At 61.1% G+C, this 57,277-nt stretch carries 54 protein-coding genes and 1 other RNA gene (1 of these 55 cut by a window edge); 20 read left to right on the top strand and 35 right to left on the bottom strand.

The window, feature by feature from the left end:
* Positions 1-1,222, top strand: partial view of a CYTH domain-containing protein gene (locus G7009_RS07235; RefSeq protein ID WP_181129231.1) — the 3' portion only. 158 nt of this gene lie to the left of the window's left edge; 1,222 of the gene's 1,380 nt are visible here — the last part of the coding sequence; its start codon lies off the left edge, out of view; its stop codon occupies positions 1,220-1,222.
* Here the strand turns inward: G7009_RS07235 and G7009_RS07230 are convergent.
* The gene (locus G7009_RS07230; protein ID WP_181129230.1) at positions 1,211-1,681 is read right to left on the bottom strand and encodes an Lrp/AsnC family transcriptional regulator; all 471 of its coding nucleotides are present in this window, start codon (positions 1,679-1,681) and stop codon (positions 1,211-1,213) included. The genes G7009_RS07235 and G7009_RS07230 overlap by 12 nt on opposite strands.
* Before the next feature lie 125 nt (positions 1,682-1,806).
* Between G7009_RS07230 and G7009_RS07225 the strand changes: the two genes are divergently transcribed.
* The 3 genes from G7009_RS07225 to G7009_RS07215 all read left to right on the top strand — a co-directional run bounded on the left by G7009_RS07225 (position 1,807) and on the right by G7009_RS07215 (position 4,321).
* The gene (locus G7009_RS07225) at positions 1,807-2,154 is read left to right on the top strand and encodes a hypothetical protein (protein ID WP_181129229.1); all 348 of its coding nucleotides are present in this window, start codon (positions 1,807-1,809) and stop codon (positions 2,152-2,154) included.
* A gap of 91 nt (positions 2,155-2,245) precedes the next feature.
* Positions 2,246-3,913 (top strand): GspE/PulE family protein, encoded by a 1,668-nt coding sequence (locus tag G7009_RS07220; RefSeq protein WP_181129228.1) that lies wholly within the window; start codon positions 2,246-2,248, stop codon positions 3,911-3,913.
* 93 nt (positions 3,914-4,006) lie between these two features.
* Complete coding sequence (locus G7009_RS07215; protein ID WP_181129227.1) at positions 4,007-4,321, top strand: DUF2388 domain-containing protein; 315 nt, start codon at positions 4,007-4,009, stop codon at positions 4,319-4,321.
* Positions 4,322-4,751: 430 nt separating this feature from the next.
* On the opposite strand, the gene gcvH is transcribed toward G7009_RS07215, so the two are convergent.
* The 9 genes from gcvH to G7009_RS07170 form a co-directional block, all read right to left on the bottom strand.
* Complete coding sequence (gcvH, locus tag G7009_RS07210) at positions 4,752-5,135, bottom strand: glycine cleavage system protein GcvH (protein ID WP_181129226.1); 384 nt, start codon at positions 5,133-5,135, stop codon at positions 4,752-4,754.
* A gap of 48 nt (positions 5,136-5,183) precedes the next feature.
* Positions 5,184-6,266 (bottom strand): glycine cleavage system aminomethyltransferase GcvT, encoded by a 1,083-nt coding sequence (gene gcvT / locus G7009_RS07205; RefSeq protein WP_181129225.1) that lies wholly within the window; start codon positions 6,264-6,266, stop codon positions 5,184-5,186.
* A 123-nt stretch (positions 6,267-6,389) separates the two neighbouring features.
* Positions 6,390-8,003 (bottom strand): ABC transporter permease, encoded by a 1,614-nt coding sequence (locus tag G7009_RS07200; protein WP_181129224.1) that lies wholly within the window; start codon positions 8,001-8,003, stop codon positions 6,390-6,392.
* Between the two features lie 364 nt (positions 8,004-8,367).
* On the bottom strand, positions 8,368-9,369 hold the full coding sequence (locus G7009_RS07195) for an extracellular solute-binding protein (RefSeq protein ID WP_181129223.1): 1,002 nt from the start codon (positions 9,367-9,369) through the stop codon (positions 8,368-8,370).
* 102 nt (positions 9,370-9,471) lie between these two features.
* Complete coding sequence (locus tag G7009_RS07190; RefSeq protein WP_181129498.1) at positions 9,472-10,689, bottom strand: 2-octaprenyl-3-methyl-6-methoxy-1,4-benzoquinol hydroxylase; 1,218 nt, start codon at positions 10,687-10,689, stop codon at positions 9,472-9,474.
* A 9-nt stretch (positions 10,690-10,698) separates the two neighbouring features.
* Positions 10,699-11,175: a DUF4442 domain-containing protein gene (locus G7009_RS07185; protein WP_181129222.1), complete on the bottom strand. Its 477-nt coding sequence runs from the start codon at positions 11,173-11,175 to the stop codon at positions 10,699-10,701.
* On the bottom strand, positions 11,172-12,371 hold the full coding sequence (gene ubiH, locus G7009_RS07180) for a 2-octaprenyl-6-methoxyphenyl hydroxylase (protein WP_181129221.1): 1,200 nt from the start codon (positions 12,369-12,371) through the stop codon (positions 11,172-11,174). The genes G7009_RS07185 and ubiH overlap by 4 nt, the downstream gene beginning before the upstream one ends.
* Positions 12,368-13,702, bottom strand: a complete 1,335-nt coding sequence (gene pepP, locus G7009_RS07175) for a Xaa-Pro aminopeptidase (RefSeq protein ID WP_181129220.1) — start codon at positions 13,700-13,702, stop codon at positions 12,368-12,370. Before pepP ends, ubiH begins: the two co-directional genes overlap by 4 nt.
* A 20-nt stretch (positions 13,703-13,722) precedes the next feature.
* Positions 13,723-14,280 (bottom strand): YecA/YgfB family protein, encoded by a 558-nt coding sequence (locus G7009_RS07170; protein WP_181129219.1) that lies wholly within the window; start codon positions 14,278-14,280, stop codon positions 13,723-13,725.
* Between the two features lie 154 nt (positions 14,281-14,434).
* Between G7009_RS07170 and G7009_RS07165 the strand changes: the two genes are divergently transcribed.
* From G7009_RS07165 to G7009_RS07150, 4 genes are all read left to right on the top strand, one after another.
* Positions 14,435-14,644, top strand: a complete 210-nt coding sequence (locus tag G7009_RS07165; protein WP_181129218.1) for a TIGR02449 family protein — start codon at positions 14,435-14,437, stop codon at positions 14,642-14,644.
* Positions 14,641-14,958 (top strand): cell division protein ZapA, encoded by a 318-nt coding sequence (locus G7009_RS07160; protein WP_181129217.1) that lies wholly within the window; start codon positions 14,641-14,643, stop codon positions 14,956-14,958. The genes G7009_RS07165 and G7009_RS07160 overlap by 4 nt, the downstream gene beginning before the upstream one ends.
* An 18-nt stretch (positions 14,959-14,976) precedes the next feature.
* Positions 14,977-15,155, top strand: a non-coding RNA gene (gene ssrS, locus G7009_RS07155) — 6S RNA.
* Between the two features lie 82 nt (positions 15,156-15,237).
* A complete protein-coding gene (locus G7009_RS07150) occupies positions 15,238-15,846 on the top strand; it encodes a 5-formyltetrahydrofolate cyclo-ligase (protein WP_181129216.1) in 609 nt (202 codons plus the stop codon).
* Positions 15,847-15,863: 17 nt separating this feature from the next.
* Here G7009_RS07150 and G7009_RS07145 read toward each other — a convergent pair whose 3' ends face one another.
* Positions 15,864-16,010, bottom strand: a complete 147-nt coding sequence (locus G7009_RS07145) for a hypothetical protein (RefSeq protein ID WP_181129215.1) — start codon at positions 16,008-16,010, stop codon at positions 15,864-15,866.
* Between the two features lie 181 nt (positions 16,011-16,191).
* Here G7009_RS07145 and G7009_RS07140 point away from each other — a divergent pair, with 181 nt between their 5' ends.
* Complete coding sequence (locus G7009_RS07140) at positions 16,192-16,644, top strand: EVE domain-containing protein (RefSeq protein WP_181129214.1); 453 nt, start codon at positions 16,192-16,194, stop codon at positions 16,642-16,644.
* 21 nt (positions 16,645-16,665) lie between these two features.
* Here G7009_RS07140 and G7009_RS07135 read toward each other — a convergent pair whose 3' ends face one another.
* The gene (locus G7009_RS07135) at positions 16,666-17,082 is read right to left on the bottom strand and encodes a flagellar basal body-associated protein FliL (protein ID WP_181129213.1); all 417 of its coding nucleotides are present in this window, start codon (positions 17,080-17,082) and stop codon (positions 16,666-16,668) included.
* Positions 17,083-17,236: 154 nt separating this feature from the next.
* Between G7009_RS07135 and G7009_RS07130 the strand changes: the two genes are divergently transcribed.
* Positions 17,237-18,214, top strand: coding sequence for an NADPH:quinone oxidoreductase family protein (locus G7009_RS07130; RefSeq protein WP_181129212.1), 978 nt, complete (start codon positions 17,237-17,239; stop codon positions 18,212-18,214).
* Between the two features lie 78 nt (positions 18,215-18,292).
* Here the strand turns inward: G7009_RS07130 and G7009_RS07125 are convergent, their stop codons facing one another.
* The 4 genes from G7009_RS07125 to trxA form a co-directional block, all read right to left on the bottom strand.
* Entirely contained in the window at positions 18,293-19,261 is a 969-nt protein-coding gene (locus G7009_RS07125) for a CDP-6-deoxy-delta-3,4-glucoseen reductase (RefSeq protein ID WP_181129211.1), read from the bottom strand.
* On the bottom strand, positions 19,262-20,728 hold the full coding sequence (gene ubiD / locus G7009_RS07120; RefSeq protein ID WP_181129210.1) for a 4-hydroxy-3-polyprenylbenzoate decarboxylase: 1,467 nt from the start codon (positions 20,726-20,728) through the stop codon (positions 19,262-19,264).
* 122 nt (positions 20,729-20,850) lie between these two features.
* Positions 20,851-22,110 (bottom strand): transcription termination factor Rho, encoded by a 1,260-nt coding sequence (gene rho, locus G7009_RS07115; protein WP_181129209.1) that lies wholly within the window; start codon positions 22,108-22,110, stop codon positions 20,851-20,853.
* Between the two features lie 230 nt (positions 22,111-22,340).
* A complete protein-coding gene (gene trxA / locus G7009_RS07110; RefSeq protein ID WP_181129208.1) occupies positions 22,341-22,670 on the bottom strand; it encodes a thioredoxin TrxA in 330 nt (109 codons plus the stop codon).
* 242 nt (positions 22,671-22,912) lie between these two features.
* Here trxA and ppx point away from each other — a divergent pair, with 242 nt between their 5' ends.
* Positions 22,913-24,415: an exopolyphosphatase gene (gene ppx / locus G7009_RS07105; RefSeq protein ID WP_181129497.1), complete on the top strand. Its 1,503-nt coding sequence runs from the start codon at positions 22,913-22,915 to the stop codon at positions 24,413-24,415.
* Here ppx and ppk1 read toward each other — a convergent pair.
* Positions 24,402-26,639 (bottom strand): polyphosphate kinase 1, encoded by a 2,238-nt coding sequence (gene ppk1 / locus G7009_RS07100; RefSeq protein WP_181129207.1) that lies wholly within the window; start codon positions 26,637-26,639, stop codon positions 24,402-24,404. The two genes, ppx and ppk1, sit on opposite strands and share 14 nt — an antisense overlap.
* A gap of 19 nt (positions 26,640-26,658) precedes the next feature.
* Positions 26,659-27,669, bottom strand: a complete 1,011-nt coding sequence (gene hemB, locus G7009_RS07095; RefSeq protein ID WP_181129206.1) for a porphobilinogen synthase — start codon at positions 27,667-27,669, stop codon at positions 26,659-26,661.
* Between the two features lie 203 nt (positions 27,670-27,872).
* Here hemB and G7009_RS07090 point away from each other — a divergent pair, with 203 nt between their 5' ends.
* On the top strand, positions 27,873-28,496 hold the full coding sequence (locus G7009_RS07090) for a DedA family protein (protein WP_308813318.1): 624 nt from the start codon (positions 27,873-27,875) through the stop codon (positions 28,494-28,496).
* Between the two features lie 256 nt (positions 28,497-28,752).
* A complete protein-coding gene (gene elbB, locus G7009_RS07085) occupies positions 28,753-29,421 on the top strand; it encodes an isoprenoid biosynthesis glyoxalase ElbB (RefSeq protein WP_181129204.1) in 669 nt (222 codons plus the stop codon).
* A gap of 55 nt (positions 29,422-29,476) precedes the next feature.
* On the opposite strand, the gene G7009_RS07080 is transcribed toward elbB, so the two are convergent.
* Positions 29,477-29,926, bottom strand: a complete 450-nt coding sequence (locus tag G7009_RS07080; protein WP_181129203.1) for a YaiI/YqxD family protein — start codon at positions 29,924-29,926, stop codon at positions 29,477-29,479.
* A gap of 451 nt (positions 29,927-30,377) precedes the next feature.
* Between G7009_RS07080 and G7009_RS07075 the strand changes: the two genes are divergently transcribed.
* From G7009_RS07075 to G7009_RS07060, 4 genes are read left to right on the top strand one after another with little or no spacing between them, the layout of a single operon-like run.
* Positions 30,378-31,769 carry a COG3014 family protein gene (locus tag G7009_RS07075; protein ID WP_181129202.1) on the top strand — a complete coding sequence of 464 codons (1,392 nt, stop codon included), beginning with the start codon at positions 30,378-30,380 and terminating at the stop codon, positions 31,767-31,769.
* Between the two features lie 15 nt (positions 31,770-31,784).
* Positions 31,785-32,156 (top strand): YcfL family protein, encoded by a 372-nt coding sequence (locus G7009_RS07070; protein WP_181129201.1) that lies wholly within the window; start codon positions 31,785-31,787, stop codon positions 32,154-32,156.
* Positions 32,157-32,177: 21 nt separating this feature from the next.
* On the top strand, positions 32,178-32,765 hold the full coding sequence (gene lpoB, locus G7009_RS07065) for a penicillin-binding protein activator LpoB (protein WP_181129200.1): 588 nt from the start codon (positions 32,178-32,180) through the stop codon (positions 32,763-32,765).
* 3 nt (positions 32,766-32,768) lie between these two features.
* A complete protein-coding gene (locus tag G7009_RS07060) occupies positions 32,769-33,509 on the top strand; it encodes a penicillin-binding protein activator LpoB (RefSeq protein ID WP_181129199.1) in 741 nt (246 codons plus the stop codon).
* 116 nt (positions 33,510-33,625) lie between these two features.
* Here G7009_RS07060 and G7009_RS07055 read toward each other — a convergent pair whose 3' ends face one another.
* From G7009_RS07055 to G7009_RS07020, 8 genes are all read right to left on the bottom strand, one after another.
* The gene (locus tag G7009_RS07055; protein WP_181129198.1) at positions 33,626-34,510 is read right to left on the bottom strand and encodes an RHS repeat-associated core domain-containing protein; all 885 of its coding nucleotides are present in this window, start codon (positions 34,508-34,510) and stop codon (positions 33,626-33,628) included.
* 367 nt (positions 34,511-34,877) lie between these two features.
* Positions 34,878-35,129: a DUF3077 domain-containing protein gene (locus tag G7009_RS07050; RefSeq protein ID WP_181129197.1), complete on the bottom strand. Its 252-nt coding sequence runs from the start codon at positions 35,127-35,129 to the stop codon at positions 34,878-34,880.
* Between the two features lie 19 nt (positions 35,130-35,148).
* Positions 35,149-35,394, bottom strand: coding sequence for a hypothetical protein (locus G7009_RS07045; RefSeq protein ID WP_181129196.1), 246 nt, complete (start codon positions 35,392-35,394; stop codon positions 35,149-35,151).
* Positions 35,395-36,329: 935 nt separating this feature from the next.
* Positions 36,330-37,754: an efflux transporter outer membrane subunit gene (locus G7009_RS07040; protein WP_181129195.1), complete on the bottom strand. Its 1,425-nt coding sequence runs from the start codon at positions 37,752-37,754 to the stop codon at positions 36,330-36,332.
* Positions 37,751-38,626 (bottom strand): efflux RND transporter periplasmic adaptor subunit, encoded by an 876-nt coding sequence (locus G7009_RS07035; protein WP_181129194.1) that lies wholly within the window; start codon positions 38,624-38,626, stop codon positions 37,751-37,753. The genes G7009_RS07040 and G7009_RS07035 overlap by 4 nt, the downstream gene beginning before the upstream one ends.
* Positions 38,623-38,835 (bottom strand): DUF1656 domain-containing protein, encoded by a 213-nt coding sequence (locus tag G7009_RS07030; protein ID WP_008096887.1) that lies wholly within the window; start codon positions 38,833-38,835, stop codon positions 38,623-38,625. Before G7009_RS07030 ends, G7009_RS07035 begins: the two co-directional genes overlap by 4 nt.
* Positions 38,832-40,919, bottom strand: a complete 2,088-nt coding sequence (locus G7009_RS07025) for an FUSC family protein (protein ID WP_181129193.1) — start codon at positions 40,917-40,919, stop codon at positions 38,832-38,834. The genes G7009_RS07030 and G7009_RS07025 overlap by 4 nt, the downstream gene beginning before the upstream one ends.
* Complete coding sequence (locus G7009_RS07020) at positions 40,916-41,368, bottom strand: MarR family winged helix-turn-helix transcriptional regulator (RefSeq protein ID WP_181129192.1); 453 nt, start codon at positions 41,366-41,368, stop codon at positions 40,916-40,918. Before G7009_RS07020 ends, G7009_RS07025 begins: the two co-directional genes overlap by 4 nt.
* Before the next feature lie 1,362 nt (positions 41,369-42,730).
* On the opposite strand from G7009_RS07020, the gene G7009_RS07015 reads away from it, so the two are divergent.
* Positions 42,731-42,895, top strand: coding sequence for a rubredoxin (locus G7009_RS07015; RefSeq protein ID WP_181129191.1), 165 nt, complete (start codon positions 42,731-42,733; stop codon positions 42,893-42,895).
* Between the two features lie 414 nt (positions 42,896-43,309).
* Here the strand turns inward: G7009_RS07015 and G7009_RS07010 are convergent, their stop codons facing one another.
* On the bottom strand, positions 43,310-44,122 hold the full coding sequence (locus G7009_RS07010; RefSeq protein ID WP_181129190.1) for a tetratricopeptide repeat protein: 813 nt from the start codon (positions 44,120-44,122) through the stop codon (positions 43,310-43,312).
* 206 nt (positions 44,123-44,328) lie between these two features.
* On the opposite strand from G7009_RS07010, the gene G7009_RS07005 reads away from it, so the two are divergent.
* Positions 44,329-44,892 (top strand): WYL domain-containing protein, encoded by a 564-nt coding sequence (locus G7009_RS07005; protein WP_181129189.1) that lies wholly within the window; start codon positions 44,329-44,331, stop codon positions 44,890-44,892.
* A gap of 10 nt (positions 44,893-44,902) precedes the next feature.
* On the opposite strand, the gene G7009_RS07000 is transcribed toward G7009_RS07005, so the two are convergent.
* From G7009_RS07000 to G7009_RS06970, 7 genes are all read right to left on the bottom strand, one after another.
* Positions 44,903-45,766 carry an ABC transporter permease gene (locus tag G7009_RS07000; protein WP_181129188.1) on the bottom strand — a complete coding sequence of 288 codons (864 nt, stop codon included), beginning with the start codon at positions 45,764-45,766 and terminating at the stop codon, positions 44,903-44,905.
* Between the two features lie 15 nt (positions 45,767-45,781).
* Positions 45,782-46,645 carry an ABC transporter ATP-binding protein gene (locus tag G7009_RS06995; RefSeq protein WP_181129187.1) on the bottom strand — a complete coding sequence of 288 codons (864 nt, stop codon included), beginning with the start codon at positions 46,643-46,645 and terminating at the stop codon, positions 45,782-45,784.
* Between the two features lie 5 nt (positions 46,646-46,650).
* The gene (locus G7009_RS06990) at positions 46,651-47,670 is read right to left on the bottom strand and encodes an ABC transporter substrate-binding protein (RefSeq protein WP_181129186.1); all 1,020 of its coding nucleotides are present in this window, start codon (positions 47,668-47,670) and stop codon (positions 46,651-46,653) included.
* 16 nt (positions 47,671-47,686) lie between these two features.
* Positions 47,687-48,586, bottom strand: coding sequence for a TauD/TfdA dioxygenase family protein (locus tag G7009_RS06985; protein ID WP_181129185.1), 900 nt, complete (start codon positions 48,584-48,586; stop codon positions 47,687-47,689).
* A 252-nt stretch (positions 48,587-48,838) separates the two neighbouring features.
* Complete coding sequence (locus tag G7009_RS06980) at positions 48,839-50,197, bottom strand: HlyD family type I secretion periplasmic adaptor subunit (RefSeq protein ID WP_181129496.1); 1,359 nt, start codon at positions 50,195-50,197, stop codon at positions 48,839-48,841.
* Positions 50,198-50,204: 7 nt separating this feature from the next.
* Entirely contained in the window at positions 50,205-52,361 is a 2,157-nt protein-coding gene (locus G7009_RS06975) for a type I secretion system permease/ATPase (RefSeq protein ID WP_181129184.1), read from the bottom strand.
* A complete protein-coding gene (locus G7009_RS06970) occupies positions 52,351-52,650 on the bottom strand; it encodes a hypothetical protein (RefSeq protein ID WP_181129183.1) in 300 nt (99 codons plus the stop codon). Before G7009_RS06970 ends, G7009_RS06975 begins: the two co-directional genes overlap by 11 nt.
* A gap of 942 nt (positions 52,651-53,592) precedes the next feature.
* Between G7009_RS06970 and G7009_RS06965 the strand changes: the two genes are divergently transcribed.
* The coding region (locus G7009_RS06965) for a retention module-containing protein (protein ID WP_181129182.1) at positions 53,593-57,277 on the top strand (3,685 nt) is incomplete at its 3' end.

Below are 57,277 nucleotides of genomic sequence, written 5' to 3'. Positions count from 1 at the left end.
CAAGGTCGCGCTACGCCTGCGTCGGGACGGTGAAGTCATCATCCAGACCCTCAAGTGCCGCGGCCAAAGCGTAGCCGGGCTGTCCGAGCGCAACGAGTACGAATGGCAGCTGGAGAAGGCGAAGCTCGATCTGAAGAAGCTCGATGCCACCTGCTGGCCAGAGCAATTGGCCGAGCTCGACAAGAAGACCATCAAGCCGCTGTTCACCACCGATTTCACGCGTGAGTACGCCGAGATTTCCTGGGGCCGCGGCAAAGCCAAGGTGGTGATCGAAGCGGCGCTGGATCAAGGCACCGTGAGCGCCGGCAAGCGCAAGGAAGCGATCTGCGAGCTGGAGCTGGAGCTGCGCGAGGGCGATCCGCAAGCCTTGCTGGAGCTGGCCGCCGAACTGGCCGCGAGCCTGCCCTTGATGCCTTGTGACATCAGCAAGGCAGAGCGCGGTTATCGCCTGCTCGACGCCGACAGTTACTCATTGGGCCTGCCAAGCGTCGGCCTGGATCCGGAAATGTCGGTGGACGATGCGTTTTCGGCCCTGGCCTGGCAACTGCTGGGCAGCAGCCAGCGGCTGGCCGAACAGTACCGCTTCAATGGCCACTGGCGCCTGCTGCAGGACTGGGTCGAATGCCTTTCGGAGCTGCGCGCCCTCGCCAACAGCCTGGGCCAGGCGGGGCCTCGCGCCACCACCCGCGCCCTGCGCACCAGCCTCGACGCCTTGCTGGAAGATTGGCGTCCTCTGGTGCTGGCCGGTAACGATGACGAAGACATTCGCCGCGCGGCACCGGAGCAGTTCGCCGAAGAGCTCGAAGACGTCCGCTGGGGCCAGTTCTCCCTGGAGACTTCGCGCTGGCTGCTGGCCCGTGCCTGGACCCTCGACCGCAACAAGCGCGGCGAACGTCAGGGTCAGGCACAACTCGCCAACTGGCTTGCCCACGAACTGAGCGACGAAGCCCGCGACCTGAAGCTGCCGCTGTACCAGCAGCAACCCGAAGACCTGGCGGAGCAGCTGCCTCGCATCGAGCGCATCCAGGCATGGCTGCACCATGCGCGTCAGGTACTGGAGGTCCCGCAACTGGACCGCCTGTTCGGCGAGCTGAACAAGCTGCACCAACTGGCCAACCAGCCAATCAGTGACGAATCGCTGGAGGCGCGCGTTCAGCAGGTACTGGTCATGGCCCAGAGCCCGGCCTGGAAACAGCTGCTCAAACCCGCCTCAACGCGTTAAGGGAAGACTGGTCGTGGACTTGATCTCGGACAACGCCACGATCGAATTGACCTCCTGGATCCCCGGCACATTGGATAGCTTTTCGAAGAAGAAACGTTCGTAGGCTTCGATGTCCGGGGTGACGATCCGTAGCAGAAAGTCCACCGATCCCATCAGCACATGGCACTCCAGCACTTCCGGAAAACCGCGGATCGCTTCCGTGAACTCGGTGAAGTTGGAGCGACCGTGGGCGTTGAGTTTCACTTCGGCAAATATCTGCGTATCGAGCCCGATCTTCTTGCGGTCCAGCAACGTGACCTGGGCGCGAATTATCCCTTCATCCTTCAATCTCTGGATGCGCCGCCAGCAAGGCGACTGCGACAGGCCGACCCGCTCGGCGACCTGGGCACTGGAAAGCGAAGCGTCCTCTTGCAGCAACTCCAGGATGCGTCGGTCGTAGACGTCCAGCTCGCTTTGCATGAATGATTCTCCAAAGCCATCATTATCGAGTTGATCTATTCAGAATCTAATGAAAACAGGCAGATCATAGCGAAAAAAAACCTCGTTGGAGCTGACAGAATGCCTCCATCTTTATGGAGGTCCGCATGAACGTACTCGAACGCCCTGACACCCCGCTTCGTACCGACACCTGGGCCGCCGGCAATGCGCACAGCAATGCCCGCTACCAGCTGCGGGTCGAAGTCGAGCCCGACAGTCTGTGCCGCGTGCTCAATCTGTTCGCGTTGCAGTTCCTCACCCCGCACAGCGTGCAGGTAAGCCAGCAGGACGATTGGCTGGAAGTCCAGATCGGCGTTGCGGGCCTCAGCTGGCATCGTGCCGAAGTGATCGCCCAGAAACTGCGCAACCTGATCTGCGTGGACGAAGTCACCCTTGAAAGCCAGCCTGCGCTCAACGAAGTACGGCCGCGACTGAGCGGCATCGCGGCGCCATGAGCCCTGGCAAGATCCGGTAACCGTTGTCCGCGACGCTATCGCCCAGCCATGTCTAGCCTTGCATGTCCATCGGACTGGCAAGGATGCTGCCATGCATACTCACGACGACCGCAGGCTCGATCTCAAATCCCTGCTCGACCAGCTGCAGGCGGACCAACGCCTTTGCGCCACGGACGCCTCGCGCGTGCTGGAACATTCCGCCCGCGCAGCGGACGGCCATCCGCTGGAACTGATCGCAGGCCTGGGGCTGGCGGACCGTCAGGACCCTGGGCGACAGCTCGATCTGGACTGCTTGTGTCAATGGCTGGCGAACAAGGTAGGCCAACCCTATCTGCGCATTGATCCGATGCAAGTGGACCTTGCCGAAGTCACTGGCCTGATGTCTGCCGCCTTTGCCCAGCGCCATGGCATCCTCGCGGTGGCAGCGGATGCCACGGGCGTCACCATCGCCAGCGCCCAGCCTTACCAGCGGGACTGGGAAGCTGACCTGGCGCACAGCCTGCGCAAACCGATCCGCCGCGTCTTGGCCAGCCCATTGCGGATTCGTCAACTGGGCCAGAGCCTGTTCCGGCTGGCGCACTCGGTCCAACGCGCCAGTCACCAGCAAGGGACTCATCTGGGCGAGCTGGAACAGCTGCTGGAGCTGGGAAAGCGGCAGATGGAAACCCGCGCGGAGGATGCTCATATCGTGCATATCGTCGATTGGGTAGTGCAATACGCCATCGAACAGCGCGCCAGCGATATCCATCTCGAGCCACGGCGCGATCAGGGCCACCTGCGTTACCGCATCGATGGGCTGCTGCACGCCGTTTACGCTTTCCCAGTCAGCGTTACCCTCGCACTGGTCAGCCGTCTCAAGCATCTGGCTCGCATGAACGTGGCCGAAAAGCGCCGTCCGCAGGATGGTCGCCTGAACAGTCGACTGCCCAATGGCCGGGAGGTCGAACTGCGATTGTCGAGCCTGCCGACACCGTTCGGCGAGAAGCTGGTACTGCGCCTGTTCGACCCTAACCAGTTACACCAGGGTTTCGATCGGTTGGGACTCGACGGCCCATTGCTGGAGAGCTGGACGAGCCTGTTGAGCCAGCGCCAGGGCATCATCCTGGTCACCGGACCGACCGGTTCGGGCAAGACCAGTACCCTCTATGCCAGCCTCAAGCGACTGGCCACGCCGCAAGTGAATCTCTGTACCATCGAGGACCCCATCGAGCGACTTGATCCGTCCTTCAATCAGCTACAGGTCCAGCCCGGCATAGACCTGGACTTCGCCAGCGGCGTTCGTGCCTTGCTACGTCAGGACCCGGACATCATCATGATCGGTGAGATCCGCGATCACGAAACAGCGCAGGTAGCGGTCCAGGCCGCGCTGACCGGCCATCTGGTGCTGTCCACGCTGCACACCAACGACGCCTGCGGCGCCATTACCCGTCTGCAAGAGTTAGGTATCGCCGATTACCTGCTCAAGGCCACCCTGCTGGGCGTCATGGCTCAGCGCCTGATACGAACGCGCTGCCAGGCGTGCCTGGGCCAGGGGGCTTGCCAGGACTGTAGAAGCACTGGTTTCCATGGCCGTACAGGTCTGTTCGAACTGCTTGTGCTGAGCGACGGTCTGCGTGCCAAGATATCCTCCGGCACAGACCTGAACGTGTTGCGTCAACAGGCCATGGCCGAGGGAATGCGCGGCCTGCGCCAATATGGCGAGGACAAGGTCGCCAGTGGCCAGACCACACTCGAGGAAGTGCTGCGGGTCTGTAGCTGACACCACGAATATGCCGGGGAGACGCGGGAACTTGCTTCCCGAGCCCGGAATCAAATCGTTCACGAACAATTGTCGCCAGTCGAGGTGATCATCATGCGTCTCAAAACCGCCATCGCGGCTACCGCCTTGCTCTCCCTGCCTCTCGGCACCGCCATGGCCGATAGCTTCTGGCGCGACATCATCTCGTCCGGCGCGACCACGGCATCGACCTACCTGACGTTCAAGGATCACAAGATGATCATTGCCGCCCAGGATGACGCGGGCAGCTATGTCGCCAGTCAGGGACAGATCCGTGGGCCTTATCTGGAAGCGGCGATGCACAAGGTACGCGCTGACAACCCAGGCTTGCAGGCCAGCGATATGGATCTGGCCAATGCTATCCTGGCGAAGAATGCCGTAGCCGAGTGAGTCGGGGATTGAAGGCAATGCTGGCCACTTAAGGAAAAGCCAGCAAATTTCGTTGGCTGGAGTTCTTGTTTGGCTTCTGAGTTTTTTATTGATGCTGCTGGCCTATCGCGGGACAAGCCCGCTCGCCACCGGAAACACCGTGCACCGGTGGCGAGCGGGCTTGTCCCACGATAGGCCAGCAGCAGCACTAAAGAACTCGAAGCCGGAGGCCAAGCGTCCGCATTTGAACCGACTACTTCCCTTAACTGAATGGCATTAGAGTTAGGGGTTGATTGCGCAAGGACCGCTGAGCGAAATGCATAAGGGCAGCCGGGTGCATGACTGGAGGTAAGGTCGAGCACCGCCCATGCGGCGCTTGATCTCAAGACCGCTGGAAAAGCCACGGCAGCCGCATGGCTGCCGTTATGCAAATCAAAAACCTGACAAAATCTTATTCGCCGATGGCAGCCTTGTAGCCGGCAGCATCTTTCAAAGCCTCCAACTCCGCAGGATTGCTCGGCTTGAGCTTGAAGATCCAGGCATCGTAAGGCTGTTCATTCAGCTGTTCCGGAGCATCCCCCAGCGCCTCGTTGACGGCGATGACCTCGCCACTCACAGGCGCATAGATGTCCGAAGCGGCCTTGACCGACTCGACCACACCGGCCGCGTCGCCTGCAGCGAACACCTTGCCCACTTCCGCCAGCTCGACGAACACGACGTCACCCAGGGCTTCCTGGGCATGGTCGCTGATGCCTACGGTCACGCTGCCATCGGCTTCAAGGCGCGCCCACTCATGGCTTTCGGCGTAACGCAGTTCGGCGGGGATATTGCTCATATTGGTGTGTCCTCGATTGGGTCAGCGGTCGGTCCGCCGGAAATTGGATTAGATCAGGATTTTGCCATGGCGCACGAAAGTCGGCTTGACCACCCGCACCGGATACCACTTGCCACGGATTTCCACTTCGGCACGGTCGCCAGTAGCCATCGGTACACGCGCCAGGGCAATGGATTTGCTCAACGTAGGAGAGAAGCTACCACTGGTGATCTCACCTTCGCCAATCCCGGCGACCCGTACCACCTGGTGGGCACGCAATACACCACGTTCCTCAAGGACCAGGCCGACCAATTTGTCCTGCACGCCATGCTCGATTTCCGCCAGCAAGCCGGTGCGCCCCATGAATTCGCGCTCGACCGGCTCCCAGGCAACGCTCCAGCCAAGGTTGGAGGTCAGGGGCGTATGTCGTTCGTCAATATCCTGGCCGTAGAGGTTCATCCCGGCTTCCAGACGCAACGTGTCACGAGCGCCCAGGCCACTTGGCGCAATGCCGGCACCGACCAGATCGTTGAAGAAAGCCGGCGCCTGATGTCCTGGCAGAATGATTTCCAGGCCGTCTTCACCGGTGTAGCCGGTGCGAGCGATGAACCAGTCGCCATCGGCGAAACCTTCGAACGAGTGCAGCTCGCGGATCAATGTCGCACGGGCGGCGCTGACCAGCTCAGCCACCCGTTCGCGGGCATGAGGGCCCTGGACGGCGAGGATCGCCAACTGTGCCTGCTCTTCGATGCCGACATCGAAACCGGCACTGCGTACCTTCAACCAGGCCAGCACCCTGTCGCGGCTTGCAGCGTTGGTCACCAGCCTGTAGCCAGCGTCGGTACGATAGGCGATCAAGTCGTCCACGACCCCACCCTGCTCGTTGAGCATTGGGCTGTAAAGCGCCCTGCCCAGGCCATCCAGCCGCGCGATATTGTTGGCCAGCACGTGCTGCAGCCAGGGCATGGCGTCACGGCCACCGACATCGATCACGGTCATGTGGGATACATCGAACACGCCGCAGTCCTTGCGCACCTGATGGTGCTCTTCGACTTGCGAGCCGTAATGCAGGGGCATGTCCCAACCGCCAAAATCGACCATCTTGGCGCCGAGCGCCAGGTGCAGGTCATAAAGAGGCGTACGCTGTCCCATGGGTTTCTCCTTCCGGACGTGCGAAGCGGCGGCTTTTGGTGGCGTCCCTCTGCCACCTGCCGTATAGGACCCGCCGCAGCGATTGCCGCGCATTGTAGCCTCAAGGGGCGCGGCCTGGCATCCTTAGTGACTATGACTCGGGCGTCGCCCCGAGCGCCGTATCAACCCGATGACCGGCAGCAGGCCGACCAGGATGAGTGTGAGCGCCGGCAACGAGGCGCGAGCCCACTCGCCTTCACTGGTCATTTCGAAGACCCGCACGGCCAGGGTGTCCCAACCGAACGGGCGCATGAGCAGGGTCGCCGGCATCTCCTTGAGGACATCGACGAACACCAGCAGCGCGGCGCTCAGGGCACCCGGGACCAGCAAGGGCAGGTAGACCTTGAAGAACAATCTCGGCCCGCCGATACCCAGGCTGCGCGAGGCCTCCGGCAACGAGGGACGAATACGCTCGAGGCTGCTCTCCAACGGGCCGTAGGCCACCGCGATGAAGCGCACCAGGTAGGCCAGCATCAAGGCCGACAGGCTGCCCAGCAAGAGCGGCTTGCCTGCTGCGCCAAGCCAGGTCGATAACGGCACCACCAAATGGTTGTCGAGGTAACTGAACGCCAGCATGATCGCCACCGCCAGCACCGAGCCCGGCAGGGCGTAGCCCAGGTTGGCGATACCGACGCCGGCACGGATGGCCCGCACGGGCGCCTGGCGTCGGGCGAATGCAAGCACCAGCGCGACGCAGACCGTCACCAGTGCCGCCATGGCGCCCAGGTAGAGCGTGTGCAGGATCAACCCGGTGTAGCGTTCATCGAGATCGAAGCGTCCACGCTGCCAGAACCAGACCAGCAACTGCGTGAGTGGAATGACGAAGGCGCAGGCGAAGACCAGCAGGCACCAGCCACTGGCCGCCGCCGCCTTGATGCCACGTAGGTGATAAAGCGCAGCTCCCCGAGGGCGCTCGTTGCCACTGCGCGTTGCGCCACGGGCTCGGCGCTCGCCATATAGCACCAGCATCACCGCGAGCAGCAACAGGCTGGCCAGTTGCGTCGCGCTGGACAGGCTGAAGAAGCCGTACCAGGTCTTGTAGATCGCCGTGGTGAAGGTGTCGAAGTTGAATACCGCCACCGCGCCGAAATCGGCCAGAGTTTCCATCAGCGCCAGGGCAATGCCCGCGCCGATCGCTGGTCGCGCCATGGGCAAGGCTACCCGCCAGAAGGCCTGCAGCGGCGACAGCCCGAGCACCCGCGCTGCCTCCATCAACCCCTTGCCCTGGGCCAGGAAGGCTGTGCGCGCCAGCAGATAGACATAGGGATAGAACACCAGCACCAGGACGATGATCACTCCGCCAGTGGAGCGCACTCGCGGCAGGCGCATGGGCCCGAATACTTCACGCAGCGCACTCTGCACCGGCCCCGCGAAGTCCAGCAGCCCGACAAAGACGAATGCCAGTACGTAGGCGGGAATCGCGAACGGCAGCATCAGTGCCCAATCCAGCCAACGTCGGCCAGGAAACTCGCACAGGCTGGTCAGCCATGCCAGGCTGACCCCTAGTACCGTCACGCCGACGCCCACGCCCAGTACCAGAGTGAGGGTATTGCCCAGCAGGCGACCCATCTGCGTCTCGAGCAGGTGTGACCAGATCTGTAGATCGATGCTTTGCCAGGACAGCAACAATACGCTCAGGGGCAGGAGCACCAGGGCGGCGATGGAGAAAACCGGGAGGTACCAACGGCGTGCGTACAAGGAAGGGGTCTCTGCGTGGCGATAGACGGCATCGCGGCTTTACCATGATGTCAGTCGATTAAGAAAAGCATTTCGCTTGCAAATGCTGAGGTTTATTTTTGGCTTATAAGGTCCGCTGTGAAGCTGCTGGCCTCATCGCGGGGCAAGCCCGCTCGCCACCGGGAACAAGTCTTCATTGCACCGCTCATCGGTGGCGAGCGGGCTTGTCCCGCGATGAGGCCAGCAGCTTCACAGGAGGTCTCAGGCGCAGAAAATAAGCTGCGACATGTGGAAAATCGAATGCTTTTCCTAACTGACTCGCATGGACGTATCAGGCCACAGCAATCGTCGACCCGATGCTATCAACAAGGATGAAGCCCGAGGCTCAGTTCCACCCCGCCCGATCCATCAGGCGGATCGCCTCGGCCTGGCGTTTGCCGGCGACTTCGACCGGAATGCTGTCTGCCTTGAACGTGCCCCAGGCCGCGACTTCCGAGGAAGGCTCGACCTTGGAGTTGGCCGGGAACTCCTGGTTGATGTCGGCGAACAGCTTTTGCGCCTCCTCACCGGTCATCCATTCCACCAGCGCCCTGGCGGCTTGCGGATGCGGCGCATGCTGGGTTAGGCCGATGCCCGACAGATTGACATGCACCCCACGGTCGGCCTGGTTGGGCCAGAACAGCTTGATCGGCAGGCTCGGCTGCGCCTTGTGCAGGCGGCCGTAGTAATAGGTGTTGACGATACCGACGTCGCACTGTCCCGCCTCGATGGCCTGGAGCACCGCGGTGTCATCGGAGAACACGTCCGTGGACAGGTTGTTGACCCAGCCCTTGATGATCTCCTCGGTCTTCTGCTCGCCGTGGTTCTCGATCAGGGTAGCGGTCAGCGACTGGTTGTAGACTTTCTTGCCGGTTCGCAGGCACAGACGTCCTTCCCATTGCTTGTCGGCCAGCGCCTCGTAGGTGCTCAGGTCCTGCGGCTCGACCCGGTCGGTGGCATAGGCGATGGTCCGCGCACGCAGGCTCAGGCCGGTCCACGCATGAGACGTGGCGCGGTACTGGGGCGGGATGTTCCGGTCGATGACGTCCGACTGGATCGGCTGCAGGATACCCATCCGCTCGGCCTGCCAGAGGTTGCCAGCATCGACCGTGAGCAGCAGGTCGGCAACGCCATTCTCGCCCTCGGCCTTGATGCGCTGCATCAATGGGGCTTCCTTGTCGGTGATGAACTTGATCTTCACCCCGGTCTTGGCCGTATACGCATCGAACACCGGCTTGATCAGCTCGTCGATGCGCGAGGAATACACCACCACTTCGTCGGCGGCGCTGGCGATGCCGCTCGATAGCGTCAGGGCCAGGGCGGCCAGTAGGTGCTTGCGTGACAACATGGTGCGGTCCTCGGTGAATTGAGAGGCGCAAATGGTAGTTAATACCATTTGGCGGCTCAAACCGATTCGCTCTCTTAGCCGTTACCGGATGTTGCAGCAGCCTCAGGGGCGCGCCAGTTCCGGCAGGTCGCCACTCAAGCCCAAGGCCTGGCGCACGAACAGCGCCTTGGCTTCAGGCAACCGATCTACCCACTTCAGCCCAGTATTGCGCAACCAGCGCAGCGGCAGTGGATCGGCCTGGAACAACCGCTCGAAACCTTCCATCGCGGCCATCAGCGCCAAGTTGTGAGGCATGCGCCGGCGTTCATAGCGGCTCAGCACGCGCGCGTCGGCCAAGCGTTCGCCGCGGTCACAGGCCCGCTGCAGCTCCTCGGCCAGCACGGCGGCATCGAGGAAGCCGAGGTTGACGCCCTGCCCGGCAAGAGGATGAATGGTATGCGCGGCATCGCCAATCAACGCCAGACCCTCTTCCACATAACGCTTGGCATGCCGCTGGCGCAGCGGCACACAGACACGCGGGTCTGCCTCCAGGACCTGGCCCAGACGGCCCTCGAAGGCGCGTTCCAATGCTTCGCAGAAGCTCTGATCATCCAGCGCCATGGCTTTCTCTGCCTGTTCCGGCGTCGTCGACCAGACGATGGAACACCACTGCTGCCCACCGTCGCGCACCAACGGCAGGAAGGCCAGCGGGCCCTCGTCGGTGAAGCGCTGCCAGGCGGTCGCCCGGTGCGGCCTGGCACAACGGACACTGGTGACGATGGCGTGATGCAGGTAGTCCCATTCCCGGGTTTCAAAGCCGGTCAGACGGCGTACCGCCGACTGCGCACCATCCGCGGCAATCACCAGGGGCGCGCGTAAGCGACGGCCGTCGGCCAGCATCACCAGCCACTCGTCGCCGGAGCGGCGCATCTGTTCCAGACGGGCATTGGCCAACAGGCCGATATCGCTGTCGTGCAGTCGCTCCAGCAAACCGTCCTGGATCACGCGGTTCTCGACGATATGGCCAAGCACTTGCGCGTGCACGCTGGCCGCCGAGAAGTCGATCTGACCGGTGCCGCTGCCGTCCCACACGCACATCTCCGAATAGGGACTGGCCCGCCGCCTGGCGATGCCGTCCCAGGCGCCGAGCCGGTCGAGGATACGCTGGCTGGCTCCTGACAGGGCGCTGACCCTCGGATCGAAAGGCGCGCCGGCATCGAACGGCTTGACCGACAACGGGCCGCCGTCGAGCAACAGGACTTCCAGGCCGCTGTGGCGCAAGGCCAACGCCAGGGCGCTGCCGACCATACCGGCACCGACAATCAACAGATCTGCGCGTATTTCCATGCCTTATGCCTGCCTCGCTTGCGGCTTGAGCCGCACATATAGGGTTTTATCGACCCGCGCCACCAGTTCACCGGCGGCGTCACGGATATCGACCTGCAAACGGGGCAGGCATTTCTTGCCGCTGGCGGTCTGCCGGCGAATGTCTTCCAGCAGGTCGTCATCGATATGGAATTCGGCGAACACCGGGCCTTTGCCCGGCGCGATGAAATCGATGCTGGCTGCCTTGTCCCAGACGATGTAATCGCGTCCGAGCTGTTCCATCAGCAACAGCATGTAGAACGGGTCGACCATCGAATAGAGACTGCCGCCGAACTGGGTGCCGACATAATTGCGGTTCCACCGGGTCAGCTTCATGCGTACCTTGACATGGCGCATGTCAGGGCTGATGTGCTGCACGCGGATACCCGCCCCCAGGTAGGGCGGGTAGATGTTCAGCAGCCAGCGCAGCAAGCGGGCACGCCTGGCCAATGGGTGGCTCACAGGCGGCCTCGCGGATTGAGGCGCGTGCCCAGGCCCATGGCCTGGCGCGCGAACCAGCGCTTGGCCGTTGGCAGCAGATCAAGACCGAGCAGTCCCAGGTTGCGGCCGGTGGCAAGCAGCGGTTGACGGGTACCGAACAGCCGCGTGACCTGATCGGAAAAGCCAATGGTCAGTGCCTGGTCCAGCCGCTGGCGCTCAAGGTAGCCGCTCAGGGTCGTCAGGTCGCCAGGCTGTTGCGGGCCGGCGAGCAGTGCCTCGGCCAGTGACTGCACATCTCGCAGCGACAGATTGAAACCCTGCCCGGCGATGGGGTGCAGGCTATGGGCGGCATTGCCTAGCACTACCAGGTGTGGCCGCACCTGCTCCTGAGCCTCGACCAGCGCCAGTGGGTAGAGGTGCCTGACACCGACCTGGCGCAATGCCCCCAGTCGATAACCGAAGACTGCCTGCAGCTCGGCGAGGAAGTTGCGCTCGTCCAGGCCGACCAGGTGCTGGGCATCCGCGCCCTGCCGTGTCCAGACCAGGGCGCAGCGGTTGTCCGGCAACGGCAGCAGGGCCATCGGGCCATGCTCGGTGAAGCGCTCGAAGGCTTGCCCGCGGTGCGCTTCGCCAGGCGTGATGTTGGCGATGACCGCGCTTTGCTCGTAAGGCCGATGGCTGACATGGATACCTAACTGCTCGCGCAGGCTCGAACGACCTCCGTCGGCCAGGACCGCCAAGGAACAGTCCAGGCCAGTGTCATCGTCCAGCTGCAGGCGGTAACCACTTTCGATGGCCTGTATCGCCGTCACTTCGGCCGGACAGCGCCAGCTGACCACCTCGCGATCCAACCCTTGCCACAAGCATTGGCCCAGCCAGGCGTTCTCGACCACATAGCCGAGCGCCGGCACGCCTTCCTCGATAGCATCGAGGCGTGTCGAACCGAATCGTCCACGATCGGATACCTGGATCTGCCGAATGGGTTCGGCGCGACGCTCGACTTCCTGCCAGACTCCAAGCTGCTCGTAGATCCGCCGGGTGCCGAAAGACAGCGCGGAGGAGCGCGCGTCATAGCTTGGCTGGAAGCTGTCACCGGGCGCGAAGGGCTCGATCAGGACGATCTTCCAGCCCCGCGTCTTGGCCTGCCCTTGCAGGGCCAGGGCCAGACTCGCACCGACCAGGCCGCCACCGATGATCGCGATATCGGCCCGGTTCATGCGGCGTCACTGCGCGCGGCGGCCATCAATGCCTCGATCTCGGCGACCGTCCTGGGCAAGCCCGCGGTCAGGATTTCACAGCCTTGCCTGGTAACCACCACGTCGTCCTCGATCCTGATGCCGATGCCGCGCCATTTCTTCGCGACGCTTTGGTCGTCCGCCGCGATGTAGATTCCCGGTTCCACGGTCAATGCCATGCCGGGCTCGAGCACTCGCCATTCACCGCCCACTTTGTAGTCGCCAACATCGTGAACATCCATGCCCAGCCAGTGGCCGGCGCGGTGCATGTAGAACGCGCGATGGGCTTCATTGTCGATCAGTGTCTGCACCTCTCCCTTGAGCAGTCCCAACTCGACCAGGCCTTCGGTGATCACTCGTACCGTTGCCTCATGGGCATGATTCCAATGCTTGCCCGGCGCGATCTGCTCGAAGGCAGCCTCTTGTGCCTTGAGCACCAACTCATAGATGGCCTTCTGCTCGGGAGAGAAACGCCCGCTGACCGGGAAGGTGCGGGTGATGTCGCTGGCGTAGCAATCGATTTCGCAGCCGGCATCGATCAAGACCAGATCGCCATCCTTGAGCAAGGCATCATTTTGCTGGTAGTGCAGGATGCAGGCGTTGCGACCGGCGGCGACGATCGAGCCGTAGGCCGGCATCTTGGCTCCACCCTTGCGGAATTCGTAATCCAGTTCGGCTTCGAGGCTGTACTCGCGCAATCCTGCCCGGCTGGCCTGCATGGCTCGCACATGGGCACGGACCGAGATGGCCGCCGCTTCGCGCATCACCTTCACTTCCGCCGCCGATTTATACAGACGCATGTCGTGCAGGAGATGATCCAGCGCAACGAACTCATTCGGCGGCTGGGCACCGAGGCGCGCCTTGGAGCGGATCACGTTGATCCAGTCCATCAGCCGCCGGTCGAATTCGGGGTTGCTGCCCATGGCCGAATAAACGCGCTCGCGCCCTTCGATCAGGCCAGGCAGGATCTCGTCGATGTCGGTAATGGGGAAGGCATCATCGGCCGCGTAGTCGCGCACCGCGCCTTCCTGTCCGGCCCGCAGGCCTTCCCACTGCTCGCGTTCGGCATTGCGCTCACGGCAGAACAGCACGTATTCGCCATGCTCGCGGCCAGGAATCAGGGCGATCACCGCCTCGGGCTCGGGAAAACCGCTGATGTACTGGAAATCGCTGTCCTGGCGGTACACATGCTCGACGTCGCGATTGCGTATGGCGACAGCGGCGGCCGGCAGGATCGCGATGCTGTTGGGGACCATCTGCGCCATCAGCGCCTTGCGCCGACGGGTGTATTCCGCCTTGGGTATGTGGCTCATGGGCAAAGGGACCCCGAAGATCAGTGCAGCGATGGCTTGGGTGCGGGTTCGGCGGCCGGCTTGGCCAGCTCGGTGAACAGCAGCAAGGGCGCCACGCGCAGGTATTCCATGACCTCCATGTAGTCGCCTTCACCATCTTCGGACTCTTCGAGCGCGTCCTGCACCTGGGAGATCGCGACCAGGTCCTGCAGGACTTCCTTGGCTTCGGTACTCAGCTCGAGGCCACCGGCGTTTTGCCCGAAACCGGCGATGAAGCCTTGGCACCATTGACCCAGCGCGGCGGCACGTTCGGCCAGGGGCGTCTCGTCACCGGGTAGCAGCAGGACGATGGCGATATCTTCGCCGGTCAGCTCGCCCTTGACCATTTCTTGCAGGCCGATCAAGGCATTGCGGACGCTGTCGACAGGTTCGACCTCGAGCACCTGGGCCGCGTCGGCCAGCCAGGCGTCGGCATCGAACGCCGCACCGGCGCAGCAACGGCCAAGCAGCAGGCCGTGCAGCTCGGCCGGGGAGACAGGATGGCCGTTGCCGGAGAGCAAGGCGGTGAAGGCGGTATAGGGCGAATTGGTATTAGGCATGGGCAACTAGGCGCCAGACGGCGCAATGACTAGAATGAAGGCCTTGTATCCTAGCACCGGCAGGCGCGCCAAGACCATCTGCACTGGCCGTCCGGGCTCGAGCCCAGGCATGATCACCTGGTAGTCACCGATGGACCGATGCGAGTGCACCCCCATGCAAGAGAACGACCTGCAAGCGCTGATGAGCCGATTCGAGCAACTGCTGGAGCGAGTCGAGCAACTAAAACGGCAAAATGCACTCCTACATGCGCAGGAAAGAACCTGGCGCGAGGAGCGCGCCCACCTCATCGAAAAGAACGAGATTGCCCGGCGCAAGGTCGAATCGATGATTTTGCGCCTCAAGGCCCTGGAGCAAGACTCATGAGTTCAAGCAATAACGTCACCGTCCAGATCCTCGACAAGGAATACTCGATCATCTGTCCGCCCGAGGAACGCAACAACCTGGTCAGCGCGGCGCGATATCTGGACGGCAAGATGCGCGAAATTCGCAGCAGCGGCAAGGTGATCGGCGCGGATCGCATCGCCGTCATGGCAGCCTTGAACATCACCCATGACTTGCTGCACAGGCAGGACCGCCCGGAAGTCGCGGCCGGCGGGACCACGCGCGAAGAGGTACGCGACCTGCTCGAACGGGTCGATCAGGCACTCTCCGACGATACGGATACAAAAATCAGTTGAGGTTGCGTATACTGGCGCCACTCCCTGCGGTATGCGCCAGTTGGTTATGTCCCTGAGCCGATACGCACAACCACGGGGGTTGCACGCTGGGGCCGGTGTGCATGTCCGCTCGACGGAAAGCCTTAACGCCCCCTGCAATCTCCACCTTGAACTTTCGGGTTCAAGGGCTACGCCGACAGCGGTTCCACGGGGAGCCCGCATTCTTCGTTGCCCGCCTTCATGGCGGGCAATTTGCTTGCAGCGTGTCACGTTGCGAGGACACTTGGGATCGCCTGTGCCATGACCGACACCGCGCCGCTCACACGCCCTCAACTTCGTCGCCTGCTGCGTGATGCCCGCCGCGCCTTGACGCCTGCCCAGCAGCGTCAGGCGGCCGTCGGCCTGTACCGTCAGCTGGCTCAGCACCCCTTGTTCCGCCGAGCACGGCATATCGCGTTGTATCTGCCCAATGACGGTGAAATCGATCCGTACCTGTTGGTGCGCGAGGCACAACGACGCGGCAAGCATACCTACCTGCCCGTGTTGAAAGCCTGGCCCCGGACGAGCATGGTGTTTCAGCGCTTCGAGCAAGGCGAACAACTGCGCCGCAATCGCTTCCGCATTCCGGAGCCGGTGATCAATCGCAAACGCCAACGCTCGATCCGGGCGCTCGACCTGATCCTGTTGCCATTGGTCGGCTTCGATGAAGCAGGCGGACGCCTCGGGATGGGTGGCGGTTTCTATGATCGCAGCCTGGCTTATCAGGCGCGTCGCAAGACTTGGATGAAACCGTCGCTACTGGGTCTTGCCCATGAATGCCAGAAGGTCGAGCGACTGGTCCAGGCCAGTTGGGATGTACCGCTGCAAGGAACGGTCTCTGACCGTGGATGGTACCTGGCGCGCAAATGAGCGCGCTGTGCGAGGGATCAGCGTTTCTGAACAGCCGTTTCGGCAGCCACCTGGTAGGACGCATCGACCTTGCGCTCGAGGAAACTCTGGGCGTAACCGGTCGTGACGACACCCAAGCCAAATGTGAATACCAGGATCCAGAGCAAGTCCGGTTTGCGTTTCATCGATTGCCCCCCTCAGGCAAACTGATCACGGTGCCCGCAACTCCTGAATGGGGTGCGAGCAACGTCTAGTCTTGAAAACCGGCGCATTCTCCGCCAACGCGAGTCGACAAGCAAACGTTGATGCCCGCCAGTGGTCGGTTTGCTGCAACGATTTATTTCAACCTTTGTCAGGAGTGACCCCATGGCCTATTGGCTGATGAAATCCGAGCCCGACGAGCTCTCCATCGAAGCCTTGGCGCGCCAGGGGGAAGTCCGTTGGGACGGGGTTCGCAACTATCAGGCGCGCAACTTCCTGAGGGAAATGAGCGTAGGCGACGAGTTCTTCTTTTACCACTCCAGCTGTCCGCAACCTGGCATCGCCGGCATTGCACGGATCGCGACGGCGGCCTATCCGGACCCCACGGCCCTGGACCCCGACAGTCACTACTTCGATACTCGGGCCACTGCCGCCAAGAATCCCTGGAGCGCCGTGGACGTCGTCCATCAACGGACCTTCAGGCACGTGCTGGAGCTAGGCCTGCTCAAACAGCAGGCCGCATTAGACGAGTTGCAGTTGGTGCAGAAGGGCAGTCGCCTGTCGGTGATGCCAGTGACGCCCGAGCAATGGGCCGTGATTATCGGGCTGGCAACCTGACGCGCCTGCTCGTGATCGCTATTACTGCACGATCAGATTGTTGAACAGGAGATCTTCGACGATCGGCTTGCCCTCTTCAGTTTCGAGAACCTGCTGGACCTGCTTGAGCGCTTCCTGACGCAGCCGCTCCTTGGCCTCGACATTATTCATGTTCTCTATGCCTTGCTGGGTGAACAGCGCCACGAGCTGATTACGGATCAGCGGTTCATGGTGCTTGACCGTGGCTGCGGCGGCGTCGCCAGTGACGCGCAAGGCCACGTCCGCCTTGTAGACGCGCAGCTTGGGGCTGCCATCGAGAGCATAGTTGCCAACGAATGGCGGTGTCAGGGTGACATAGGAGACCTTGGGCTCCCCCTCCTTGCCTTCCTCGGCTTCTTCAGCGGCCATGGCCGTCACTGGCAGCATCAGGGCCAGCACCATCAATATCCACGCTTTCACGAATTCGCTCCTCAAACAGATAGCGCCAGCATACCCAGCGCACTGGACAAACCCAAGCCTGGGCTATGTCGGGCCATCAGGTCCGACCATGCTCGTTGACCCGCCCTACCGCCCTCCTACACTTATCGGCCACAACCCATAAAGGAATAGCCCGATGAAAGCGGTCTTGTGCAAAACCCTGGGCCCGGCGCGGAACCTGGTCCTGGAAGACATCGCCAGCCCGGTGCCGAAAAAGAACGAGATACTCATCGACGTACACGCGGCGGGCGTCAACTTCCCGGATACGCTCATCATCGAAGGCAAGTACCAGTTTCAGCCACCCCTGCCCTTTTCACCCGGTGGCGAAGCCGCGGGCGTGGTGGCCGCTGTCGGCGAGAAGGCAAACGGGTTCAAGGTCGGCGATCGCGTCATGGCACTGACCGGCTGGGGCGCATTTGCCGAGCAAGTGGCAGTGTCTGCCTCGAATGCATTGCATATCCCACAAGGCTTGGACTTTCAAAGCGCCGCCGCCTTCGGCATGGCATACGGCACGTCCATGCATGCCCTTACCCAACGCGGACAGCTCAAGGCTGGCGAAACCCTGCTGGTGCTGGGTGCGTCCGGCGGCGTAGGCCTGGCTGCGGTGGAGATCGGCAAGGCGATGGGCGCACGCGTGATCGCCGCGGCCAGCAGCTCGGAAAAGCTCGCAGTGGCAAAGGTCGCCGGGGCAGACGAACTGATCGACTACAGCACCACAGGCCTCAAGGATGAAATCAAGCGCCTGACCGGCGGCCAGGGCGTCGATGTAATCTACGATCCTGTCGGTGGAGAACTGTTCGACCAGGCGGTACGCGGCCTGGCCTGGAACGGTCGTCTGCTGGTGGTGGGCTTTGCCAGCGGGACCATCGCCCAGCTGCCGACCAACCTGGTGCTGCTAAAGGGCGCTTCGGTGGCAGGGGTGTTCTGGGGCGCATTCGCCCAGCGCCAGCCGCAAGACAACGCCGCCAACTTTCGCCAGCTGTTTGCCTGGCATGCCGAAGGCAAGTTGAAGCCGCTGGTGTCCGAGACCTTTCCACTGGAGCGAACGGGCCAGGCCATCGAGCGATTGGGCGCACGCCAGGCGGTAGGCAAATTGGTGGTGTCGATGCGCTGAAGGTAACGAGCGACGTCGCGAACTCACGCTCGCGACGAATAGCTCGGTGTGCAGTGAAACTATCGCAGCGTACCCTGGCTACCCGCGTGGAGCGTAGGCGAAGACATCCGCTCGCATCTGATGCGCGTCCATACCCGCTTCGACCAGAGCGTCGAGCGTGCCATAGACCATGTTCGGCGAACCGCTGGCATAGACATGCACATGGGCCAGGTCATCGATGTCTTCGCACACGGCCTCATGCAGCATGCCGCATCGGCCTTCCCAGCCACACAGATCACTGACGACCTTGTGCAGATACAGGTTGGGCAGACGCTCCCATTCGTCCCAGTGTTCGATCTGGTAGAAGTCCTCGGGTCGCCGCACGCCCCAATACAGGTGCACCGGATGCTTGAAGCCCTGGGCACGGCAATGCTCCACCAGGCTGTGCATCTGACCCATGCCGGTACCCGCGGCGATCAGCACCAGAGGGCCATCCGGCAACTCGGCCAGGTGCGTATCGCCGAATGGCAACTCAACCCGAGCCACGCCATCGCGCCGCAGCTGGGCAATCAGCTCGCGACCGCTGTCCTCGCGCGCCAGGACGTGCAATTCGAGATCACGCCCGGCGTGGGGCGCGGAGGCCAGCGAAAAAGCCGCCTGCTTGCCACCTTCACGCTCGAGCATCAGGTATTGGCCGGCGTGGTAGCGGGGCGACTTGCCTGCCGGAGCGCGCATGCGCACACGCCAGACATCGCCACCGACCTCGACGCACTCGATCACTGAGCAAGCCAGCTTGCGAGGCGGGAGCTCGCCCAGCGCCAGTACCCCATCCCAGAGCACCACACAATCCTCGATCGGCTCGGCGATACAGGTGAAGAATTCACCATGATCGCGCACTTCGCCGTCCTGCCGGACACGTCCATCGACCAGCAAGGCGGCGCATACATGGCAATTACCGTTGCGGCAGCTCTGCGGACAGTCGTAGCCCAGGCGTCGCGCCGCATCCAGAATCCGTTCTCCCGGGTCGAGCGCCAGCACTGCCCCGGACGGCTGCAAGGTTACCTGCATTCAATCTATTCCCAGCTGATCCCACAGCTCATCGATACGGCGGGTCACGGCATCGTCCTTGACGATGGCACGCCCCCATTCGCGAGAGGTTTCGCCTGGCCACTTGTTGGTGGCATCCAGGCCCATCTTCGACCCCAGCCCCGATACCGGAGACGCGAAGTCCAGGTAGTCGATCGGCGTGTTGTCGATCATCACCGTATCACGCTTGGGGTCCATACGGGTGGTGACGGCCCAGATTACGTCATTCCAGTCGCGGGCATTGATGTCGTCGTCGGTGACGATCACGAACTTGGTGTACATGAACTGCCGCAGGAACGACCAGACGCCCAACATCACACGCTTGGCGTGACCGGGATACTGTTTCTTGATGGTGACCACCGCCATGCGGTACGAGCACCCTTCGGGCGGCAGGTAGAAGTCGGTGATCTCCGGAAACTGCTTCTGCAGGATCGGCACGAACACTTCGTTCAAGGCCACACCGAGGATCGCCGGCTCATCGGGTGGCCGCCCGGTGTAGGTGCTGTGGTAGATCGGCTTGCGCCGATGAGTGATGCGCTCGACGGTGAATACCGGGAAGCTGTCCACTTCGTTGTAATAGCCGGTGTGATCGCCGTAAGGGCCTTCCGGCGCGGTCTCGCCCGGATGGATCACGCCTTCGAGAATGATTTCCGCGGTAGCCGGGACTTGCAGGTCATTGCCGCGACACTTGACCAGCTCGGTACGGTTACCGCGCAGCAGGCCGGCGAAGGCGTATTCGGAGAGCGTGTCGGGCACCGGCGTCACCGCCCCGAGGATGGTCGCCGGGTCCGCGCCCAGCGCTACCGCCACCGGGAATGGCTGACCCGGGTGCTTCTCGCACCATTCGCGGTAGTCCAGCGCGCCGCCACGATGGCTCAACCAGCGCATGATGACCTTGTTGCGTCCGATCAGCTGCTGGCGATAGATACCGAGGTTCTGACGCTCCTTGTTCGGCCCGCGGGTGACGGTCAGGCCCCAGGTGATCAAGGGCGCCACGTCACCTGGCCAGCAATGCTGGATCGGCAGCTGATTGAGGTCGACATCTTCGCCCTCGACCACTACCTCGTGGCAGGCGGCATCCTTGACCACCTTCGGCGCCATGGACACGACTTTCTTGAAGATCGGCAGCTTGGACCAGGCGTCCTTGAGGCCTTTGGGCGGCTCGGGCTCCTTGAGGAAGGCCAGCAGCTTGCCGATTTCACGCAGTTCGCTGACCGATTCGGCGCCCATGCCCATCGCGACCCGCTCCGGCGTGCCGAACAGGTTGCCGAGAACTGGAATATCGAAGCCGGTAGGCTTTTCGAACAACAATGCCGGGCCTTTGGCCCGCAAGGTGCGGTCGCAGACTTCGGTCATCTCCAGGACTGGCGAGATCGGAACCTGGATGCGCTTGAGTTCGCCGCGCTGTTCCAGGCCACGGATAAAGTCGCGCAAATCGCGATACTGCATGCGTGAGCCTCGTGTTGGCCGTATCGGTAGGGCTGCAGAGTGTAGCGCCGATCACGCCACAATAGCCAAAGTGCAGATAGCAAAAAGCCGGGTTGCCCCGGCTCTTCGCGTGCATCGAACGCTTACTTGCGTTTCATCGACAAGAAGAACTCGTCGTTGGTCTTGGTCTGCTTGAGCTTGTCGACCAGGAACTCGATGGCGGCGATTTCATCCATCGGATGCAGCAGCTTGCGCAGGATCCACATGCGCTGCAGTTCGTCGTCGGCGGTCAGCAGCTCTTCGCGACGGGTACCCGAACGGTTGATGTTGATGGCCGGGAACACACGCTTTTCGGCGATGCGACGGTCCAGGGGCAGCTCCATGTTACCGGTACCCTTGAACTCTTCGTAGATCACTTCGTCCATCTTCGAACCGGTTTCGACCAACGCGGTGGCGATGATGGTCAGCGAACCGCCTTCCTCGATGTTACGCGCGGCACCGAAGAAGCGCTTCGGCTTCTCGAGGGCGTGGGCGTCGACACCACCGGTCAGGACCTTGCCGGAGCTCGGGATCACGGTGTTGTAGGCACGCGCCAGACGGGTGATGGAGTCGAGCAGGATGACCACGTCCTTCTTGTGCTCGACCAGGCGTTTGGCCTTTTCGATCACCATCTCGGCAACCTGTACGTGACGGGTCGGCGGCTCGTCGAAGGTCGAGGCCACTACTTCGCCGCGAACGGTGCGCTGCATCTCGGTCACTTCTTCCGGACGCTCGTCGATCAGCAGAACGATCAGGTGGCATTCAGGATTGTTGCGAGTGATGTTCGCCGCGATGTTCTGCAGCATGATGGTCTTGCCCGCTTTCGGCGGAGCGACGATCAGACCACGTTGACCCTTGCCGATAGGCGCGCAGAGATCGATGACACGGCCGGTAAGGTCTTCGGTGGAACCGTTGCCGGCTTCCATCTTCAGGCGCTTGTTGGGGAACAGCGGCGTCAGGTTCTCGAACAGGATCTTGTTCTTGGCGTTTTCCGGACGGTCGTAGTTGATGGTATCGACCTTGAGCAACGCGAAGTAACGCTCGCCTTCTTTCGGCGGGCGGATCTTGCCGACGATGGTGTCACCGGTACGCAGGTTGAAGCGGCGGATCTGGCTGGGCGAGACGTAGATGTCGTCAGGGCCGGCCAGATAAGACGCATCAGCCGAACGCAGGAAACCGAAACCATCCTGGAGAATCTCCAGCACGCCGTCACCCGAGATCTCCTCGCCGCTTTTCGCGTGTTTTTTCAACAGGGCGAAAATCACGTCCTGCTTGCGCGAACGGGCCATGTTTTCAATGCCCATCTGCTCGGCCATTTCCAGCAGATCGGTAATCGGCTTTTGCTTGAGTTCTGTCAGGTTCATAAGGGGAGTGACGTAATCATGTAAGAAGGGAGAATTAAGCTTCTGGCTTAATGAAGCCGCGCCGCGGGTGTGGCGACAGGATCGCGTACTGATTCGAATTAGGGATGCGTCGGCGACGGCGTGCAGAGGGCACTGGAGAAGCAGTGCGAGGCCGAATGTAACACTTGCATTTTCTGGCGTCTAGTGGCCATAAAAAGAAAAGCCCCGGAAAAAACCGGGGCTTTGAAGACTCAGATGTTGGCGTCCAGGAAGGCCGCCAGCTGAGACTTGGACAATGCGCCCACCTTGGTCGCCTCGACGTTGCCGTTCTTGAACAGCATCAGGGTCGGAATGCCGCGCACGCCATGCTTGGCTGGGGTTTCCTGGTTCTCGTCGATGTTCAGCTTGGCGACGGTCAGCTTGCCTTGGTAGGTGGTAGCGATATCGTCCAGGACTGGAGCGATCATCTTGCATGGGCCGCACCATTCAGCCCAGTAGTCGACCAGCACCGGGCCTTCGGCCTTCAGTACTTCGGCCTCGAAGCTCGCGTCGGTGACGTGTTTGATCAGATCGCTGCTCATGGAACTCTCCAGGTCGTAAGCAAAAAAACGTTGTCCATCATAGCCGCACCCGACTCCTACAGGAAGTCGCGCTCGATTGAGTGTAACTATAGTTGTGCAACACAGCGCAAATCGAAGCTGTCACATAAGGGTCATAGTACTCCAGGCACATTGCTGTGCATCAAACCAAGACGTGTCATGCGTTGGCGGCAGCCATGGATCGTGGCACGATTGCCGGGTTATCGACCGAGAACATCCAGATCATGCCGCATACCAAAGCGAAGAACCTGTCCCTTATCGCCGCCATCGACCTTGGCTCCAACAGCTTCCACATGGTCGTGGCCAAGGCCCACCACACCGAGATCCGCATTCTCGAGCGCCTGGGGGAGAAGGTTCAGCTGGCCGCCGGCATCAACGAAGAGCGTCAGTTGAGCGAAGAAGCCATGCAGCGCGGCCTCGACTGCCTCAAGCGCTTTGCCCAGCTGATCAACGGCATGCCGGCCGGCTCCGTGCGCATCGTCGGCACCAACGCCCTGCGCGAGGCCCGCAACCGCGCGGGCTTCATCCAGCGCGCCGAAGCCATTCTCGGCCATCCGGTGGAGGTGATTTCGGGGCGCGAGGAGGCTCGCCTGATCTACTTGGGCGTTTCGCACACGCTGGCCGACAATCCTGGCAAGCGCCTGGTCGCCGATATCGGCGGCGGCAGTACCGAGTTCATCATCGGCCAGCGTTTCGAGCCACTGTTGCGCGAAAGTCTGCAGATGGGCTGCGTCAGCTTTACCCAACGCTACTTCCGCGACGGCAAGATTACCCCGGCGCGCTACGCCCAGGCCTACACCGCCGCGCGCCTGGAACTGATGAGCATCGAAAACGCCCTGCACCGCCTGACCTGGGACGAAGCCATCGGCTCCTCCGGTACCATCCGCGCCATCGGCGCCGCGATCAAGGCCGGCGGCCTGGGCAATGGCGAGGTCAATGCCGAGGGGCTGGCCTGGGTCAAGCGCAAGCTGTTCAAGCTCGGCGAGACCGACAAGATCGACTTCGACGGGGTCAAGCCCGACCGCCGCACCATCTTCCCCGCAGGCATGGCCATTCTCGAGGCGATCTTCGATGCCCTGGAGCTCAAGCGCATGGACCATTGCGATGGCGCGCTGCGCGAAGGTGTGTTGTACGACCTGCTGGGCCGTTATCATCACGAAGACGTACGGGAGCGCACCCTGGGCTCGCTGATGGACCGCTATCACGTCGACAAGGACCAGGCCACGCGCGTCGAGCGCAAGGCGCTGCATGCCTTCGATCAGGTGGCCAAGGCCTGGGACCTGGAAGCGGGCAACTGGCGCGACCTGCTGGGCTGGGCAGCCAAGGTGCATGAGGTCGGCCTGGACATCGCCCACTACCATTACCACAAGCATGGCGCTTACCTGATCGAACACTCCGACCTGGCCGGCTTCTCTCGTGAAGACCAACTGATGCTGGCGCTATTGGTCCGCGGTCACCGCCGCAACATCCCTCGGGACAAGTTCGCCGAATTCGGCGACCTGGGCGTCAAGTTGATCCGCCTGTGCGTTTTGCTGCGCTTCGCCATCCTGTTCCACCACATTCGCGGCACCCAGCAGATGCCAACCGTGGCCCTGCAGGCCGGTGCCAACAATCTCGACGTAGCCTTCCCCAAGGGTTGGCTGGAGAAGAACCAACTGACCCAGGCCGATTTCGCCAACGAGGCGGAATGGCTGGCCCGGGTCGGCTTCGTCCTCAGCGTACGCTGAGGACCGGGTTGCTCAGGCGCTCCAGCAGAGTGGCCTGGGCATTGCGCGGGTTCTGGTTGCCGGTCGGCGTGCTGCGCACGTAGCGACCGTCGGGCTGCAGCGTCCAGGCGTGGGTGTTGTCGGTAAGATAGCTCTCCAACTCCTTCTTGACCCTCAGCACCAGCTTCTTGCCCTCTACCGGGAAGCAAGTCTCGACACGCCTGTCCAGGTTGCGCTCCATCCAGTCGGCGCTGGAGAGGAACATCTGCTCTTCACCGCCATTGAGGAAATAGAACACCCGGGTGTGTTCCAGGAAGCGACCGATGATCGAGCGTACCTGGATATTGTGCGAAACCCCCGGGATCCCCGGGCGTAGGCAGCACATGCCGCGCACCACCAGATCGATACGCACACCGGATTGGCTGGCCTTGTACAGCGCGCGGATGATCTTGGCATCGGTCAGCGAGTTGAACTTGGCGATGATGTGCGCCGGCTTGCCCTCGAGCGCGAACTGGGTCTCCCGGGCGATCATGTCCAGCATGCCTTTCTTCAAGGTGAACGGCGCGTGCAGCAGCTTCTTCATGCGCAAGGTCTTGCCCATGCCGATCAGCTGGCTGAACAGCTTGCCGACGTCCTCGCACAGCGCATCGTCGGAGGTCAGCAGGCTGTAGTCGGTGTACAGCCGCGCGTTACCGGCGTGGTAGTTGCCGGTCCCCAGGTGGGCGTAACGGACGATCTCGCCCGCCTCACGACGCAGGATGAGCATCATCTTGGCGTGGGTCTTGTAGCCGACCACACCGTAGATCACCACCGCGCCCGCCGCTTGCAGGCGGCTGGCCAGCTGCAGGTTGGACTCTTCGTCGAAGCGCGCCCGCAACTCGATCACCGCGGTGACTTCCTTGCCGTTACGCGCCGCGTCGACCAGCGCGTCGACGATCTCCGAGTTGGCCCCACTGCGATACAGGGTCTGACGCACGGCAAGCACGTGCGGGTCCTTGGCCGCCTGGCGCAGCAGATCGATCACCGGGGTGAACGACTCGAACGGGTGCATCAGCAGGATGTCCTGCTTGCTGACCACGCTGAAGATGTTGTCGGCGTTTTGCAGCAGTTTAGGGATGCCCGGCGTGAATGGGGTGTACTGCAGCTCGGGATGGCTGTCCAGGCCCGTGATGCTGAACAGGCGGGTCAGGTTGACCGGACCCTTGACCTGATACACCTCGTTTTCGCTGAGGTTGAACTGCTTGAGCAGGTAGTCGGACAGGTGCTTGGGGCAGGTATCGGCCACTTCCAGGCGCACGGCGTCACCATAGCGGCGCGAGAAGAGCTCACCGCGCAGCGCCCGGGCCAAGTCCTCGACGTCCTCCGAGTCCAATGCCAGGTCGGCGTTTCGAGTCAGACGGAACTGGTAGCAACCCTTGACCTTCATGCCCTGGAACAGGTCATCGGCATGGGCATGGATCATCGAGGACAGGAACACATAGTTGGCGCCCGGTCCTCCCACGTCCTCGGGGACGCGAATCACGCGAGGCAACAGCCGCGGCGCGGGAATGATTGCCAGACCCGAGTCTCGCCCGAAGGCGTCGATGCCTTCGAGCTCGACGATGAAGTTGAGGCTCTTGTTGACCAGCAACGGGAACGGGTGTGTAGGGTCCAGGCCGATCGGCGTGATGATCGGCGCGATCTCGTCACGGAAGTAGCGACGCACCCAGGTCTTGAGCTTGGTCGTCCAGTGGCGACGACGGATGAAACGAATCTGATGCTTTTCCAGCTCCGGCAGCAGAATGTCGTTGAGGATCGCATACTGGCGATCGACCTCGGTATGCACCAGCTCGCTGATCCGCGCCAGCGCCTGGTGCGGTTGCAGGCCGTCGGCACCTGCCTGCTCACGCGCGAAGGTGATCTGCTTCTTGAGACCCGCCACGCGGATCTCGAAGAACTCGTCCAGGTTGCTGGAGAAGATCAGCAGGAATTTCAGCCGCTCGAGCAGCGGATAGGACTCGTCCAGCGCCTGTTCCAGCACGCGAATATTGAACTGCAGCTGCGAGAGCTCGCGATGAATGTACAGACTGCTGTCGTCGAGACTTGGAATGGCGATGGCCGGAGCCGGCACGGGGAGCGCCGGCGCAGCCTCGACCAGCGCCTCGGGCACAGGGACCTGCGCCAGGTCCGGCGGTGTCTGCACCGACTGCTCGGGCAACGCCTGGGCGTCCTTAATCTCGACAGGGGTTAGCACTTCGTTATTCATCTGGTGTTCCCGTAGGGCGTTACTGCCCTCTCAACAATTGAGCGGCACGAGCGGCGAAGTAGGTCAGGATGCCATCGGCGCCTGCCCGTTTGAATGCGGTCAGGGACTCGAGAATGACGGCTTCGCTGAGCCAGCCATTCTGGATGGCGGCCATGTGCATGGCATATTCCCCGCTCACCTGATAGACGAAAGTCGGGACCTTGAACTCGGTTTTCACACGATGGACGATGTCCAGGTAGGGCATGCCAGGCTTGACCATGACCATGTCGGCGCCCTCGGCGAGGTCCATGGCCACTTCATGCAGGGCTTCGTCGCTGTTGGCCGGGTCCATCTGGTAGGACGCCTTGTTGGCCTTGCCCAGGTTGAGTGCCGAGCCCACCGCATCGCGGAAGGGGCCGTAGTAGGCACTGGCATACTTGGCGGAATACGCCATGATACGCACATTCACATGGCCGGCCAGCTCGAGCGCCTCGCGGATCGCCTGCAGACGGCCGTCCATCATGTCCGAGGGCGCCACGACCTGGGCGCCTGCCTCGGCATGCGACAAAGCCTGGCGCACCAGGGCATCCACCGTGATGTCGTTCTGGACGTAACCCTCTTCGTCGAGGATGCCATCCTGACCATGGGTGGTGAAAGGATCGAGGGCGACGTCGGTGATCACTCCCAGTTCCGGGAAGCGGGCGCGCAGCGCGCGAGTGGCGCGTTGGGCGATACCGTCCGGGTTCCAGGCCTCGGCACCGTCCAGGGACTTGTTTTCCACTGGCGTGACCGGAAACAGTGCAAGCGCCGGAATCCCCAGCTCCACCCACTGTTGCGCCGCTTCCAGCAGGAGGTCGACCGACAGCCGCTCGACGCCGGGCATCGACGGCACTTCCTCGCGACGATTTTCACCGTCCAGCACGAACACGGGCAGGATCAGGTCATCGACGGTCAGAACGTTTTCACGAACCATGCGACGGGAAAAATCGTCACGACGGTTGCGGCGCAGGCGGGCGGCAGGGAACAGACGGTTGGCGGGGGTAAAGCTCACGGCAGACTCCTGAGCCCGCGCAGGCGGGCTAGCGCGACAGTTATAAGCGCCCATTATGACGCCTGTGTGACAGGCGAAAGCAACTTGCGACATGTAGACGCAGGCATTCTCCTCGCACGAATTGTTCACGTCGAGACACATTTGGACACTTTCACGAACGCGCGCGAAGGGGTAGGCTGCGCGTTCATTTCGCCAGCACCCTGATCATGCTTCAACAATTCCTGCAGGATTTCGGCTACTTCGCCCTTTTTCTCGGCACGTTTTTTGAAGGTGAGACCATTCTGGTTCTCGCGGGCTTTCTTGCGTTCCGTGGATACATGGATATCAATCTGGTGGTAGTGACGGCCTTTTTCGGCAGTTACGCGGGCGACCAGCTCTGGTACTTCATGGGCCGACGTCATGGCCGCGCCTTGCTGGCGCGCAAGCCACGCTGGCAGCTGCTGGGCGATCGTGCCCTGGAGCATATTCGCCGTCATCCCGACATCTGGGTACTGGGCTTCAGGTTCGTCTATGGCCTGCGCACGGTGATGCCGGTGGCCATCGGGCTGTCCGGCTATCCGCCCCGACGCTATCTGCTGCTCAACGGCATCGGCGCGGCCGTCTGGGCGCTGGCGCTTGGCGCGGCGGCCTATCATTTCGGCGCCATCCTCGAGGGTCTGCTGGGCAACGTGAAGAAGTACGAGCTCTGGGTGCTGGGCGCCTTGCTGGTGCTGGGCGCCCTGCTTTGGCTGCGGCGACGCTTCCGCGCCGCGCGTGCCGATCGCAAGGCGGTGGCACAGGCCACCGATGAACAATCGTCATCCAGCCAGGACTCCGACAGGCCCTGACCCTTCGCTCATAGAACAAACGCTAACTCATTGATTAGCAGGACCGCCGCTCCCCCAAGGTATATATCGTCCCTCAGGGCTTTGTTCTCTGCGCGACAGCCGTAGTCCGGCGGACTGGGCGATCTCCTACCTGTCCAGCGTCAACGCCCGGCGTTCACTCTCGAGCGAGTGAACATGCCGCTGATGTCATGTTCAAAACACATGATCATATCTGCCAGACTAGAGACATACGACGCCCGACATTGGAGAAATGGACATGAAAAAGAAAGTTGCGGTGATTCTTTCCGGCTGTGGCGTGTATGACGGCGCCGAGATCCACGAAAGCGTGATCACCTTGCTGCGCCTCGATCAGCGCGGAGCGCAGGTGCAGTGTTTTGCGCCCGATGTCGCCCAGATGCATGTGATCGATCACCTGACCGGCGAAGAGATGCCGGAGTCCCGCAATGTCCTGGTGGAGTCGGCGCGCATCGCTCGCGGCCAGATCAAGGACGTCCGTGAGGCGGATGCCGCCGAATTCGACGCACTGATCGTCCCCGGAGGCTTCGGGGCAGCCAAGAACCTGTCGGACTTTGCTACCAAAGGCGTCGAGTGCGTCGTGAATCCTGACGTCCTGGCCCTTGCGGAAGCGTTCGCGGAAGCGGGCAAGCCGGTTGGCCTGATCTGCATTTCGCCTGCCCTGGCGGCCAAGATCTACGGTCCCGGAGTGGTCTGCACCATCGGCAACGACGCTGACACCAGCGCGGCCGTGGTGAAGATGGGCGGTACCCATGAGGAATGCGATGTCCATGACATCGTCGAAGATACCCAACGCAAGCTGGTGACAACGCCGGCCTACATGCTTGCCCAGTCCATCAGCGACGCGGCGGGCGGCATCTACAAGCTCGTGGATCGCGTCCTGGAACTGACGCACGAAGGCGATCAATAACCTTCCACAAGCTGCCCGGGAGCTGCGCCGCGGCTCCCCTGTTCCTTGGAAAGACCTAACGGGCCAACCGGGTCAGGATACGATCCAGCGAGTTGGCGAACGCCTGCTTTTCGCGCTCTCCATAAGGCCCCTGCCCGCCTCCCGCCTGGCCTTGTTCGCGTAGGTCGGTAAAGAGATTGCGCACCGCCAGGCGATCGCCCATGTTGCGTTCGTCGAACTCGCGGCCACGCGGGTCGAGCGCGGCGACGCCTTTCTTGACCAAGCGGTCCGCCAACGGCACGTCACTGCAGATCACCAGATCACCGGGCACCGCGTGTTCGACCAGATAGTCGTCCGCCGCATCCATGCCGCTGGGCACGACGATCAGTTGCACGCAGGCGAATGCCGGTTTGATCTGGGCTTGGCCAGCCACGAGCAGCACCTCGAACTTGCGCTTGAGCGCGAACTTGACCACTTGGTCCTTGGCGGCCTTTGGGCAGGCGTCTGCATCGATCCATACACGCATGGGAAATTTCCTGGGAACAGTTGCATGCAAGGATGGCCTTGGCCGCCTTGCGGGTAAACCGGTTCCTAGTATCTGCTTCGGGCAACCACACTTCAAATTCTCCGAACGCTTCCTGGCGCGCGCTATGTCACGCGTGCCGCGCCCTTGGCTTGCGCACTCAGGAAAATCGCCACCGCAAAGCCCTTGCGGCGACCGTCGTCGAAAATTCCATGGGAAAAATTTCGTCTACCGGGGGCGATTCCTACAGCCCAATAGATTTTGACTGATGGCACAAGCAGAGACATCCGAAGCCAAAAGGCCACTATTTTGCCTGCAAAAGCGTTTATACTGCCGCCCCCCTCGCGAGGCGAGCGGGCAAACGGCACCTCTCGAGAAGAGGATTTGACGACAGTCAAAGGGAATTGCCGCCCCGCCTCGGCGGCATTCATTCACTCAGGGAAGATGATCTTCGATGGTATTCCGCGCCCTCACCCTGGCGACCCTTGTCGCTGCCCTGCAACTGACCGGTTGCTCCGCCTTCCGCAGCTACGACAGCGAGTTGCAGGAAACCAATCAGCACCTGACATCCGGCAATGTCGACGCGGCGCTGGCCCTTCTCGAGCAGAACAACAAGAGCGACGACAAGGACCTTCTCTACTACTTCGAGAAAGGCGAGCTGCTGCGCTCCAAGGGTGACTACACCGGCAGCCAGGCCGCCTGGCGTGCCGCTGACGACGTGGTCTTCAAGTGGGAAGAGTCGGTCAAGCTGGATACCGCGAAATACCTGAGCCAGTTCGGCAGCTACCTGGTCAATGACAAGGTCCGCCGCTACGAAGGCTACGACTACGAAAAAGTCATGCTGACCACGCAGATGGCCTTGAACCTGCTTGCCCAGAACGACTTCGACGGCGCTCGCACCGAGATCAAGAAGACCCACGAACGCGAAGCGGTGATCGCCGAGCTGCGCGACAAGGAGTATCTCAAGCGCGAGGAAGAGGCCGAGAAGGAAGGTGTACGGACCCAGTACAAGGACCTCCAGGGCTATCCCGTCGCAAGCCTCGACGCACCGGAAGTGGTCAGCCTGAAGAACAGCTACCAGAGCGCCTTCAGCCACTACCTGTCCGGCTATGTCTATGAAGCGCTGGGCGAAAAGGGCCTGGCCGCGCCGGGTTACCGCAAAGCGGCCGAACTGCGCCCCAACATCCCGCTGCTGGAGCAGGCGCTGCTCGATCTCGACAAGCGTAAAGGCAAGGCGAGCGACAGCGATGTACTGATCGTGGTGCAAAGCGGCCTGGCGCCGGCACGCGACTCTGTCAGAATCCCCCTGCCCTTGCCCATCGCCGGCAACCTGGTCATCACGCCCCTGTCCTTCCCGGTCATCAAGGAAGACGCTTCCACCGGCCTGATCAGCGAAATCCAGCTCGACAGCAGCCCGCTCGCCCTGACCTCGCTCAACAGCATCAGCGCCATGTCGCGCCGCGCCCTGCGTGACGACATGCCCGGGATCATCCTGCGCACCAGCGTGCGCGCCATCAGCCGCGGTGTCGCGCAGAAGAAGCTCAACGAAGCCAGCCCCCTGGCAGGCCTGGCCATGGGCATAGCCTCGGTCATCGTCGAAGGTGCCGACACACGTACCTGGCGCACGCTGCCCAACGAGACGCAGGTCGTGCGCGTCCGTCTCTCGCAGGGTGAACACCTGTTGAGCCTGCCATCCAGCCAAGGTGGCAACAAGATCAAGGTGAAGATCGACCGCCCTTACCAGGTCATCGCCCTGCGCGTGGTCGGCCAACAGGTGTTCGCCGGCGGTCCGGCCGTCCAGGTCGAACCACGCGTCCAGGCCCAGGCCATTGCCACTCTCAAGTAATTTTCAAGGATCGATATGCGCAAGACCTTCCTCGCCCTCATTGCAGCCGCCGCCCTGGCCGGCTGCGCTACTCCGCCGCCGCCAGCGCCTGGCAGCGCCGCCAGCAAGGTGGTGACCATGGGCAAGCTGAGCGACATCGACATCGGCCCGATGCGCGTTGCCCGCGAAAACGGCTTCATGACCGTGAAGGCGTCGCTGACCAATACCAGCCGCAGCAACCGGACGATGTACTACCGCTTTGCCTGGCTGGGCAACGACGGTTTCCCCGTCGCCGCTGAAGAAAGCTGGAAGACCGTGACTCTCTATGGCAAGCAGGCGACCGTGCTGCCGGCCATCGCCCCGGTTCCCCAGGCCACCGACTTCCGCATCGAAGTGCAGACCCAGTAACTTTTCGCAGGATCATCATTCATGTTCGCACGCATCTCCATCGCCGCTCTCACCATCGCCCTGGTCAGCGGTTGCAGCACCTCCTCCCCTGTCCTGGGCAGCAAGAACATCGGCTACGGCGACACCAAGGCCGTGGAACTGGTGACCAACGAGTTCGGTTCCACCGACCTGCAGATGATCGCCGAGAGCATGACCCGCTCCCTGGCCCAGTCTGGCGTACTGCATGCCCGCCCGGTAGTGCAGGTCTACGACGTGAAGAACAAGACCAGCGAGTACATCGATACCCGCGAAATCACCACCTCGATCAAGACTCAGCTGATGAAGTCCGGCACCGCCCGCTTCGCCAGTGACAACAGCGACATGCAGAGCCAGGTCGACCAGCTCAAGCTGCAGAACCAGACTGGTCTGTACAAGAAGAATACCGTGGCCAAGACCGGCAACATGATCGCAGCCCAATACCGCCTGGAAGGCTCGATCAGCTCGATCGTCAAGCGCAGCAGCGACTACAAGGACGTGTTCTACAAGTTCAGCCTGCAACTGATCGACGTGGAAAGCGGCCTGTCCGAATGGATGGACGAGAAAGAAATCCGCAAGACCACGGAGCGCTGATCGATGCGTACATGGATGGCAATCATCGGCCTGGCCTGCGCCTTCGGCGTGCAGGCGGCGCCAAAGGTCGCGGTCACCGACCTGGCTTATCAGGAGCGGGTCGAGCAGTACATTCACATGGTCTCGGCGCAGAACAGCAGCCAGGCCGGGATGTACCACGCGAGCAGCTCATCGAGCTACAACGAGTTCGAGAGCAGCCAGAGCTACATCGAGCAGACCGAACTGCGCAAGTTCAGCGGTGACATCAAGGGCGAAATCCTCAAGTCCGGCATGTTCCAGCTGGTACAGGGCACGCCGTATACGGCCGCTGCCGGCGAAGACGTCTATGACGTCATCAAGCGCATCAAGAACGGCGCCTTCAAGGGCGCCGACTTCGTGCTGTTCGGGACGCTGTCGGACATCGACTTCCAGCGTGACATCACCTCGATCGACAACACCAACAGCTACTCGGCCATTCTCGGCCTGACCCTGGTGGCCGATTTCAGCCTGATCAACACCCGCACGTACGAAATCACCTCCGCCTTCACCGCCATGGGCGAGGGGCAGGACACCAAGCTGGTCAGCAGCCAGGACGTGCGGGTGAGCCTCAACCGGCCGAAGGTGGTGCGTGAAGTGTCCAAGGAGCTCGGCCTGGATGTGGCCAAGCAGCTGGGCGAGCAACTGGTTGGCGTAATGCCGCCGGAACAGCGCCCGATACCACGCAACAACCTGCCGCCGGATGAGCCGGCGCGCATTTTGCGATAATCGACAGATAGAAAACTCAACGCCCAAGGAGACAGGACTTGGGCGTTCTTTGCATGCGAGTCGAATTAGCCGCGATCAAAATCACTAATTGCTCAGTTTAATTAACTGGCCGCCTATTAGGTATGACCTCCCACCTCTCGTATCTCCACTATCTTTTCACTGGGATAGATGTAAAACGACACTCGATTACCTCCGCTGACGCGAACCTCATGCAGGCCAGTGCCTTTATCTAGGCGGGTATATTTCATGTCACCCACCAGCTCTGCGGCAGTTTTCGGATGATACCCATTATCGCCAATTAGACTTTTAAAATTTTCGTATTTTTCTTGCTCACTCTTATGCAATTCCTTCGTAGACCTTATTTTATCCTCCCGCAATGTCCACTTAGTGGGTGCGTTTGAAGCAGCCTTCGCCTTAGATGAGGATTTTTTGCTGCTTTCAGGCGAAGGGCCTTGTGAGTCTCTGGCATAAGAGGCTCGTCGCTTTGATTGCTTTAACCCTGGCCCTGACTTAGGCCTATGAGGCATATGACCTGTAGGGTCAATCCTATTTATCGGGTCGCCAGCACAATATGCATACGCATTCAGCCCACCGTTTCCAAATGGGCTCCAACTGTCCGCGCTATTAAACCGCATGAGCATGGGATTGTACTGACGAACACCAGCCCCGAGGGTATAGTGCCCCGTCGTACTATCTCTAGGTTGGCCGTTGAACCCTGGAACTATACGACTATCGTAGACCAATGGGTTAAAGCCATAAGGCGTATAGGCAAGCACTACCCGCTGCTTCCGTGTCTGGCCTTTGATAACGGATAACTGCGTATCGACGACGAGCAAGAGGGCTTCTCTACCGAAGCCTTTAATAGTCATTTGCGCGCAAAGGAGTTCAGGATCACCCACAATAGTATGATAGATCTCATTGCGCACTTGCGTTACTAGATAATTCTCACGGTAGAAGTAATGAGAAGAAGGTACCATTTGACCCTGACAGTGATGGCTCATTGACAGACTTCCGAAGCTATTTCCTATAGCTTCCTCGGTTTATCGTAGGCGTGCTACTGACAAAAATGATAGGACTGAAGCCCTGAACAGACTCAAGGCAACCTTTTATCGTCTGAAGTGGCGCTCTATCCTATGCCTAGCGACAGAAACCTACTCTATCCCTATCCGCTTCCTGGCAGCCGCCAGTTGCTCTCGCATCTAGTGAAGTGGCATCACGCGCTGACACCAGATGCTCCGTAACCTTGGCGACAAAATGAGGATTTCCTGAAGAGAGTGCCCGCATGATTCAGGCAGATTCACTGATGTGCGTTTTACGCAACTGCCCCAGCAGTGAACCAAGCTCACTCTCGGGCAGTCGCGTACCGTTTCAAAACCTTCTTTTCATGCCTTGTTCCATGTCATTCACCAGAGCCTTGGCGAAGGCGCTAAGAATACGCGCAGCACTGCCCGCCAGGCGGTCGCCCTCCATTTCCGCCTTGAGAGTCAGGTGCCGGATGCAACCCAGCAGCACCGATAGCTCGTCGAAAGCATGATCGAAAGGAACGTCAGGGCGTATCTGGAACAACGTCGAGAAGGTCTCGACACCTGTCATGGTGCATGTCTTTGCCTCATCGCTCATCTCGTCACGCCTCGGCCCATCAGAGTCGGGCCAGGGCGTGCTCGATGAGCGTCCTGGCCATTTCGGCAGAGTGCGAGGCGTTGGACAGCATTCCCAGGCCATGCTTGCCCGCCTGCGAGCGGCAGTGTTCTTCAATGGTCTGCGTGACGCCGCATAGCAGCTCGCTGGCCAGGGCCAGGGCGTCGGGCGGGATGAGGTCGCTGTGGATGGAGAAGTAGGGATTGGTGATGAGCGTGAAGGGTGGGTCTGGCACGAGCTTTTTCATGATTGAGCTCCTTTCTATCAGCTTAGGAACTGCCTTCCTCCTCGTCTCACGGAATTGGGTGGCAGTCGTACGCGGAGTGAGACCCGGGACACATGAATACCGGCCAGGCTAAAGCCTGCCCGCGCACGACCACCATAAAACAGTGCTATCACATGACCCGGGTGTCTCACGCCCGATCGCCCGAAGGCGACTCGACGACCTTAGCCCTGAGGCATTTCCCCGGCAACACGGAAGCGTCTGTAAAGCACGTAGGATACTTCCCAAGTTGCGCCAAACAGAAGCCTCACAGCAGTAACTTCGGAAAACAGCTACGTCCTGAACGGATGCCATAGCTAAAGAGGGATCTACGGGTTGACTCATTTCCATTCAGTTAACGGAATAAAGGAGCCGTAGCTTATCTGTCATCTCGCAGGTCTTCTGTGAAGCTCATGGCCTCGTCGCGGGACAAGCCCGCTCACCACTGGGCCATGTTGACTTACATCGAACATATTTCCTGACACCGCGCACCGTGGTGAGCAGACTTGACCCGCGACGCTCGCCACTGGGCCATGTTGACCTTACATCAAACATATTTCCTGACACCGCGCCCCGGTGGTAAGCGGGCTTGACCCGCGATGCTCACCACTGGGCCATGTTGACCTCACATCAAACATATTTCCTGACACCGCGCACCGTGGTGAGCAGACTTGACCCGCGATGCTCACTACTGGGCCATGTTGACTCACATCGAACATATACATATTTCCTGACACCGCGCCCCGGTGGTGAGCGGGCTTGACCCGCGACGCTTACCACTGGGCCATGTTGACCTTACATCGAACATGCTTCTTGACACCGCGCACCGGTGGTGAGCGGGCTTGACCCGCGACGAGGCCATAAGCCTCACAGAACGTCTCAAGGGCCAAAGCCATCTGGCCAATGACAGCAGGCATCGCTCAATGACTGTCCTGAGCCCCCCCTTGCCATCCCCCACCCAACGCCAGGAACACGCCAATCTGCCCCATAGCCACCTGGCTATTCGCCGCCGCCAGCTGCCCACGCATTTCGGTATAGGTCCGGGTCGCCTGCAGGTCCGCCAGGAATGATTCACGTCCCGCCTGGAAGTACCGGTGAGTCTGGTCCGCCGCTTCCTTGGCAGAGCGCTCAGCCTCGGCCAACGCATCACGCCGATCCAGCAATGCGCTGTACTGCGCCAGGCGGGTCTGGGTCTCTCGAAGGGCGTTGAGCACTACCCCATCGAAATGTGCCAGCGCCGCCTGCGTCGAAGCTTCAGCCTCACGAATTCGCGCACGGGTGCCATTGGTAGGAATGGTCCAGCTCACCAGCGGACCAAAACCCCAGCGGTTGGTCGACGGCTCGCCAAGGTTCTCAAGGATGCCGATGGTGCCCACTTGGGCACCAAAGCTGATATTCGGATACAGCGCGCCGGTGGCCACGCCGATGGTGGCGGTGGCGCCAGCCAGCTGGCGTTCCGCCTGGCGCACATCGGGGCGGCGCTTGAGCAGCGCGGCGCCATCGCCGACCGGGACCAGTTGGCCAAGGTGCGGGAGCTCGGCGCATTCGGCCGTGCCAGCTGGCAGTTGCTCGACCGGCTTGGCCAGCAGCGCAGCAAGGGTATACAGGCCGGCTTCACGCTCAGCCTGGAAGCGCGGCAACTCGGCACGCAGCGACTTGAACTGGGTCTGCGAACGGGTTACCTGGGTTTCATCGCCACGGCCTGCATCACGCAGGCGCTGGTTGAGCTGCACGCTCTGCTCCTGCAAGCCCAGCGATTCACGGGCGATGTGCAGTTCTTCATTGGCCGAACACACCTGGGTGTATGCCTTGACCACATCGGCCACCAGCGTGATGCGTGCGGTATCCGCCGCAGCCTGCACAGCATCGGCATTGGCCTGAGCCGCTTCGGTACCGCGCTTGAAGGTGCCCCACAGGTCGAACTGGTAGGAAGCACTGATGATCGCCTCGCCGATGTTCGCCACCGGCACTTTTCCTGGCTGCAGGAAGGCTTCGCCAGACTCCTGCAAGCGCTGCGCCGTGGCCTTTGCGCCACCACCGAAGCCGCCTTGCGACTGGGCCACTTCAAGCTGTGCGCGGGCCTTGGCGATGTTGGCCGCAGCCACGCGCAATTCGGTATTGGCGCCCAGGGCCTGGCGCACCAATGTGTTGAGTCGCGGGTCCTGATACAGCTGCCACCAGTCTTCCGGCACCGGCGCCGAGACGACGCTATCGGCATCTTGGCGCAGCTGGCCTTGCAGGTCACTGCGCTGTACCGCCGCATCCTCGGGCACGTGGTAGTCCGGCCCGACCATCTGGCAGGCGCCCAGTGACAGGCTCAAGCCCAGCAGCATCAGGCGTTTCATGGACGCTGACCCTCGAGGATCGAGACCGTCGCGGTGCGCCCGGCGATCATGCGGAAGTCTTCCGGCACTTCGTCGAAAGCGATGCGCACCGGGATACGCTGGGCCAGCCGTACCCAGCTGAAGGCCGGATTGACGTTGGGCAGCAGATTGGCGCCACTGCTGCGGTCGCGGTCTTCGATACCCGCGGCCAGGCTCTCCACGTGGCCACGCAGACGCGTGTCATCGCCCATCACGCGAATGTCCACGGCGTCGCCGATATGGATGCCGCTGAGCTTGGTCTCTTCGAAATAGCCATCGACGTGGTACGAGGCGCTGTCGACCACCGACAGCACGGCCCGCCCAGCGGTGACGAACTCGTGGGCCCGTGGCGCACGGTCATTGAGGTAGCCGTCCACCGGGCTGCGCACCACCGAGCGGTCGAGGTTGAGCTGGGCGCTGTCGACAGCCACCTGGGCTTCGTTCACCGCCGAGCGGGCGCGGGCCTCGCGGGACTGGCTCTCCTCGAGCTGCTCGGCCGCCACCAGGTTGCCCAGCCGCTTGTTGCGACGGGCTTCACGGGCAGCCTGGGCGAGGGTCTCCTGACGCTCGCTCAAGGTCGCCTGGGCATGGCGCAGGGCCAGGCTGAAGCGGTCCTGGTCGATGGTGAACAGCACGTCGCCGCGCTTGACCACCTGGTTGTCACGCACCGTCACTTTCTGGATCAGGCCCGAGACATCCGGAGCGATCTGGATCACGTCGGCGCGGATATGGCCGTCGCGGGTCCAGGGAGCGAACATGTAGTACACGACCATCTGCCAGACCAGTACGGCCGCGAAGGTCACCACCAACAAGGTCAGGACCACACGGCCCAGGGTCAACAAAGGTTTTTTCATGGCAGCATCAGGCTTCGGCAAAAGTGATCCACCGCACCAAGCAGTACGGCGTACAGGGCAACGTTGAACAGCGCCCGGTGCCAGACCAGGCGGTAGAAATGCAGGCGCACCAACACGGCGTGCACGCCCAGGAACAGCAGGTAGGTACAGACCATCATCACCAGCAGCGTGGGCAGGAAGACCCCGCTGATATCCAGTTCTCCGATCACAGTGGGGCTCCGTCGATGCCTTGCGGCAGTTGCGGTTGTTCGCTCGGCTCGAGCATCACTTCGACACCAGGAAGCAGCGCCAGGCGCAGGCCGCTCAAGGCGTGCAGCAAGTGAACGCGGGCATCGCCGCGATCGTGCAGGTCATCCAGCGCCAGGCCCTGGCGCGCGCGCTCCATGTTGCGCAGCAGCGCCGCCGGGGCGTGCAGGCGTTCCCCCGCGCGCAGGCACTGGGCGTAGTGAGCGCCGACTTCCTCGATGACGGTCCGCAGGCGCTCGCGAGCCTGCTCGCCGACTCGCGGCATGTAGGCCTGTAGGTCGAGCAGGTTGAGGCCCACGCGCAGGTCGCGCAATGCCACGCCGCTGTCCTGGCCGGTCTGCGACAGGCGTGGCAGATGCTGCATCAGGCGGTCGAGCATCTGCACGCCGACATGGCGCTGTTCGGCGAGGGTTGCCGGCTGGGTCATCTCGACGATGTCGCGCCAGGCAAAGCGGGTCATGCGCTTGGCGGCCAGCTCGACACCGAAGGGGCGTACCACCAGGGTCCAGATGAAGGCGAACAGCAGCCCTGCGGGGCCGGCCAGGTTGGCGTTGAGGAAGGTGAAGAAATCCGCGTCGTAGGCGCCCTGGATGCTGATGAAGGTGGCGGTGTTGACGATGGTCAGCAGGGTCCCGAGGTAGAAGCGCGGTTGCACGGTCAGGGTGCCGACGCAGATGAACGGCACGGCGAAGGCCAGTACCAGCATGGGGAAGTCATGCAGGTTGGGCAGCACCAGGAACAGGTACAGGCTGGAGAAGATCACCGACAGCATGGTCCAGAAGAAGAACCGGTAGATCTGCGGTGCCGGGTCGTCCATGGCGGCGAAGAAACTGCAGGCGACAGCGGCGAGGATGACGGCACTGGCGCCGTCGCTCCAGCCCAGGCCGATCCACAGGCCGCAGGCGACGATGATCGCGATGACGGTGGAAAATACCGAATAGAGCATCAGGCCGCGGTCGAAGAACGGCGTCAGGCGACCCAGGCGCCAGTGGCGGTAGGCCGCGCGCCAAGGGGTGGCATCGTCCGTGCGCAGGGCGTGCTGGAGAGTGCAGCAGTCCTGCCAGAGGTCGACCCATTCGGTGAGGCGGTAGAGGGCGTTGGACAGCAGCAGTTCGGGGCGCTGGTCGAGTGCGGCGGCGCTGGGCTGCAAGCGCTCGAGCTGATCGCGCAGAGCGGACCAGCGGGCTATCGAGGCGTCGTGGGCGCTGGCCTGTAGCCATTCGCGAGCCTTGGTCAGCAGCGGCTGGATCTGCGCGAATCGCTCTGGGGCTCGACCTTGCAGAGCGACCAGAGCGTCATCCAGGGCATCGATCACCGGCAGCAGGTGGATCATCCGCCCACGCAATTCGCGGGCGTTCTTCAAGGTGTGCGGGCCCGCGCCCTCGTGACCGAGCTGACCGATCATCAACTCCAGGCTGTTGAACGTGGCGACCATCGAGGCACGCAGGGTGCCCACCTTGTCGGTCTCCACATCGCGGGCAAGGTAGGTATCGCTGTAGCGGATCGCCTCGTTGAACCAGTTGCCCGTGGAGCCCACCACTACCGGCGCCAGCCGACGTGGCCAGAAAATCGCGCCGACCACCGCCGCGCAGACGATGCCCAGGCAGATCTCCTGAGCCCGGGACGACGCCACGTCGAACACCGCCAGCGGGTTGTCCACGACCGCCAGAGCGATCATCGGCAGGGTATAACCGGCCAGCATCAACACATAGTTGTTGGCCGTGCGCAGGTTCAGCGAGAGGAACAACAGGGTCCCGGTCCACAGGGCGATGGCGATCGACAGAAGCAGCGGCGACTGCACCAGCGGCGGTATCAGAAAGATCGCCCCGCCGGCACCGAGCAAAGTGCCCAAGGCACGGTACAACGCCTTCGAGCTGGTAGGGCCGACGAAGGGGCTGGAGACGATATAGACCGTCGCCATCGCCCAATACGGACGTGGCAGCTGCATGAGCAGGGCGATATACAGGGCGATCATCGACGCCGCGAAGGTGCGTACGCCATAGAACCAGTCGCGCGCGGGAGGGACCGAGCTGAAGAACCCGCTCATGCCGTCGTCCCGGGCGTACGCTGGCTGGCTTCGCCAAAGGCATGGATCACCCGCAGCGTGGCTTCGAGATCCGCCTGGTCGATGCCCTGCAAGACTTCACGACGCAGACTCACAAGCTTGGCCTCGATCGACTCGGCCAAGGCTCGGCCTTCGGCAGTCAGGCTCAGCGCCTTGGCGCGCCGGTCGAGCGGATCCTCGCTGCGGCAGACGAAGCCTGCCCTGCAGAGTTGATCGAGCAACCGTACCAGGGAGGGGCTTTCCATACCGGCGGCCTGGGCGACCGCCACCTGATGCACGCCATCACCGAGACGCACGATCATCAGCAACGGCACGGCACAGGCTTCGGAGATTCCATAGTGGGTCAACGTCGTCTGACAGATCCGCCGCCAGTGGCGGGCGGCAACGACCAAGCCGCTGCTGACGTTCAGTTGCAGTGCATCGAGGGACATGAAGAGGACCGGGCAGATTCATAGTTTGCTAACTATCTATATTACTGCCAACCCTCCCCCTGTCGTCAACCGGAGGTGATGAATGCAGGGCGTCTTGTCGTGAGATGCACAACGCCTGCTTAGGGGGCTTCACCGGTGGATGTTAGGGCTTTTGAGTTCAGCCCCGTGGGCGTTCTTCGGATACCGCCCAATAGGTCGCTTGGCTCTGTAAAAAGGAGCCTGTGGGCCAGAACACATTGGGCTGGCTGAGACAGCCTTAAGCAAGAATGACGAATGTTTTGCGGGGCAACAGGAATACAGCTGCCAATCTGGGCGTAACTGGAAGCATTTGCAGTCATGCTGCAAGCCTGGATTCTCCTGTAGAGCTTTCACAGGTATATCGCTTAGAGCACTGAAAGCCCTGCAGTAGACAGTTCCAAGATCAAACGAGTTTTCCGTCAACAGCCATCCTTAGGGAAAACCTTTTCTAACTGAAAAGAAAAATTTGTAGGAATTTAATCTACTCTTAATGTTTGCTTATGATGAATACGTATCCGTAAAAACCTATAAAAAAGATACAGTTATGATGGCTTTGGACTTCCCGGCTTTACAAGCTGGATAAAAACCTAATAGCGGACGAAGCTATACACTTTGGAAATGCAGTAAAGATCTTAAAAAATTATCATGTCGGCGAACTCCACAAAGCTGAAAATGTTTTAAGGGTGATCTCAAGCTTTGAAGGTGCAGATTATAAAAATACTTTTCTATTTGATCATGATGGCCCTCATTTTCTGTTGAGCAAGGAAGAGCTCAACACCAACATAGTCGAAGAAATTTTATCCATATTGCATAAGAGGCACAAGTGAAAAGGAATATTACATAGCTCTAGCTCTAGCTCTAGCTCTAGCTCTAGCTCTAGCTCTAGCTCTAGCTCTAGCTCTAGCTCTAGCACTTGCACTTGCACTTGCACTTGCACTTGCACTTGCACTTGCACTTGCACTTGCACTTGCACTTGCACTTGCACTTGCACTTGCACTTGCACTTGCACTCATGATTTTCGGAGAAATCCTCACCATTTATAGCGACGTGTATACTGCAAAACTTCCAGGGAAATTTCCAGATGCCCCTAGCATGTTTCTTAAACCTATGATTTGGATTTCTATCGCTGGGATTAGCTTGGTTTTTTCTTATTGGTTTGGTTATCAAGCCACAGGCAACATTTGGATGGTAACAGTGGCATCTTTAACCCTACTACTGATATTGGAGCCCATCGTAATCTATGCCATGCTCAAAGAATCCCACAACGGGGCGCGATTATAGGGTTCGTGCTGAGTGCCGCAGGAATAATTTCAACAGTAACCTTATAATTAATTGGGTATCATAATGCAAAATAACGAAAGCATTAAAACTTGTACTGTATGCGGATATGAATATAACCCTAAGAACGGCGACCCTGAACATGGTGTTCCCGCAGGTACGGCCTGGGAAGATTTAGATGAATCTTGGCTTTGCCCTGATTGCCAGATGCCGAAAAGCGATTTCGAATGACATCGGCACATTCCATTAACCCAAAATGTTGAGCGGCACTCTTCTATCGCATGGTCACACCACGCTGTGCCGACAGGGATCCACGCCAATGCCATTTGCACCACTTTTTCATTCGGGAGCAATGCTGCACACTAGTGCTGGTTACGGCCTCTATCCCGTGTATTGGATAGCAACATTCGGTGACTGGGCCCAACGGATCAGTTGCCGAATACTTTTCAACCTCTCAGCTTCAGCGCAAATCTAGAGCCATTCGCACCCTGTTTGCTACGCGACAGCACGGCGGTGGGGCAACCAGCGAACTCTTATAGACAAGCGCTAACTTATCGACTTAGCTGAACCCAGGAAAAGCGGCGGCTCGGCGACCTGAGTTCCTCCACGCGAGCGGTGCTTGATCTCCTCCTAAAACACAATCCCCTACCCCTGCAACTGATCCTCCAGCTTCATCGTCAACGCCAGCGTGCTCCCCATCTGGATCGCCTTGTCGCGCCACTCCTGGTAACGCACGCGATCTCTGCCGCTTAAATGCACGGCAAGCTCCTCGGCCGCTTGCATCACCTCTGCACTGGCGGCCAACTCCAGCCAATACAACGCCGCACGCGAATCACGTTCCACATGCAGACCATGCAGCAGCCGGTACCCTGCCTCGAAACGACAGCGCGCATCGCCTCGTTGCGCTCCACGCAGGAACCACTGGTACGCCTCGACCGGATCGACTTGCCACGACACTACCGAATCACAGACTTCCTCTTCATACAGATCGCCCAGCGCTGCTGCCGCATGCGCCATGCCTCGCTCGAATGCCTGCTGATAGTGCTGCGCAGCCTGGGTATAGGAGATCCCGATGCCCTTGCCGAAGTAGTGCTGCTGCCCCAGGTTGAACCACGCGGCCGCGCTGCCTTGCAGGGCTGCCATGCGCAACAGGTGGCTGGCCAGCGATGGATCGGCATGCCAGTACTTGCCATTGAGCCAGATCCATCCGAGGTCGTTGAGCGCTGCCACGCTTCCGTCCAGCGCCTGGCGACGCAGATCGATGAAGACACTTTGCACATCGACCGCTTCGTCGAGCCGATTGACCAGACTGAAGCTCTCGCCCAGGATGGCGCGTTGGCTGGGCATGCCAACACCTGCGAACATGCGCTGGCCCCTTTCTGGGCGAGCCTGGGCCGGAACGATGCGCTCGGGTAGAAGACGCTCAAGCAGCGAATGGATATTGCTGACAGCAGACATGTTCATCCTCATTGAACGACCCACAGCCGACCACGGCAGCTGCGCTGAGGCCTGATTCTGCGCGAGGCTACGTCAAAACCTGTCGCGAACGAATCAATGCCAGGCAACCAATCGCGACTTCCTTGATCTGAGCTGGAATGGCTAATTGCCATGCCTCGCGACTGCCGCCATGCTTATGCGGCAAGCCTAGACAAGGACGTTATCTTTTGCCCTTCGCCACTACTCGCGCCACCCTCAGCCGCCAATGGGCCCTGCTACGCCAGTTACCCGGCCGCTCTCCCGGAATCACCAGCGCCGAACTGGTCTGGCGCCTGCGCGATGTGGGTTTCACGGTCAGCAAGCGTACGGTCGAGCGCGACCTCAATGAGTTGTCGCTGATTTTCCCATTGGAACGCAATGACAAGAGCATCCCGTTCGGCTGGCACTGGTCGGCCACTGCCGGCGGTGAATTGCGCGGTACCTTCGATCTGCAGGGCTACCTGCGCAACGATGCGCTGCTGGTAGAGCAGGCAGAGGGCATGGAGCTCCAGGCCTGGATCAACGACACCCTCGCTCGCCAGTTGCGCGAGTCGCCACTGACCGCCGACATGCAGCTCATGGCACTGGAACAAGGCCACCGTCTGCGCGCCATGGTCAGCGACAGCTGGCCCTTGCGCTGGTGGTTGCTGAGCCAGGGCGACAGCCTGGTGGTCGAGCAACCTCAGAGCCTGCGAGAAGAGATTGCCCGCACCCTGAGCAAGGCCGCGGACTTGTACCGCGAGGATAATTGACGGCTTGCCCCTAGCGTTGCATGCCCCATCGACGCACGGTCAGACGTTCGAGGTTGTCGAAGACCAGGCTTTCCACCAGCAGGCCGATGATGATCACCACGGCCAATCCGGCGAATACCTTGTCGGTATACAGTTCGTTGCGGTTCTGGAAGATGTACCAACCCAGCCCTCCCTTGCCGCTACTGGCACCGAATACCAGTTCCGCGGCAATCAATGTCCGCCAGGCAAACGCCCAGCCGATCTTCAGCCCGGAAAGAATCGAAGGTAGCGCCGCCGGCACCAGGACGTGCAGAACCAGTCGCAAGCCTCGCAGCCCATAGTTACGCCCGGCCATGCGCAGGGTTTCCGACACGCCGAGGAACCCGGCATAGGTATTGAGCGCCAGCGCCCACAGGACCGAGTGCACCAGAACGAAGATCAGGCTGTTATCCCCCAGGCCGAACCACAGCAGCGCCAGAGGCAGCAGGGCAATGGCGGGCAGCGGGTTGAACATCGAGGTCAGAGTGCTCAGCAGATCCCGTCCGAACTGTGTGGACACGGCCAGGCTGGTCAAGCCGAATGCCAGGACGATCCCTAGCAGATAACCCTTGAGCAGTATAATCAGCGACACCCCGACCTTGGCCGGCAACTCGCCACTGGCCAGTCCATCCCACAAGGCGACCGCGGTTTGCAGGAAGCTGGGCAGTAGCAGGTCGTTGTCCTGATAACGGGCAATGCCCTCCCAGACAACGGCAAGCAGCACGAGGATCACGGCCTTGCGCAGCCAGCCCAGTTGCCATAGCCGCTGGGCGAGTGGCAGGCGGCGTTCCAGCGGGACGCTGTGCAAAGGTTCCAGCTGCACCTCGTACTCCTGGCGAACAGGTGTAGTGGTCATGGCGGTAGCTCCGGTTCAGTAGGCGATGCGGATATCGCCGAAATCGAGATCGGGTGCCTGTTCGGGCACCGAAGCCTCATCGAACAGCAGACGGTGAATACGCTGGGCACTGGCCTGGAAGTCGCTGCTGCCCAGGCTGCCAAGACCGTATTGATGGCTGTGAACTTCGGCGCGCACCCTGCCCGGATGAGGCGAAAGGAGCAGGATGCGATTGCCGACCACCAGTGCTTCCTCAATGGAGTGCGTGACGAACAGCAAGGTAAAACGTACCTCCTCCCACAACAGCAGCAACTCCTCTTGCATCTTGCGACGGGTCAGCGCGTCCAAGGCGGCGAAAGGCTCGTCCATCAGCAGAATCTTCGGCTGCGTGGCCAAGGCACGCGCAATCGCCACGCGTGCCTTCATGCCACCGGACAGCGTGTGCGGATAGGCATCGGCAAAGGCCCCCAGGCCGACCTTCTCCAGGTAGTGCAAGGCACGCTCTTCTGCTTCGGGACGCTTGAGGACACCCGATACCAGCAACGGGAACATCACGTTCTGCTTCACCGTCTTCCACGGCGGCAGTTGATCGAATTCCTGGAACACCACGATGCGATCAGGCCCGGGGCCTTCGACCGCCTGGCCTTCCAACAGGATCTGCCCCTCGCTCGGGGCGATGAAGCCCGCTACGGCCTTGAGCAAGGTGGATTTACCGCACCCGGAAGGGCCGAGCAGCACGAAACGGTCGGCGCGGTCGATTTCGAAACCGACCTGGTGGGTTGCCCGCACCACGCGTTGCGCGGTGCGGTATTCGAGGCTGAGGTTGTCCACCTGAAGCAACGGTGGCGTATCGACACGGCTCAGGTTGCTGACCGCGTGGCCTGGCAATGGGACGGTCATGGTCTTCAGCTCCCCTGCAGCGGGCGCTCATCCTGGAAGAAGTAATCCTTCCACGACTGCGGCTTGTGCTTGATCGCGCCGACCTTGTAGAGAAACTCGGCAAGCGGATAGGTGTTTTTCGGCGTGACGGTGAACTCGTATTCAGGGTTGTCGATGATCTTGAGCAACGCCTGGCGATCGATCTTGGCCTTGGTCACGCGGATATAAGTGTCTGCGGCGGCAGCCTTGTCCTTCTGGGCAAAGTCCGCGGCTTCCGCGAGGGCGTCGATGAACGCCTTGTAGGTCTTGGGGTTGTCCTTGCGAAACTTTTCGGTGGCGAACAGCAAGGTAGGCGAGTTCGGGCCGAACAGGTCATAGCTGTCCAGAACCACATGCACGTCCTTGTTGGCCAGGACCTGATCCTGGAACGGCGGGTTGGAGAAATGCGCGTTCAGCTCGGTACCGCCCGCCAACAGAGCCGCAGTGGCATCCGGATGTGGGACGGCCAGGGTGTATTTGTCCAGGCGCGCGTACTCCTTGTCGCCCCATTGCTTGGCGGCGGCGTATTGCAGGTAACGCGACTGCACCGATACCCCGACCGCAGGCACGGCGATGCGGTCCTTGTCGGAGAAATCGGCGATGGTCTTGACGTTCGGATTGCTACTGACCAGGTAGTACGGGAAGTTGCCCAGCGAGGCAACGGCCTTGACGTTCTGCCGCCCCTTGGTGCGATCCCACACCGTAAGCAGCGGGCCGACACCGGCCCCGGCGATGTCCACGGAACCTGACAGCAACGCATCGTTGATGGCGGCGCCTCCGGACAGTTGCGCCCAGTCGACCTCGATATCGACGCCCTGCTCCTTGCCATGCTTCTCGATCAGTTGCTGGTCGCGTACCACGTTGAGCAGCAGATAGACGATACCGAACTGCTCGGCAATGCGGATCTTGCCTTCGGCCTGGGCGACGCTGGGTGCGACCAGGCTGCCGGCGATCAGGCTCGCGCCCAGGCCAATGCTTGCCGCCAGGCGACTGATGGATTTGCGCATGATGTTTCCTCGGACGTCAGAACGGGGCATTGCCCTGGATGGTGGTGCGATACAGCTTGCGCCGCAGGTGCGCGGGGCAACCGGCCGCCAGGTGAATCAGCGAACGGTTGTCCCAGAACACCAGGTCGTGTGGCTGCCACCGGTGGCGGTAGATGTTCTCTTCCAGCACGCTCAAGGCATAGAGCTGCTGTAGCACGTCATGGCTTTCGTCCTGGGGCAGGCCGAGGATATGGGTAGTGAAGCCTTCACTGACGAACAACGCCTTGCGTCCGGTTTCCGGGTGGGTCCTGACGACCGGATGGACGACTTCCTTTACCTGTGCCAATTGCTCGCTTGTCAGCGTCGGGCGCCAGTTGCCTTCGAAACGGGTCTCGGCATAGCGAGCGGTATAGGAATGCGCGGCCTGGCGGCCCTCGACGATCTTGCGCAGTGCGTCAGGTACCGCTTCCCAGGCCTTGTGCATGTCGGCGAACAGGGTATCCCCGCCTTCGCTCGGCAGTTCCTGGGCGTGCAGCATGGACCCCAGGCTGGGGAGCTCCTTGTAGGAGAGATCGGAATGCCAGAACTTTCCCGCGTCGCCCAACCCGATGTTCTGACCGTGCTCGACGATGTTGGAGACGATCAGGATTTCCGGATGCCCGGCAAGCAGGTACTGCTTGAGGACGTGGATCTGCAACTCGCCGAACCGGCGGCTGAAGGCAATCTGGTGTTCGGGGGTGATGCGCTGGTCGCGCATGACCAGGACGTGATGGTCCAGGTGCGCACGATGAATACGGCCGAAATCCTCGACGTTGACCGGCCTGGCGAGGTCGAGGCCGATGATCTCGGCGCCGACGGCACCGGGCCAGGTACGGATTTCGAAGGTTTGCGACTGTGCGCTGTCGTTGGACGACAAGGCGTTCGAGGCGGCTGACATGATTCACTCCCACGCAGTGCGCGACCCAACGGCGCGCAACGATCAGAAACTCACGGGGATCCCGTGTCGGTTCGAGTCGTGCGGCGCGCCGATTGGTCGGCGGGTACGCAGTGGGATGAACTATAAATGCATAAGTAGAAGATTTTAAATATCTTTAAAGAATAAAGATATGCGGCGTTTACAACCCTCATCGGCGAGGAAAGAACGCCCACAAGTACTCGATGAAGTCTTGCAGGCGGTGCTCCAAGGAGCTCAGCGTTCGCGCAACGCCTCCGTGCGGGCCTTGATGATCGGCTTGAGCAGATAGCTCATGATGGTCTTCTTGCCGGTCATGATGTCCACCGTGGCAACCATGCCAGGGATGATCAGCAAGGGCTTCTCGTCGCTACCCAGGTGGCTGCGATCGGTGCGCAGCTTGATCAGGTAGTAGGTGGTCTTCTTGTCTTCGTCAGTGATGGTATCGGCACCGATCTGTTCGAGCTTGGCCTTGAGTCCACCGTAGACGGTGTAGTCGTAGGCGGAGAACTTGACCGTGGCCTCCTGGCCTGGATGCAGGAAGGCAATGTCCTGGGGACGAATCTTGGCTTCGATCACCAACGAATCGTCCAAAGGCACGATCTCGATGATATCGCTGCCCGGCTGGATCACTCCACCGATGGTATTGACCAGCAGTTGCTTGACGATACCGCGAACCGGCGAGGTGACCATGGTACGGGTTACACGATCACCCAGAGCCTTGCCGGTAGCGGTGGCCTTGTTGAGCTCGGTACGTGCCTCATTGAGCTGCGTCAGGGCCTCGCTGCGGAATTTGCCGCGGGTTTCGTCGATCTTGCTCTGGACCTCGCGGATGGCCGCCTCGGCTCGCGGGATCGCCAGCGAGGTGGAATCCAGCTGGCCACGGTTCTCTACCTCGGCCCGCTTCAGCCGCAGGATCTCGACCTGAGAAACCGCGCCTTGGGCCACTAACGGCTCGGACATGGCGATTTCCTGGCGCAGAAGCTGCAGGCTGTTACGGTATTGCCCCTGCTTGGAGGAGAACTCGCGCAGCTCCTGCTGACGCTGGACCAGTTGCTCTTGCAGTCCGGCGACTTCGTCATGCAGTTGCTGACGGCGGCTCTGGTACAGCGATTCTTCGTTGGCCGCCTGACTCGGGGCAACCTTGCGCAACTCTTCCTCGATCTTCAGCGGTCGGTCTTCCACCTCGGCGCTGAGCCGCTCCACGCGCATGGCCATGGCCAGGCGGTCGGCCTCGGTCTCGCCGACATTGGAAGCGAAACGGGTATCGTCCAGGCGCAGCAGAGGATCGCCGATCTCGACGATCTGCCCTTCCTTGGCGAAGATCTCGGCGACAATGCCGCCCTCCAGGTTCTGGATCTTCTGCACCTTGGAGGATGGAATGGCCTTGCCGTCCCCACGGGTGACTTCATCGACCTCGGCGAAGTTGGCCCAGACGATCAGGAACAGGAAGAAGCTGATCACGCCCCAGATGGTGAACCGCACGATGCGCGGCGCGTCCTCGATGAGCGCCTTGTTGACCTCCGGCAAAGGCTGGCCGCTGAGCGACTCCGAGCCCTTGAAATAGCGTCGCAGGTTGTCCTTGAACTGCCCCATATCGAGCTTATGCAACACTGATCTGCCCCTTCTTCAGCGCATCCATGACGGCGGCTTTCGGACCGTCCGCGACTATCTGCCCACGATCGATCACGATCAGGCGGTCTACCAGCGACAGCAACGAGGCACGGTGCGTGACCAGCAATACGGTTTTGCTTTCGATGATCGCTTGCAGGCGCTGCTTCAGACGCTCCTCGCCAGTGTTGTCCATGGCGCTGGTCGGCTCATCGAGCAGCAGGATCTGCGGGTTGAGTAGCAAGGCGCGGGCCAGAGCAACGTTCTGACGCTGGCCACCGGAGAGATTCTGGCCTCGCTCGCCCACTTGCAGTTCATAGCCATCGGGGTGCAGGCGGGCAAACTCATGGACGCCAGCCAGCTCGGCGGCTTGCAGGATCAGCTCGTCTTCGATGTACCGTGCTCCGCTCACCAGGTTGTCACGCAAAGTACCGGCCAACAGCTGGATATCCTGGGGCACGTAGCCGATGTTGTGGCGCAGCTCACTGACATCGATCTGGCGGATGTCCACCCCATCGACCAGCAATGAGCCGTTGTCGGCTTCATAAAGGCCGACGATCAGCTTGGCCAGCGAACTCTTGCCCGAACCGCTGCGGCCGATGATGCCGATCTTCTCGCCCGGGCGAATATTCAGGTTGATGCCCTTGAGCGCCTGGTTCTGCTGGTTGGGGTAGGTGAAGTCGACGCCACGGAACTCAATGGCACCTTGCAACACCTGGCGGCTTAGCGGGCGCTCTTCGAAGTTGCGCTCCTGTGGCAGCTCCATCATCTGGTCGGTCGCGGTCATCGTGACCTTGGCCTGCTGGTAACGAGCCAGCAGGCCATTGAGCTGGCCCAGCGGCCCGAGGGCACGGCCGCTGAGCATGTAGCAGGCGACCAGGCCGCCCATGGACAGGCTGCCGTCGATGATCAGGTACACGCCCACGCAGATCATCGCCACGCCAGCCAGTTGCTGGATCAGCATGGTGATGTTCATCGCCAGACTGGAAAGCACCTTGACCCGCAGCTCCAGGCGGCTGAGCGTACCGAGGGTCTGCTCCCACATGTACTGGCGCTCGCTTTCGGCGTTGTTGACCTTGACCGCGTCCAGGCCGGCGAGCGTCTCGATCAGGCTGGACTGACGCTCCGAGGCCAGCGCCATGGTCCGCTCCATGGTCGCCATCAGGGGCTTCTGCAATGCATAGCCGATGCCCAGCGCCAATGGGAAGGCAAGGATGGGAATCCAGACAAGATGCCCACCGATGATGGCGATGACCATCAGGATCAGCAGGGTGAATGGCAGGTCGATGAGGCTGGTCAGGGTCAGCGAGGCGAGGAAGTCGCGCAGCCCCTGGAACTCGTGGATGTTCTGGGCAAAACTGCCTACCCGCGCGGGACGATACTTCATGGACATGCCGACGATGCGCTCGAAGAGCGTGGCCGAGATGATCAGGTCGGTCTTCTTGCCGGCGAGGTCCAGGCAAAGGCCACGCAAGCCTTTGAGGATGAGATCGAATACATAGGCGCCGGATATCCCTACCACCAGTACCCACAGGGTCGAGGTGGCCTGGTTGGGAACGACGCGGTCATAGACGTTCATCACGAACAGCGGCGCGGCCAGCGCAATGAGGTTGATCACCAGGCTGGCAGCAATGGCATCGATGTACAGCCAGCGGCTGCGCATCAAGGTATCGCGGAACCACGAGCGGGCGCGCGGAATCAGGTTGCCATGATTGACATCGAACTTGTGCTGCGGCTGGGCGAAGAACACCCGGCCGCTGTAGTCGTCCAGCAGTGCCTGGCGGCTGACGTGCACCTCGCCGCCATCGCTTTCGCTGAGCAGCAGGCGTGCGGTGTCTTCGTTCTCCCAGCCCAGCAGGACGGCGCTACGGCCTTCCTTGAGCAACAGCATGGTCGGCATCGCGATGCTTGGGATCTGGTCGATCCTGCGTTGCAGCAAGCGCCCTTGCAGACCGGCGCGAGCAGCGGCACGGGGCAGCAGCTCGGGGCTCAGGCGCTGTGACGGCAAGGGTAGCCCCGTGGTCAGCATTGCCCGACTGGCAGATTTCTGGTGCAGGACACACAGGCTCAGCAGACTGTCCAGTAATGGATCGTCATGCTGACTGCGTGGATCATGGCTGAGTTGAACTCGACTGACTTCAGATTCCACGCGGCGCTCTCTTCATCCTTGCGATGTATTCTTCAAGACGAACTTCACTCGATGCCTGTGGGTTCGCCTTGGGTTCAGGGTGGGGCTGCACGGTAATTGCCAACGGATCGAAACGCGCCGGGCACTCGGACAGGGAGCCAATGGTCGCCTCGATTGGATACCGAGTAAACAGGTGAATCGTGTTTCCCTCTACCAGACGACACCGTGCGGTGAAGGTTTCATCGCTGTTGTCCCGCTTGCTCGACCGGCGTGGCGACGACTGATAACCGGTCCGTAGTTTCACGTTCATATAAGCCTGCTCGTTCAGCGTTGTACACGGCACCCCGTCGCCCCTTAATCATCCTTGCATCCGAGCTCTACATTGCCTCACCTGTGAATTCAGTGCCCTGCTCCATCGCTAGATGGACGACACCAACCGTCGCCTGTCCGGGGTAGGTCAAGCATGCTTTCAGTCCGTGATCACGAATGCATCAGGGTCGACATCGAGGTACTCAGAACGTCTTTCGGCTCTGCAATCGCCAGGCCAATTAAGTACATGCTTTCGTTAACCCTTGATGTATGAGCTTTTTAGCAGCCCATCAAAGCTTGTTGCAGTGTCCCATCTCGCAAATGTGTCAAAAATTATTAGACAAAACACGGGTGCCAGCTAATACGACAAGGGTTTTTTGACGCTTACGAACAAATCGTGGACATGCTTATGAGTCGTCCAAGATTCCCTTGCACAAGCAAACCGCTTCAGTAGCGGTGGAGACAGCCACAGCTATCAAGTAGTCGGATCGTTTAAAGCAAGGGCCTCGCTTTTCCAATTTAGGCAAGGTTTATGCTTGTCTGAACTCTAGGCGCACAGCGCGGCCAAAAACCGTCTCAGTCAACCGCTTCAGGCTTTGTCCTTCATGGGAGCGCCTGCGTTGAATTGCCCTGTCAGCGCGTTTTGGGATGCTTGGCGCGTAGACGGATAGAACCATGCGTCGGAAAGGATCCGTGACTTATTGGCATTGGTCAAAAGAGTGACCGGAACCCCCAAATATCAATGTGACATTACGTTGCCGATTGTTTACGATGACCTTATCAAGGTCAATACTTTGGCGATAAGCTTAATAGCTAAAACTTATAGTCATAATGTTGACGCCTATAAGCGTCAAAACTTTATTGAAATAATTCCATCAGCACGCGGCCCCCAAAGCGCCGATTGGGCATGGAAGCCAACTGAACGGGTCACCCGGAGATTCCAATGAGCAGTGTTGTTGCCATCGTCAAAAGCATTGTTGGCCAAGTCATCGCAGTTTCCCCAGAAGGCGTCCGCCGTGTCCTCATCGAGGGCGATCGGATTTTCGCCGGCGAGCAGGTCCTGACCGGCCTTGGCGGCGCCGTGACCCTCGAATTGGCTGATGGTCGCGTGCTCGACCTGGGCCGTGATACCCAATGGAGTGCCGACACTCCCGACAGCGTGACCGACCTGAGTGCCGCCACGGCCCAGGCCGCGCCGTCAGTTGACGAATTGCAACAAGCCATCGCTGCGGGCGCCGACCCGACCACCGAGCTCGAGGCACCTGCCGCCGGTGCTGGTACGCCAGGTAATGGTGGCGCCGCAGGCGGCGGTCATACCTTTGTATTGCTGGAGGAAACCGCCGGTGTGGTAGACCCCACTATCGGCTTCCCGACAGAGCCCCTGGCTTTCACCCAAGCGCTGGACGCCGAGGAAGTGGGCGCGGTAGATACCGTCAATGCGACGACGGTCACTACGCCAACCCCGACACCTGACGCTGCGACCACCCTCGTACTGAGCGCCACCCCTTCGATCACCGAGGCCGGTGGCGTCATCGTTTATACCGCCAACGTAGGCCAGGCACCGACTACCGACCTGACCGTGACCCTGTCCAATGGGGCAGTGATCGTCATTGCGGCCGGACAGAACACTGGCACGGCCAATTTCGAAGTCGCCCCCAACGACACGGTCTATAACGACGCTAGCGAGGTTTCGGCCACCGTTACCGGTACTGCTGGCGGCGGCCTGGCCGTCACTGTCGATGATACCCCGGCGGTTACTCAGATCACCGACACCATCGACACCACGACGGTAACTCTGACCGCCAACCCAAGCGTGACTGAAGGTGGGGTGATCACCTACACCGCGACCCTGACCAACCCGGCGCAAACGCCGGTGACCGTGACTCTGTCCAATGGCCAGACCGTCACCGTGGGTGCAGGTCAGACCACTGGCAGCGTTGATTTCCAGACGCCGACCAACGATGTCTACAACAATGGCAGCACCGTTTCGACTTCGATCACCGGCGCTACCGGTGGCAACTTCGAGAACCTGGTGCCGAACCCGGCACCGGCGCAGACCGTGATCGGCGATTCGATCGACACCACCACCGCGACCTTGACCGCGACGCCGTCGGTGACTGAAGGCGGTGTAATCACCTACACCGTGACCCTGACCAATCCGGCGCAGACCCCGGTGTCCGTCACCCTGTCGAACGGTCAGACCGTCACCGTCGACGCGGGTCAGACCACTGGCAGCGTTGATTTCCAGACGCCGGCCAATGACGTCTACAACAATGGCAGCACCGTTTCGACTTCGATCACCGGCGCTACCGGTGGCAACTTCGAAAACCTGGTACCGAACTCGGCGCCGGCGCAGACCGCTATCGGCGACTCGATCGACACCACTACCGCGACCCTGAGCGCGACGCCAAGCGTCACCGAAGGCGGTGTAATCACCTACACCGTGACCCTGACCAACCCGGCGCAAACGCCGGTGACCGTGACTCTGTCCAATGGCCAGACCGTCACCGTGGGCGCAGGCCAGACCACTGGCAGCGTTGATTTCCAGACGCCGGCCAATGACGTCTACAACAATGGCAGCACCGTTTCGACTTCGATCACCGGCGCTACCGGTGGCAACTTCGAAAACCTGGTACCGAACCCGGCGCCGGCGCAGACCGCTATCGGCGACTCGATCGACACCACCACCGCGACCCTGACCGCGACGCCGTCGGTGACCGAAGGCGGTGTAATCACCTACACCGTGACCCTGACCAACCCGGCGCAGACGCCGGTGACCGTCACCCTGTCCAATGGCCAGACCGTCACCGTGGGTGCAGGTCAGACCACTGGCAGCGTTGATTTCCAGACGCCGGCCAATGATGTCTACAACAACGGCAGCACCGTTTCGACCTCGATCACCGGGGCTACCGGCGGCAACTTCGAGAACCTGGTACCGAACCCGGTCCCGGCGCAGACCGTGATCGGCGATTCGATCGACACCACCACCGCGACCTTGACCGCGACGCCGTCGGTGACTGAAGGCGGTGTAATCACCTACACCGTGACCCTGACCAATCCGGCGCAGACGCCGGTGACCGTGACCCTGTCCAATGGCCAGACCGTCACCGTGGGTGCAGGCCAGACCACCGGCAGCGTTGATTTCCAGACGCCGGCCAATGATGTCTACAACAACGGCAGCACCGTTTCGACTTCGATCACCGGCGCTACCGGTGGCAACTTCGAGAACCTGGTACCGAACCCAGTCCCGGCGCAAACCGCTATCGGCGACTCGATCGACACCACTACCGCGACCTTGACGGCGACGCCGTCGGTGACCGAAGGCGGGGTGATCACCTACACCGTGACCCTGACCAATCCGGCGCAGACCCCGGTATCCGTCACCCTGTCGAACGGCCAGACCGTCACCGTGGGCGCGGGTCAGACCACCGGCAGCGTTGATTTCCAGACGCCGGCCAACGATGTTTACAACAACGGCAGCACCGTTTCGACTTCGATCACCGACGCTACCGGCGGCAATTTCGAGAACCTGGTGCCGAACCCGACACCGGCGCAAACCGCTATCGGCGATTCGATCGACACCACCACCGCGACCTTGACCGCGACGCCAAGCGTCACCGAAGGTGGGGTGATCACCTACACCGTGACCCTGACCAACCCGGCGCAGACGCCGGTGACCGTGACCCTGTCGAATGGACAGACCGTCACCGTCGGCGCGGGTCAGACCACCGGCAGCGTTGATTTCCAGACGCCGGCCAATGACGTCTACAACAATGGCAGCACCGTTTCGACTTCGATCACCGGCGCTACCGGCGGCAACTTCGAGAACCTGGTACCGAACCCGGTCCCGGCGCAGACCGTGATCGGCGATTCGATCGACACCACCACCGCGACCCTGACCGCGACGCCAAGTGTCACTGAAGGCGGGGTGATCACCTACACCGTGACCCTGACTAACCCGGCGCAGACCCCGGTGACCGTCACCCTGTCCAATGGCCAGACCGTCACCGTCGGCGCGGGTCAGACCACCGGCAGCGTTGATTTCCAGACGCCGGCCAATGATGTCTACAACAACGGCAGCACCGTTTCGACTTCGATCACCGGCGCTACCGGTGGCAACTTCGAAAACCTGGTACCGAACCCGGTCCCGGCGCAGACCGTGATCGGCGACTCGATCGACACCACTACCGCGACCCTGAGCGCGACGCCAAGCGTCACCGAAGGCGGTGTAATCACCTACACCGTGTCCCTGACCAACCCGGCGCAAACGCCGGTGACCGTCACCCTGTCCAATGGCCAGACCGTCACCGTGGGTGCAGGTCAGACCACCGGCAGCGTTGATTTCCAGACGCCGGCCAATGACGTCTACAACAACGGCAGCACCGTTTCGACCTCGATCACTGGCGTCACCGGTGGCAACTTCGAGAACCTGGTGCCTAACCCAGCTCCAGTCAGCACTGTTATTAATGACAGTATCGATAACGTAGCCGTCATTATTGAAAGCAACGGCAATGTCACCGAAGCCCAGCAGCCGGTCTTCACCGTGCGCGTCAACCAGGTCCTGGACCGTGACCTCACCGTCACCCTGACCAATGGTGACAAGGTCCTGATCGCCGCGGGCCAGACCG

The organism is Pseudomonas capeferrum, from assembly GCF_013523055.1.
GTDB classification, from domain to species: domain Bacteria; phylum Pseudomonadota; class Gammaproteobacteria; order Pseudomonadales; family Pseudomonadaceae; genus Aquipseudomonas; species Aquipseudomonas capeferrum_A.
Note: the sequence above shows the minus strand (reverse complement) of the source record. Positions and strands in the feature narration are given on the sequence as shown.

Bases quoted from the DNA above. Each gene is read 5' to 3' on its own strand.
- elbB (WP_181129204.1), top strand. From the start codon at position 28,753: ATGAAAAAGAAAGTTGCGGTGATTCTTTCCGGCTGTGGCGTGTATGAC.
- G7009_RS07220 (WP_181129228.1), top strand. From the start codon at position 2,246: ATGCATACTCACGACGACCGCAGGCTCGATCTCAAATCCCTGCTCGAC.
- lpoB (WP_181129200.1), top strand. From the start codon at position 32,178: ATGTTCGCACGCATCTCCATCGCCGCTCTCACCATCGCCCTGGTCAGC.
- G7009_RS06990 (WP_181129186.1), bottom strand. From the start codon at position 47,670: ATGCGCAAATCCATCAGTCGCCTGGCGGCAAGCATTGGCCTGGGCGCG.
- G7009_RS06995 (WP_181129187.1), bottom strand. From the start codon at position 46,645: ATGACCGTCCCATTGCCAGGCCACGCGGTCAGCAACCTGAGCCGTGTC.
- G7009_RS06985 (WP_181129185.1), bottom strand. From the start codon at position 48,586: ATGTCAGCCGCCTCGAACGCCTTGTCGTCCAACGACAGCGCACAGTCG.
- G7009_RS07230 (WP_181129230.1), bottom strand. From the start codon at position 1,681: ATGCAAAGCGAGCTGGACGTCTACGACCGACGCATCCTGGAGTTGCTG.
- gcvH (WP_181129226.1), bottom strand. From the start codon at position 5,135: ATGAGCAATATCCCCGCCGAACTGCGTTACGCCGAAAGCCATGAGTGG.
- G7009_RS07075 (WP_181129202.1), top strand. From the start codon at position 30,378: ATGGTATTCCGCGCCCTCACCCTGGCGACCCTTGTCGCTGCCCTGCAA.
- G7009_RS07040 (WP_181129195.1), bottom strand. From the start codon at position 37,754: ATGAAACGCCTGATGCTGCTGGGCTTGAGCCTGTCACTGGGCGCCTGC.
- G7009_RS07160 (WP_181129217.1), top strand. From the start codon at position 14,641: ATGAGTTCAAGCAATAACGTCACCGTCCAGATCCTCGACAAGGAATAC.
- G7009_RS07010 (WP_181129190.1), bottom strand. From the start codon at position 44,122: ATGTCTGCTGTCAGCAATATCCATTCGCTGCTTGAGCGTCTTCTACCC.
- ubiH (WP_181129221.1), bottom strand. From the start codon at position 12,371: ATGAACCGGGCCGATATCGCGATCATCGGTGGCGGCCTGGTCGGTGCG.
- G7009_RS06980 (WP_181129496.1), bottom strand. From the start codon at position 50,197: ATGGGGCAGTTCAAGGACAACCTGCGACGCTATTTCAAGGGCTCGGAG.
- G7009_RS07050 (WP_181129197.1), bottom strand. From the start codon at position 35,129: ATGAGCGATGAGGCAAAGACATGCACCATGACAGGTGTCGAGACCTTC.
- G7009_RS07125 (WP_181129211.1), bottom strand. From the start codon at position 19,261: ATGCAGGTAACCTTGCAGCCGTCCGGGGCAGTGCTGGCGCTCGACCCG.
- G7009_RS07055 (WP_181129198.1), bottom strand. From the start codon at position 34,510: ATGAGCCATCACTGTCAGGGTCAAATGGTACCTTCTTCTCATTACTTC.
- gcvT (WP_181129225.1), bottom strand. From the start codon at position 6,266: ATGGGACAGCGTACGCCTCTTTATGACCTGCACCTGGCGCTCGGCGCC.
- G7009_RS07015 (WP_181129191.1), top strand. From the start codon at position 42,731: ATGCAAAATAACGAAAGCATTAAAACTTGTACTGTATGCGGATATGAA.
- G7009_RS07195 (WP_181129223.1), bottom strand. From the start codon at position 9,369: ATGTTGTCACGCAAGCACCTACTGGCCGCCCTGGCCCTGACGCTATCG.
- ppk1 (WP_181129207.1), bottom strand. From the start codon at position 26,639: ATGAATAACGAAGTGCTAACCCCTGTCGAGATTAAGGACGCCCAGGCG.
- rho (WP_181129209.1), bottom strand. From the start codon at position 22,110: ATGAACCTGACAGAACTCAAGCAAAAGCCGATTACCGATCTGCTGGAA.
- G7009_RS07080 (WP_181129203.1), bottom strand. From the start codon at position 29,926: ATGCGTGTATGGATCGATGCAGACGCCTGCCCAAAGGCCGCCAAGGAC.
- G7009_RS07000 (WP_181129188.1), bottom strand. From the start codon at position 45,766: ATGACCACTACACCTGTTCGCCAGGAGTACGAGGTGCAGCTGGAACCT.
- ppx (WP_181129497.1), top strand. From the start codon at position 22,913: ATGCCGCATACCAAAGCGAAGAACCTGTCCCTTATCGCCGCCATCGAC.
- trxA (WP_181129208.1), bottom strand. From the start codon at position 22,670: ATGAGCAGCGATCTGATCAAACACGTCACCGACGCGAGCTTCGAGGCC.
- G7009_RS07145 (WP_181129215.1), bottom strand. From the start codon at position 16,010: ATGAAACGCAAACCGGACTTGCTCTGGATCCTGGTATTCACATTTGGC.
- G7009_RS07140 (WP_181129214.1), top strand. From the start codon at position 16,192: ATGGCCTATTGGCTGATGAAATCCGAGCCCGACGAGCTCTCCATCGAA.
- G7009_RS07130 (WP_181129212.1), top strand. From the start codon at position 17,237: ATGAAAGCGGTCTTGTGCAAAACCCTGGGCCCGGCGCGGAACCTGGTC.
- G7009_RS07215 (WP_181129227.1), top strand. From the start codon at position 4,007: ATGCGTCTCAAAACCGCCATCGCGGCTACCGCCTTGCTCTCCCTGCCT.
- G7009_RS07035 (WP_181129194.1), bottom strand. From the start codon at position 38,626: ATGAAAAAACCTTTGTTGACCCTGGGCCGTGTGGTCCTGACCTTGTTG.
- G7009_RS07060 (WP_181129199.1), top strand. From the start codon at position 32,769: ATGCGTACATGGATGGCAATCATCGGCCTGGCCTGCGCCTTCGGCGTG.
- G7009_RS07170 (WP_181129219.1), bottom strand. From the start codon at position 14,280: ATGCCTAATACCAATTCGCCCTATACCGCCTTCACCGCCTTGCTCTCC.
- G7009_RS07020 (WP_181129192.1), bottom strand. From the start codon at position 41,368: ATGTCCCTCGATGCACTGCAACTGAACGTCAGCAGCGGCTTGGTCGTT.
- G7009_RS06970 (WP_181129183.1), bottom strand. From the start codon at position 52,650: ATGAACGTGAAACTACGGACCGGTTATCAGTCGTCGCCACGCCGGTCG.
- G7009_RS07045 (WP_181129196.1), bottom strand. From the start codon at position 35,394: ATGAAAAAGCTCGTGCCAGACCCACCCTTCACGCTCATCACCAATCCC.
- G7009_RS07150 (WP_181129216.1), top strand. From the start codon at position 15,238: ATGACCGACACCGCGCCGCTCACACGCCCTCAACTTCGTCGCCTGCTG.
- G7009_RS07225 (WP_181129229.1), top strand. From the start codon at position 1,807: ATGAACGTACTCGAACGCCCTGACACCCCGCTTCGTACCGACACCTGG.
- ubiD (WP_181129210.1), bottom strand. From the start codon at position 20,728: ATGCAGTATCGCGATTTGCGCGACTTTATCCGTGGCCTGGAACAGCGC.
- G7009_RS07165 (WP_181129218.1), top strand. From the start codon at position 14,435: ATGCAAGAGAACGACCTGCAAGCGCTGATGAGCCGATTCGAGCAACTG.
- pepP (WP_181129220.1), bottom strand. From the start codon at position 13,702: ATGAGCCACATACCCAAGGCGGAATACACCCGTCGGCGCAAGGCGCTG.
- G7009_RS07025 (WP_181129193.1), bottom strand. From the start codon at position 40,919: ATGAGCGGGTTCTTCAGCTCGGTCCCTCCCGCGCGCGACTGGTTCTAT.
- G7009_RS07070 (WP_181129201.1), top strand. From the start codon at position 31,785: ATGCGCAAGACCTTCCTCGCCCTCATTGCAGCCGCCGCCCTGGCCGGC.